The sequence below is a fragment of the Mesorhizobium sp. ES1-6 genome (assembly GCF_020164775.1).
Taxonomy (GTDB): domain Bacteria; phylum Pseudomonadota; class Alphaproteobacteria; order Rhizobiales; family Rhizobiaceae; genus Mesorhizobium.
Genome location: NZ_JAIUGU010000005.1, coordinates 1 through 54,729, shown reverse-complemented (window position 1 = coordinate 54,729; position 54,729 = coordinate 1). Strand labels below are relative to the sequence as shown.

Below are 54,729 nucleotides of genomic sequence, written 5' to 3'. Positions count from 1 at the left end.
CGTTCTACGCGATCCTGCGCGCCATCACCTTCAACATCGGGCCGATCAATTCCAAGCTCGGCGGCGTGCTGTGCATGTTCGGCGCCATCGTCATGCTGTTCCTGGTGCCGTGGCTCGACACCTCCAAGGTGCGCTCGGCGGTCTACAGGCCCTGGTACAAGCTGTTCTTCTGGCTGTTCGTTGCCGATGCCATCCTGCTTGGCTGGCTGGGCTCGCAGCCGGCGGAAGGCAGCTATGTGTTCATGGCGCAGATGGCGACACTGTTCTACTTCGCCTTCTTCCTGATCGTCCTGCCGGTGCTCGGCCTGATCGAGACGCCGCGCAGGCTGCCCAACTCGATCACCGAAGCGGTGCTCGAGAAGAACAAGGGCGGCAGCGGGCATCCGGCGGGCGCCACGGCAGCACCTGAGACCAAGGGCTGAGCGGTAGAGAATCTAAGGGGATTTGGCATGAAAAAGATTCTCACCTCGCTGGCGCTGATCGGCCTTGTGGCCGCCGGCACCGCCGCCTACGCGGCCGAAGAGGCGCACGACGCGGCGGCTCCGACGCATTTCCCGATCCACGAACCGAAGGAAATGAGCTGGAGCTTCACTGGCCCGTTCGGCACTTATGACAAGGCACAGCTGCAGCGCGGCCTGAAGGTCTACAAGGAAGTCTGCTCGGCCTGCCATTCGATGAACCTTGTGGCGTTCCGCACGCTGTCGGACCTCGGCTACAGCGACGCCCAGGTCAAGACGTTCGCGGCCGAATACACCATCCATGACGGTCCCAACGATGCTGGCGACATGTTCGACCGTCCCGGCAAGCCGTCGGACCATTTCCCGGCGCCGTTCGCCAACGAGGAAGCCGCGGCTGCCTCCAATGGCGGCGCGGCACCGCCCGACATGTCGCTGCTGGCCAAGGCGCGCGGCGTGGAACGGGGTTTTCCGCAGTTCGTCTTCGACATCTTCACCCAGTATGACGCGGGCGGCCCCGACTACATCCATTCGCTCCTGACCGGCTATGACGAGAAGCCGCCGGCCGGAATGGTCATTCCCGAAGGCACGCATTACAACCCGTACTTCATGTCGGGCGTGTCGCTGAAGATGCCCAAGCCGCTCTCCGACGGCCAGGTGACCTATGACGACGGTTCGCCGCAAACCGTCGACCAGTACGCCCGTGATGTGTCGACCTTCCTGGCCTGGGCGGCCGAGCCGCACATGGAAGCCCGCAAGAAGACCGGCTTCCGCGTGCTGGTGTTCCTGCTTCTGTTCGGCGCCCTGGTCTATCTGACCAAGCGCAAGGTCTGGGAAGCCGTCGCCCACTAAGGCCTGTTGACCTTCAGGTGAGGCCGGTCTGCAAACGATGGCTTCCTGCGCTTCCGGTGCTCACGTACTTCAAGTACGCTCCGCTCCGGTTCTCGGAAACCATCGTTTTCGACTCGGCCTGACCTGAATCTCAAAAGGCCTTGGCCGTTCAATGCACAATGTGGGGCGTCGAGAGGCGCCCTTTCTGCTTTTGAGGTGGATTACACCACCACGCCTCGGCGGTGTCACATGGCCGTCACCGCACATCGCGATCCTGCGGCGCTCTCATCAAAGGATCACGCCCATGAAAAGATACGCATCGCTCGCGGCAGGCCTGCTGCTGCTTGTCGTCGGCTCCGCGGCCCGTGCCGAAGACGCAAAACCGTTCATCACCAACAAGGATGTCGACCTGACGATGATCCTGCCGCCGCCGCCGGCCAATGATTCGGCGCAGACCAAGGCCGAGCTTGGCGAGGTGCTGACCATGCAGGTCACGCGCACGCCCGAAATGGAAGCTCGCGCCATCGCCGATGCCGAGGAAAACGTCTGGCGTTTCGCCGATGTCATGGGGCCGAATTTCAACAAGGACAAGCTGCCGAAATTCAGCGCCTTCTTCGATCGCGTGGTGGAGACCGAAGGCGCCGTCGTCGACCCGGCAAAGGATGTCTGGAAGCGACCGCGCCCGCATCAACTCAGCGATCTCGTCAAGCCGGTGGTCAAGCTGTCGAGCTCCGGTTCCTGGCCGTCAGGGCACGCGACCGTCGGCACGATGATGGGCATCATCCTGTCCGACATGGTTCCGGAAAAGCGCGCCGAGATCATGGCCCGCGCGGCCGAGTTCGCCCACAACCGAATCGTCGGCGGCATCCATTATCCGTCCGACGTCGAGATGGGCAAGATTTCCGGCAGCGTCATCGCCGCGGTCCTGCTCAACCGGGAGGATTTCAAGGCCGAGTACGAAGTGGCCAGGGCCGAGCTTCGGTCCGATCTCGGCATGTAGGGTTTGGCAAATAACCATCCGTTCGAGCGGGGCGCCTTCGGGCGCCCCTTTTTCGTGGCTGCGCCAACGGCAGGAAAAATCGCCGACGTCTGCTCCCGGGCCCTGATCAAATCCTTTGCCGGATGCGCTTGTTTCGGCCGCCACATCGCGCTAGCCGTTGTCGGTCGCGCCGGGTTACGATCGGCCCCGCGCCGTTTACTTTGTCAGCCGGATCATTCGGAGCCGCTTCATGAAACCTTCTCTCGAAGACACGCTGCTGGCGTCGATCCGCACCATTCCGGACTATCCCAAGCCCGGCATCCTGTTTCGCGACATCACCACGCTGCTCGGCAATGCGCGCGCCTTCCGCCGCGCCATCGACGAGCTGGTGCATCCCTATGCCGGGCAGAAGATCGACAAGATCGCCGGCATCGAGGCGCGGGGCTTCATCCTTGGCGGCGCCGTCGCGCACCAGCTCTCGGCCGGCTTCGTGCCGATCCGCAAGAAGGGCAAGCTGCCCTATGAGACGGTGCGCGTCGCCTACAGCCTGGAATACGGGCTGGACGAGATGGAGATGCACAAGGACGGCGTCGCGCCCGGCGAGAAGGTGATCCTTGTCGACGACCTCATCGCCACCGGCGGCACGGCGGAAGCGGCGGTCAAGCTGCTGCGCCAGATCGGCGCGGACATCCTCGCCGCCTGCTTCGTCATCGACCTGCCGGATCTGGGTGGACGCGCCAAGCTCGAAGCGCTGGGTGTTCCGGTGAGGACGCTGATCGGGTTCGAGGGGCATTAGTGTAGGGAATAGTGAATAAGCGTTGCGCTCACTCACTACTCACTACTCACCTTCACCAGCACGGCGCTTTCGAACTCCAGCACCTTGGCGCCGTTCGAATCGGAGGCCTCGCAGAGCAGCGCCAGCAGCCGCCAGCCCGGGCGCGACGCGATCGGGCGGTGGGAAAGCGCGGTGCGCGTGAAAGTGATGGTTTGCCCGGCATAAACGGGTTTCAGCCACTTCAGGTTCTTGAAGCCGGGCGAGGGGCCGAATTCGGGCACCGCGCCGTCCCAGCCTTCGGCGTCCAGGCGGGTCTCCAGGTTCAGCTTCATCCAGGTGGCGGCGGTGTGCCAGCCGGAGGCGCAAAGCCCGCCGAGCACGCTTTTCCGGGCGGCTTCCTCGTCGATGTGGAAGATCTGCGGGTCGTACTTGCGGGCGAACGCCTTGATCGCGTCGGCCTCGAATGTGTGCGAGCCCAGCGTCACCGTGGTGCCGATGCGGAAGAATTCGTCCAAGGTCATGACAGGTTACCCGCGGCATCGCGTGTCAGGAACATGACGTAGTTCTCCAACTCGAAAACGCTTTCGCCGCGTTGGTTGACCAGTTCGCTGCGCATGGTGACGAAGCCCAGTTGGGGCTTGGATTTCGACAGGCGCCTGGCCAGGACCACGAGGTTGCCCCGCAGCGTATCGCCGGCCAGCACCGGCTTCTTCCACTTGACCTGATCGACGCCGGGCGCGCCCTGGCAGGTGGAGTCCAGCAGGAAGGCATCGCACAGCATGCGCATGAACATGGCGCATGTGTGCCAGCCCGAGGCCGAGAGGCCACCGAGGATGCTGGCCTTGCCGGCTTGCTCGTCGAGATGCATCGGCTGGGCATCGAATTCGCTGGCGAATTCGATAATCTCCGCCGCGCTTACCTGTTTGGCGCCGAGGTCGAACGAGGCACCCTCGACGAAATCCTCATAGGCCCATGTCTTTGCGGTCATGTCGGCAATCCGGTTGAATCCCAAGGATCGGGCAACCCGGATGCAGGCCGGCGGCGTTTTGGTCAAGTCCTTTCTGGTGAGCCAGCCTGGAGCAGCCGGCGCCGGCGGCGGTGGTCAGAGCCAGCCGCGGCGGCGGAAATACCAGAAGGGCAGGATCGCCGACAGGATCATCATGGCGATGGCGAAGGGATAGCCGAACTCCCATTTCAGCTCGGGAATGACGTCGAAATTCATGCCGTAGATCGAGGCGACGAGTGTCGCGGCAGGAAGATGACGGCGGCGACCGAGAAGATCTTGATGATGGCGTTCTGCTCGATCGAGATCATGCCGAGCGTGGCGTCGAGCAGGAAGGAGATCTTCTGCGACAGGAAGGTGGCGTGGTCGGCGAGCGACAGCACGTCGCGCGACAGCGTCTTGATGCGGGCGCGCACATCCTTGCTCATCTTGGTCTGGGTCGCGACATGGGCGAGGAAACCCGCCAGGCGCTGCAGCGAGATCAGGCTGTCGCGGATGGAGGAGGCGATGTCTTCCTTGCGGCCGATCGCTTTCAGCAGTTCCTGGAAGTCGCGGTTGCGCTTCGACACCTTGGTCGAACGTGCTTCGAAAATATCGCGCGAAATCACTTCCACGTCCCGGCCGGCGCGCTCCAGTATGTCGGCGAGACGGTCGACGATCGCTTCCAGCAGGCCGATCAGGATGGTGTCGCCGCTGGTGCAGCCGGTCGCCACCTTTTCGGCGCGTAGCGGGAAGGTCTTGAAGGCCTTGGGTTCATGATAGCGAATGGTGATCAGCCTTGTGCCGGCGAGCGCGAAGGTGACCGGCGACATCAGGGGATCGTCGACCTCGGTCTGCGCGGGCAGGGTGGCGGTCATGAAATAGGCGCCGTCCTCGATGTAGAGGCGGCTGGAAATCTCGATCTCCTCCATCTCCTCGCGGGTCGGGATGGCGACGCCGAGCCAGCTTTCGATGGTGGCCTCTTCCTCCTTGGTCGGATTGAAGAGATCGGCCCAGACGATCTTGTCGCCATCCGCCGCGAAATCGTCGGTGAGGCGCAGGCGATCATTGTCGACGGCGAAGGCTTTGATCATCGCCAGATTTCCCTGCCAAAGCTGCGCTCGGATAGACGCATCGTGTCGGATTTCACAGGGCAGGCCCTTTCGACGAGAGCGCCGACCGCGTGCAGCAGCCGATTAGACCCGCGATGTGACAAGGTCAAGGCAGGGCAAAAAGCCGTAGCCAGCCAGCGTGGCTGATCACGGGGTCGAGCCCGTCAGGTGTTGAACTTGAACAACAGCACGTCGCCGTCCTGGACGACATATTCCTTGCCTTCGTCGCGCGCCTTGCCGGCTTCCTTGGCCGCCACCTCGCCGCCGAGCGTGACATAGTCGTTGTAGGCGATGGTCTGGGCGCGGATGAAGCCGCGCTCGAAATCGGTGTGGATGACGCCGGCGGCTTGCGGGGCCTTGTCGCCCCTGTGGATGGTCCAGGCGCGCGTTTCCTTCGGACCGGCGGTGAAATAGGTGATCAGATGCAACAGGTCGTAGCCGGCGCGGATGACCTTGTTGAGGCCCGGCTCGTCGAGGCCGAGCGAGGACAGGAACTCCATCTCTTCCTCGTCCGAAAGCTGGGCGACCTCGGCTTCGATCGCGGCCGAGATCACCACCGTGCCGGCGCCCTGCGCGGTTGCCATCTTTTCCACGGCCCTGGTGTGCTCGTTGCCGGTCGCGGCATCGGCCTCGGCGACATTGCAGACATAGAGCACGGGGTGTGAGGTCAAAAGGTTCAGGCCCTGCAGGATGCGCAGGTCCTCCGCCGAAATGCCCTTGAGCAGGATGCGGGTCGGCTTGCCGGCCTGCAGCAACTCGAGCGCCGCCTCCATCATCGGCAGCACCGTGGTGGCTTCCTTGTCCTTGCTGCCGGCGCGCTTGCGGATCTGCACGATGCGGCGCTCGAGGCTGTCGAGGTCGGCGAGCATCAGTTCGGTCTCGACCGTCTCGGCGTCGGCGACCGGGTCGATGCGGCCCTCGACATGGGTGATGTCGTCATCCTCGAAGCAGCGCAGCACATGCACGATGGCGTCGACCTCGCGGATGTTGGCGAGGAACTGGTTGCCCAGCCCTTCGCCCTTGGAGGCGCCGCGCACCAGGCCGGCAATGTCGACGAAGGAGATGCGGGTCGGGATGATCTCCTTCGACTTGGCGATCTCGGCGATCTTCCGCAAGCGCGGATCGGGCACCGCCACCTCGCCTGTATTCGGTTCGATGGTGCAGAAGGGATAGTTGGCGGCCTGCGCGGCTGCCGTCCTCGTCAGCGCGTTGAAGAGCGTCGACTTACCGACATTGGGCAAGCCAACGATGCCGCATTTGAAACCCATTGTGTCCGGTCCTATCGGGAAAAGCGAAATTTGATGAGGGCTATGGGCGATAGGGGTCGGGAACGTCAAGCCCTGTAACGCCGATGGTCCCGCGGCTCAGTCCTTGTTGCCGAAGAGTTTCTTCAGCATCGCGGCCATCGGGCCGGTCTCGGGCAGCTTGGCGGGCACTTGCTGCGGCCGCGCCTGGCGGACATGGCTTTGCTGTTTCGGAGCCTGTTTTTGCGCCGGCTTTTCCGGTTCGGCGCCGGCCTTGCCTTGCACGGCAAGGGCGGCCTTGTTCATGAAGCCGGATTCGTCGCCCTTGACGATCATCGCGACGTTGTCGGCGATGGCGTCGAGCAGCGGGTCGAGCCATTCGCGGTCGGCCTTGGCGAAATCGCCCAGCACATGATGCTGGACCATTTCCTTGACGCCGGGATGGCCGACGCCGATGCGCACGCGGCGATAGGTATTGCCGACATGGCCGTCGATCGAGCGGATGCCGTTGTGGCCACCGGCACCGCCGCCGGACTTGATGCGTAATTTGCCCTCGGCGAGATCGATCTCGTCATAGAAGACGGTGAGGGCGGAGGGGGCGAGCTTGTAGAAGCGCAGCGCCTCGCCGACCGACTGGCCGGACAGGTTCATGAAGGTCTGCGGCTTGATCAGGATGATCTTTTCGCCGCCGAGCGTGCCTTCGGCGATCAGGCCCTGGAACTTCTTCGACCAGGGCGAAAAGGAATGGCGGCGGGCGATAGCGTCCGCCGCCATGAAGCCGACATTGTGCCGGTTTTCAGCGTATTTCGCGCCCGGATTGCCGAGGCCTGCAAATACAAGCATCGTCGTCTCCGGGCGTAAAAGGAGTTACTTCTCTTCGGCGGCAGGAGCCGCTTCAGGAGCCGCGGCCTCGACCGTCTCTTCCGTCTCCGGCTTCATCGCCGACGAACCGGCGACGGTCGCGATGGTGAAGTCGCGGTCGGAGATCACCGGCTTGACGCCGGCCGGCAGCTTGACCGCCGAGATGTGGATCGAATCGCCGATGTCGGCGCCGGTGAGATCGACGGTGATGAATTCCGGGATCGCATTGGCCGGGCAGTGGAACTCGACCTCGTGACGCACGATGTTGAGCACGCCGCCGCGCTTGATGCCGGGCGACTTGTCTTCATTGATGAAGTGCACGGGAACATCGACGTTGACTTCGGTATCCTTGCCGATGCGCAGGAAGTCGACATGGACAGGGAAATCCTTGACCGGGTCGAGCTGAAAATCCTTCGGCAGAACCTGGATCTTCTTGCCGCCGACATCGATCGTGGCGACCGTGGTCAGGAACCCGCCGCCATGGATCTTGTAGTAGACGTCCTTGTAGTTCAGCGCAATCGCCAGGGGAGGCTGCTTGTCACCGTAAATCACTGCAGGCACTTTACCATCGCGGCGAACTGCACGGGCGGACCCCTTACCGACCTGTTCGCGCGCTTCGGCCTTGAGCTCGTAAGTATCGTGGCTCATGGTTTTTCCTTTCGCGTGTTATGGAGCGCCTACGGTTGGTGATGTGCCAGGCCGTAAACGTCGAAAGCCGCCGGACCTCGATGCCCGAATGCCGGAAACCGCAGCGAGCGGATCTTTGTTCGGGATCACAAGGGGAAGGCAGCCTTCCGCCGCGTTGCCTCCAAGGGTGTCTACGCGGGTGGCGGCTCTATAGCGGAAGGCGGGCGAGGGCGCAAGCGGCGGCCGGAGGGGCCGCCACTACCGCTCGCCAGTCAAGGCATCGCACAGCGCCTGGACCTGCCGGTTCAGGGCGTCGAGCTCGGCCAGTGTCATGCCCGAGCGTTCGACCAGTGTCTCGTTCAGGCAGTTGCACTGGACAAGCAGCTTGCGGCCGGCTGCCGTCAGGTCGACCTGCACCTGGCGCTCGTCGGTCTGGCTGCGCTGGCGGGTCACCAGGCCGGCCTGTTCCATGCGCTTGACCAGCGGCGTGACCGTGCTCGATTCCAGGGCGAGCCTGTGCGCGATCCTGCCGACAGACATGCCGTCGGCCTCGCCCAGCGCGTTGAGCACGAGATATTGCGGATAGGTGATGCCCATCTCGTCCAGCATCGGCTTGTAGGTGCGATTGATCGCCATTGAGGTGGCGTAGAGGGTGAAGCAGAGCTGATTGTCCAGCGGAAGAGGCACGACGCGTTCCTTTGCCGATTAAGCGTCCATGACATGTACCACGAAAAATGATATCGCGATACATATTTTTCTGGACAAGGAGATCGAGCTGCCTTAGCGGTGTCTATGTCGCGATATTGTTTATTGCGATATCAAATCAAATGGAGATTGAGATGACCTCGCAGACCAAATCCGGCTCAGGCAGCGGCACGATCACCACCAAGGACGGCACGCGGATCTATTACAAGGACTGGGGAACCGGTCAGCCCATCGTCTTCCATCACGGCTGGCCGCTGAGCGGCGACGACTGGGATGCCCAGATGCTGTTCTTCCTGGCGCAGGGCTACCGCGTCATCGCCCATGACCGGCGCGGCCACGGCCGGTCGACGCAGACCGATATCGGCAACGAGATGGACACCTATGCCGCCGACGTGGCTGAACTTGCCGCGCATCTCGACCTCAGGGACGCCATCCATGTCGGCCATTCGACCGGCGGCGGCGAAGTGGCGCGTTATGTTGCCCGGTATGGAGCGGGCGGCCGGGTTGCCAAGGCCGCGTTGCTCGGCGCGGTGCCGCCGATCATGCTCAAGACCGCAGCCAATCCCGGCGGCCTTCCCATCGAGGTGTTCGACGGCTTCCGCGCCGGCGTCGCGGGCAATCGCGCGCAGCTTTACGTGGATGTTCCCGCCGGCCCGTTCTACGGGTTCAACCGGCCGGGCGCCGCGGTCTCGCAGGGCGTGATCGACAATTGGTACCGCCAGGGCATGATGGGTGGCACCAAGGCGCATTATGATTGCATCAAGGCCTTCTCGGAAACCGATTTCACCGAGGATCTGAAGGCGATCGAGGTGCCGGTGCTGGTCATGCACGGCGACGACGACCAGATCGTTCCGATCGCCGATTCGGCGCTGCTGGCGATCAAGCTGCTCAGGAAGGGCGAGCTCAAGGTCTACAAGGGCTTTCCACACGGCATGGCCACGACGCATGCGGACGTCATCAACGCCGACCTGCTGGCCTTCTTCAAGGCCTGAATCCTTCCCGCTTGAACGAAAAAGGCACCCGCCATGTGGCGGGTGCCTTTGCCTGGACCTAACTCGGATGATTCTAAGCGGCTGCTTGCGCCTTGCGGGCTTCCTTCATGTTGGGCAGGAACACCGTCAGCAGCCCCAGGAACGGCAGGTAGGAGCAGATCTGGAAGACGAAATCGATGCCCTTCATGTCGGCGACGACGCCAAGCACGGCGGCCGCGATGCCGCCGACGCCGAAGGCGAAACCGAAGAAGATGCCGGCGATCGTGCCGACGCGGCCCGGCACCAGTTCCTGCGCGAAGACGACGATGTTGGAGAAGGCCGACGACAGGATGAGGCCGATCAGCACGGTCAGCACCATCGTCCATTCCATGTTGGCGTAGGGGAGCGCCAGCGTGAAGGGCAGGACCCCGACGATCGAGAACCAGATCATCGCCTTCTGGCCATAGCGGTCGCCGAACGGACCGCCGAGCAGGATGCCCAGCGCCGAGGAGCCGAGGAAGAGGAACAGCATGACCTGCGACATCTGCACCGAAACGCTGAACTTATGCATGGAATAGAAGGTGTAGTAGCTGGCCAGGCTGGCGATATAGGCGTTCTTGGTCAGCACCAGCAAGGTCAGCACCGCCAAGGCCCACATCACCTTGCGGCGCGGGAAGGGCGAGACGAAGCTTGCCGTCTTGCGATTGCCCTGCGCGGCGCGCAGGCGGCTGTACCAGCCACCGACCTGCCACAGGACGAAGATGCCGATCAGCGAGCCGACGGCGAACCAGGCGATGCTGGTCTGGCCGAAGGGCACGACGATGAAGGCGGCCAGCAAGGGGCCCATCGACTGACCGAAATTGCCGCCGACCTGGAACAGCGACTGCGCCAGCCCGAACCGGCCGCCGGACGCGAAGCGGGCGATACGCGAGGATTCGGGATGGAAGATCGCCGAGCCGATGCCGATCAGCGAGGCACCGATCAGGAGCAGGTAGTAGTGCCCGGCATAGGCCAGCACGACCAGGCCGATCAGCGAGGACGCCATGCCCCAGGGCAGCGAATAAGGCATCGGCCGCTTGTCGGTGACCGCGCCGATGATCGGCTGCAGCAGGGATGCCGTGACCTGGAAGGTGAAGGTCAACAGGCCGATCTGCCAGAAATCGAGGCCGTAATTCTCTTTCAGAAGCGGATAGATGGCCGATAGCAGCGACTGCATGATGTCGTTGATGCAGTGGCAGAGGCTCACCGCCAGGATGACGGTGAAGGCCGTCGCCTGGGCTGAAGCGTGACTGGCCGTCGCGGGTGCCGCGACGCTGGTGGCTGTCGTATCGGTCAAGATAGGCTCCGTGGTCTTTTTGGCGGGCGTAGCCGCGGGCAGATTGGCGGACGCTCCTGCGACCACCTTAGGACGGTTGCCTTATAAGCTGCTTGCGGGGCGACTTCTTTCGTGGTTTGGTCCAATAGTTTCGCAAGTGGGCCAGACCCGATGCCACATGGCAGGGAAATCTTTCGCGCCGGCAGTGCCGATCTCGGCCAATTGCACGAGAGCCGCTGGCAGTGGCTGGAGCAGGTGTCGGGACCAGCGGTCGCGCTGCCGACCGAATATCCCGACGGCTACCATGTGCCGCAACACCGCCACAGCCGCAGCCAGTTGCTGCATGCGCTGGTCGGCGTCGTGCTGGTGACGACGCGGTACGGGCGGTGGATGGTGCCGCCCGACCATGCGATGTGGATACCGGCCGGCACGGAACATTCCGTCGAAATGCTGGGCGACGTCTCGATGCGCTCGGTCTATGTCATGCCGGGCGCGATCCCCGGGCTGCCGGAAGGGTTACGCGTCGTCGGGGTAACCGAGTTGATGCACAGCCTGATCGTGGAATCGGAAAAGCTGCCGCAGGGCGGCGTGCTGGAAGGGCGCGGCGGGTTGATCATGAACCTGCTGCTGCATGAAATCCCGACCTTGCCGGAACGGCCGCTCGGCCTGCCTTTCCCTTCCGACCCCCGGCTGGCGATGCTATGCCGGCGCTTCGTCGCCGCACCTTCGCCGCATGCCACGATCGACGAATGGGCCGACGCCGCCGGCATGAGCCGACGCTCCTTCACCCGCGCCTTCCAGCGCCAGACCGGCCTGTCGCTGTCGACATGGCGCCAGCAGGCCTGCCTGTTCGCGGCCTTACCGAGGCTCGCCGATGGCGAGCCGATCACGCGCGTGGCGCTCGATCTCGGCTATGACAGCGTGCCGGCCTTCATCACCATGTTCAAGCGCATGCTCGGCTCCTCGCCGCGCGGCTATATGCGCGGCGCGCGTGATGCCGGCGAAGGCATGCGGCGAACCCCGGCCCGGCTGGAGGCGCCGACGCCATCGGCGTTGCCAAAGGGGTAACTGGGCCGCAGGGGTAACAGGTTTTTAGTCGAACAGGCTCGACACCGATTCCTCGGTCGCCGTGCGCGAGATGGCTTCGCCCATCAGGTCGGCGATCGAGATGACGCGGATGTTGGGCGCGTCGAGCACGCCTTGCGTCGGCTGGATGGAATCGGTGATCACCAGTTCCTGCAGCTTCGAGCCGCTGATGCGGGCGACGGCACCCCCCGACAGCACGCCGTGGGTGATATAGGCGGTGACGCTGGTGGCGCCGTTGGCCAGCAGCGCTTCGGCGGCGTTGCACAGCGTACCGCCGGAATCGACGATATCGTCGATCAATAGGCAGTCCTTGCCGGCGACCGCGCCGATGATGTTCATGACTTCCGATTCGCCCGGGCGCTCGCGGCGCTTGTCGACGATGGCGAGCTGCGCGTCGAAGCGCTTGGCCAGCGCACGGGCGCGGACCACGCCGCCAATGTCGGGCGACACGACCACGACATTGCCGAGCTGCTTGTATTTCGCCTTCACGTCGCGGGCCATCACCGGCACCGAGAACAGATTGTCGGTCGGTATGTCGAAGAAACCCTGGATCTGGCCGGCATGGAGATCCAGCGTCAGAACGCGGTCGACGCCGGCGCGGGTGATCATGTTGGCGACCAGCTTGGCCGAGATCGGCGTGCGCCCGGAAGCGCGGCGGTCCTGCCTGGCATAGCCGAAATAGGGGATAACCGCCGTGATGCGCTTGGCCGAGGAGCGCATGAAGGCATCGATCATGATGAGCAGTTCCATCAGGTGATCGTTGGTCGGGAACGAGGTCGACTGCAGGATGAAGACATCCTCGCCGCGCACGTTCTCCTGGATTTCGACGAAGATTTCCTGGTCGGCGAAGCGCCTGACACTGGCCTTGCCCAGCGGGATGTTGAGATAGCGGGCGACCGCTTCGGCCAGCACCCTGTTGGAATTGCCCGCGAAGAGTTTCATGCACCGTTCCTGGTGGAGGACGGAGAGGCCTGGCGGACTCTCCTGCGCCTGTTAACCGGGCTTTTAGCGGCCCGCGCTGGTATTGCAAGCGCCGAGATCGGGAATCCGCCGGCTAAGGTCAAGAAAGCTGTTCGGCGGCGGACAACACCTCAACTCGCCTTGCCGCTGAGAAAGGCGGCAAACTGGTCGATGGTCTGGTCAGCGATCGCCTGCATGGTGGCCGGCGATACCGACTTCCAGCTGTCGGCGCCCGTGCTGTCGCCGGAACCGGTCGAAGGCGCCTTCATCTGGCCGTTGATGCGGTGCAGCCGGTTGCCGGAGGGGTCGTAGACATCCCAGACATAGATGACGGTGGTGTCCTTGCCCTCCGACATCGCCGAGAAATAGCCCTTGAGCACATGGGTCGCGGTCTGGTCCTGGCTGCCGGCCAGCGTGATGCCGCGCTGCTTGGCGCGTGTCTGCAGTTCCGCCGTCAGCGGCGTGGCGGCTTCCACCGAAGCGCCGACGATCGGCGCGATCTGCAGCCGGGTCTTCGACAGGATGGCGGCGGCCTGGGCGGAGGTGACGGGTGCCGTCGTCGTGGCGGTCGAAGCGGCCGTCGATGGTGCCGGGGCGGGAACGGTGACTGTGGCGCTGCCCTGCGCGGCCGGCCCCGAGGCCGCCGGCGGGGTGATGGCGGAAGGTTCGAGAACATCCTTTGCGTTGGTGCAGGCAGCCAGAGCCAATGCCACAAGCAATGACACGGTCGTCACATGCGATCGTCTCATTTGCCTTCTAACTCCTTGGCGAAGAACGCCTCCCATTATGGATTCACTGCACGATCAAGTCGAGATCATGGCGGGACAGCGCCTTCGGCTGGGATTCGGTGGTCAGGTAGGTGCGGCCAAGCGTCATCGCCGTCTCGGTCTCCGAATCCATGATGATCATGTGGGCGAACAGCGTCATGTTCGGCGCGATCGGCTCGGGATTGCCCTGGTAGAACATCGGCATGTCCATCCAGGACGGCGTGAAGCGTGCGCCGACCGAATAGCCGCAGGCGTTCAGCCGGTGCTTGGTCAGGCCGTGCGCCTCCATGGTGCGGGCGTGGGCGTCGAACACGTCGCCGAAGCTGTTGCCCGGCGTCATTGCCTTTTCGACGGAAAGAAGCGCGGCGCGCGCGGCGTCGAACAGCTCCTGATGGCGCTTGGAGACCTTGCCGGTCAGCACCGTGCGCATCATCGGCGCATGGTAATGGTGGAAGACGCCGGCCCATTCGAGCGTCAGCTGGTCGTTCTTGGTGAGCTTGCGGCGGCCGGCCTTGTAGCGGCACAGCAGCGCATCGACGCCGGAGCCGATGATGAACTCGTTGGCCGGATAATCGCCGCCGCCGGCAAAGATCGCGCCTTGCATGGCGGCCAGGATCAGGGCTTCGTCGCCGCCCTGCTTGATCAGCGGCAGGGCCGCGTCCAGCGCGTCGTCGGAGAGATTGGCGGCCTTTTCCGCCTTGGCGACCTCGGCCGGGCTCTTGAACAGGCGCAGCCGCCCGACGATACCGGAGGCATCGGCGATCTGGCCGAAGGTCTGCAATTGCTCGTCCAGGCGGCGGCCATTGTAAGCGGTCAGGCCGTGCGTGTCGTATTCGACGCCGATGCGGGCGCCGAGCAGGTCGAGTTCGTTGAGCAGGTTGCGCAGATCGACGGCCGGATTGGCGCCGTCGCGGTCGGTCCACAACACGATGTTGTCGATGATCGAGGTGTGGCGCGCCTGGCGCAAATCGGCCGAGCGGGTCAGAAGCACCATGGAGCCGTCGGCCTTCACCACCAGGCACTGGAAGAAGCAAAAGCCGAACGTGTCGTAACCGGTCAGCCAGTACATGCTCTCCTGCGCGAACAGCAGGATGGCGTCGAGCTTCTTTTCGGCCATCTCGATCATCAGCCGGTCGCGCCGCGCGTCGAATTCCGATCGTTCAAAATGCAGCGCCATTATTCACTCTCCAAAACGATTGCCGAAACCTGCCGGCCATAATCGGGTTCCTTGCGGTGCGTGGTGCGCCGGTAGGAGTAAAACAGATCTTCCTCGGCATAGGTGCAGCGGCCAAGGCCATCGGCCCTGACGCCGGCTCTGGCCAGACGGTCGACCGTGTAGCTGGCGAGGTCGAACATCGAGTGGCCGGCATGTGCCGAAGGCACGAAATAGCGGGCATTTTCGCTGTCGGCCTCGACAAAGCGGGCGACGAATTCCGGCCCGACTTCGTAATTGTCGGGGCCGATCGAAGGACCGAGCACGGCGACGATGTTTTCGCGCCGGGCGCCGAGGTTTTCCATGGCGGCAATGGTGTTTTCCAGTACGCCCGTGAAAGCGCCTTTCCAGCCGGCATGCGCGGCGCCGATGATGCGCGCGCCGGCATCCGCGAACAGGACCGGGCCGCAATCGGCGGTCGAGGCGCCGATGGCGATGCCGGGCCGGTCGGTGACGATGGCGTCGGCCTTTGGCCGTTCGCCCGCGAACGGTTCCCTGGCGATGACGACGTCGGGCGAATGGACCTGCCAGGCGGTCAAGAGATGGCTCGCGGGCACGCCCATCCAGGCGGCGACGCGGGACCGGTTCTCGGCGACCAGCGCCTGGTCGTCATCCGACCCGGTGCCGATGTTGAGGCCCTGGTAGATGCCCGTGGAGACGCCGCCGATGCGGGTGAAATAGCCGTGGCGGATGCCTTGCGCCTGCGCCTTGTCCAGCAGCGGCGACCGAACGGGATCCGGTTTGGTCTGATTGAGCATGCGGGCGTTGTTGTCCGTGTGGGCGGTTTCGTCAAGGAAAAGCGGCCGGCGGTCCGGCGCTCTTTTACCGGACGGGAGATTGGGAGGGGCTGCGGTGAAAAGTCAATCCGCCGTCGCGAAAGGCCGAAGGGCCGTGCCGCGCGGAACGACGGCGAGCGCCTTGAAGAGTTCGCCCATGGCTTGCGGGCCGGCGAGGCGCTCGACGGCATCCGCTATCTCATCGCGCGCCGCCTGGCCGGCATTGGCGCCGAGCTGGCCGGCGCGCTCCAGAATGCCCATGCCGAGCAGGAAATTGCCCTGCGTCGACAGATGGGCGTCGAGGCCATGCGCGCGCACGACAGTCGCAAGGGCGGCGAAATCGACATGGGACGTCAGGTCAACCTCGCCGGGATTGGCCAGCACATCGTCGTGATTGTGCCGGCGCAACGCCTGCAGCGTGTCGCCGATGCCGGGCAGCAGATGGCCGTAGTCGAGGAACAGCCCGCCGCCGCCGTCACTGGCTATGCGCTCGGCGATCGCGGCCATCAGGGCTGTGCGGGCGGGCGCGACTTCGACGATCGCGCCCTGAGGCGCGTCGCCCGCATCCCTGGGCAAGAGCGTCGGATCGAGCGAGCCGGCGCCGGCGAAGAAGCAGAGATTGTCGGCGCCGTCCACGCCGACCATGCGTTCGCGCCATTCGGCGCCGGCGCGGACGAACTGGCGGATGGGCACGGCGTCGAACAATTCGTTGCCGACGATCAGCAGCGGCTGCCGTGGCAGCGTGTCGATGGTTTCGTGCCAGGAGATGGCAAAGGGTGTCGCGCCGAGCGTCTGCTTCTGGACGTCCGCCAGGCGCGGGCTGGTCTCGACCATGGCGAAGGCGGCGCCATTGGTCAGGGCCGGGTCGAGCCGTGACAGGGTGCGCAGCATGTCCTTCATCAGTGTGCCGCGGCCGGGACCGATCTCGGCGACGGTGACCGGCAGCGGTCGGCCGATGGCTTGCCAGCCCTGGTAGAGCCAGACGGCGACGAGTTCGCCGAACATCTGGCTGATCTCCGGCGCGGTGATGAAGTCGCCGGCCGCGCCGAACGGTTCGCGCGTCGTGTAGTAGCCGTCGCGGGGATCGAACAGGCACAGTGCCATGTATTCGTTGACGGGCATCGGGCCCACCGCTTCGATCAGCTCGACGATGCGGGCCTTCAGCCGCGTCATGTCGCCTGCGGCTGCGCTTGCGTCACCGGCTTGGCTGTCGCCATCGCCCAGATGCCGGCCAGCACCATCGGCGTCGACAGGATCATGCCCATGGTCAGCCAGTTGGTGCCGAGGAGATAGCCGAGCTGCTGGTCGGGCTCGCGGAAGAATTCGACGAAGATGCGCGACAGGCCGTAGCCGCAGATGAAGGCGCCGCCAACGAAGCGCGGCGTCTTCAGCTTGAGGCGCGAATGGGTGAGGATGCGCAGCACGACGAACAGCAACAAGCCTTCGAGCAGGGCCTCGTAGAGCTGGCTCGGATGGCGGGTGAACGGGCCGCCATTGGGGAATTCGATCGCCCAGGGCACATCGCTCGGCCGCCCCCAGAGCTCGGAGTTGATGAAGTTGGCGACGCGCACGAGGCCCAGCCCAACCGGCACGCCTGCTGCCACGACATCGAACAGTGACCAGGTGCGGATGCCGCGCTTGATGGAGAAAAGCGTCATGGCGAGGATGACGCCGAGCAGGCCGCCATGGAAGGACATGCCGCCTTGCCAGACCGCGAAAATGTCGAGCGGGTGGGCGATGTAGCGCGCCAGGTCATAGAACAGGACATAACCGGTGCGGCCACCCAGAACCACGCCGATGGCGGCCCAGACGATGAAATCGTCGAGATCCTCCGGCTTCATCGGCAGGACGCCGTCGGGCCAGAGTTTGGGATTGGCGGCGAGCCGCTTGGCGTACCACCAGGCAAACAGGATGCCGACGATGTAGCCGATGCCGTACCAATGCACCGCCAGCGGCCCGATCTGGACGAGGATCGGGTTGATGTTGGGAAACGGCAGCGAAGCCAGCGGCAGCAGGAAATATTCGTTCAACGGGAAGCTCTCGGTTGCGATCGGCGCGGACCATGCGGCAGGGTTTTGGCAGGGTCAAGGCAGGCTAACGGCCGTCAATGGCCCGCGAGCGGGATCGCTTCAACCCTCCATCGCGCGGATAGCGATGCTCAACCCCTGGTCTTGGCGGCCACCAATTCACGCAAGGCGTCGTTGATCCTGTCCTGCCAGCCGGGGCCATCTTCCTGGAAATGCTCGAGCACGGCCCGGTCGATCCGGATCGAGACGAGCTCGCGGACATTCGGAGCCGCCGAGGGTTCGCGTGGCGGCGGCGGGGCCGCCTTCTTGACCGGCTTGAAGACGGCTTCGGCGGCTTCCATCGGATTTGTCGGTCGGCGCGGGGGCGTTGCCATTGGTTGATCCTCTGGAGTTGATCATACTCGACGCACGTCGTGATGAAAACGCCACAATAGGCGACTTGGCGCCATCCGCTAAGCAGGAGTCGCTCAAAGTCCTTGCAAAGCGGGTCGAGACCAGGTCGGAAGATTCTGGTGGATCAGATAAGATCGTATCGTCAGGTGTCTGGGAAAGAGATCGTTCCAAGATCCATCGCGCCGTGCAGGATGTGCACTATCTCCAAGGTGTCCGTGCCAACGCGGTAGAAAATTAGATAGCTGCCATGGACGCGCCGACGAATGCTTGAGGATCGATGCCGCTCGAAGAGCGGATATCTCTGCGGCATTGTGCACAGTTCCTTGCAATCGCGGCGCAATTCCTGAATGAATGTCACCGCACGAAATGGGTTATACAGCGCTATGTAGTCACCAATGGCTGCAAGGTCCGCTTCAGCCCGACGTGTGAAGACCAGCCGCCTCACTTGTTCTTCTCTGCCATCGCCTTGTATTTGGCTTCGAGCCTGTCCAGCACCTCGTCGCCAGGCTTGACCCTGCCGGCATCGGCGTCAGCAATGCCTTCTGCGAGGGCCACATCGAGGGCGGCGAGCCGTTTTTCCCGTTCTTCGACGAGGCGAACGCCCTCACGCAGCACTTCGCTCTTCGAATTGTAGCGCCCTGTGCTGACCAGCTGGTTGACGATATCTTCGAGGCGGGCGCCCAAGTCCGCGCTAATGGCCATGATGGTGCTCCGGCAAAAAACATTCCGGAATAATAATAGTTATTGGTCAGGCTTGCCAGTGATTTGATGAGGTGGATTGACTTGATGCCGCACCAGCCCTCAACGTTCTTGCATTCGGCGCGCGGCACCACTAACTCAAATCAAGCAAGCGAGGATTTGCCATGTCGACCGGACCGAACCGCATTCTCGATGAATTCGCCAAGCTGATGACCGATGCCGCCGGCGCCGCCCAAGGCGTGCGGCGCGAGGTGGAGACGGCCTTCAAGGGCCAGGCGGAGCGTATCCTCAACTCCATGGATGTCGTGCAGCGCGAGGAATTCGAGGCAGCGCGCGAGATGGCGGCCAAGGCGAGGGAAGAGAACGGCAGGCTCGCCGAGCGCATCGAAGCGCTTGAGGCCAGGATCGCCGAACTGACCGGCCAGGCCACACCTGCGGCTCCGGCGAAGCCCAAACCAAAAAAATAATTCGTTAAACTTTTCCACAAAGCACCAGCCTGAAAATCGCTTTGCCGTGAATCGCTTACCGGCATTGCGTGACTCTTTGTGACAGGCACCTTTCCACATGCGAATGCCGCAGTGCGAAAAATTGGGCTGTTCACGCGACTCCCGATCAATAGACTGAATTTGTTGCATGATTCGGAGCAGGGTCATGCCGCCGGGCGGTGGGGTTCGGTCTGGGGTCTTTGCGTTGAGAAGTAGTCCTTGGCGCGAAGTAAAGTCCTGGCCGTCCGAGTTCTAGACAAGATTGTTCGTCGTGTGTGCCCCGCGGAGCGTGTGGCGCTCCCCCTGAACACAGGAAGCATTCCATGGAACTTCTCGAACTCGAATTTTCCCGCGAAATCCATCCGGTGGATGTGATCGAGCAGGTGGCCCACAACAATGACTGGTCCTTCGAAAGGGCCGGCGACGACGAAATCTCGATCTCGGTTGCCGGCAGCTGGACCGACTATCACGTCTCCTTCTCGTGGATGGAGGATTTCGAGGCGCTGCATCTGGCCTGCGCTTTCGACATCAAGGTGCCGGAAACCCGCACGCTGGAAGTGATGCGGCTGTTGTCGCTGATCAACGAACAGATGCTGTTCGGCCATTTCGACCTCTGGGAGCAGGAAGGCGCGATCATGTTCCGCCAGTCGCTGCTGCTCGCCGGCGGGGTCGAACCCTCGAGCCAGCAGGTCGAGGTGCTCTTGTCCTCGGCGCTGGAAGCCTGCGAATGCTACTTCCAGGCTTTCCAGTTCGTCGTCTGGTCGGGAACCTCGGCCAAGGACGCGCTCGCCGGCGTTCTGTTCGAGACCTTCGGCAACGCCTGAGCCGGGTAAGACCAAGGATGAGTTCGAGCAGCGAGCGCAAGCCCGAGATCAGTTTTGCCGACTTCGATCGTGTCGACATCCGCGCCGGCACGATCGTCGAGGCCGAACCGTTTCCGGAGGCGCGCAAGCCGGCCTTCAAGCTCAGGATCGATTTCGGACCTGATGTCGGCATCAAGAAATCGTCGGCGCAGATCACCAAATATTATACGCCCGAGACTTTGATCGGCCGGCAGGTGTTCGCGGTGGTGAATTTCCCGCCGCGCCAGATCGGCCCATTCATGTCGGAAGTTCTGACGCTGGGCTTTCCCGACGAGGAGGGCGCCGTGGTGCTCGGCGCCATCGAGCGCAAGGTGCCTGACGGCGGACGATTGTTTTAGGCCGCCAGCTTGCGCGTCCTGCCGAGGGCTTCTTCGACCGTGTCGAGAAACATCTCCGCGCAGGCCTTCCAGCTGTAGCGCATGGCGCGTTCGCGGGCCTGGGCGCGGTCGACGTTCAGGGCGGCGAGCGCGGCTTCACGCAGATCGTTCGACACCGCGCCGCCAAAGCCGTCGCCCACGATGTCAATCGGTCCGGTCACCGGATAGGCGGCGACCGGCGTGCCGCTGGCCAGCGCCTCGATGATGACGTTGCCGAAAGTGTCGGTGCGGCTGGGGAAGACGAAGACATCGGCCGAGGCGTAGATTTCGGCCAGTTCGTCATTGGGGCGATGACCGAGGAAATGCGCCTTGGGATATTTCGCCTTGAGCTTAGCGAACTCGGGACCTTCGCCGACGATCACTTTGCTGCCGGGCAAGTCGAGATCGAGGAAGGCCGATAGGTTCTTTTCGATGGCGACGCGGCCGACGCAGAGGAAAACCGGGCCGGGGAAGCCGAGATCCCTGCGCTTGTCGGGCCGGAAATGGTCGGTGTCGACGCCACGCGTCCAGGGCCTGAGCTTGTTGAAGCCGCGCGCCGAAAGATCATCCGCCAGCGACTGGGTGGCGACCAGCGTGCCCTGGCCGGAATTGTGGAAATCGCGCAGCCAGCGATAGGCCCAGCTCTCCGGCACCGGCAGGCGGGCGCTGAGATATTCGGGAAAACGGGTGTGATAGCTGGTGGTGAACGGCCGGCCGGCATTGCGGCAATAGCGCCGCGCCATGATGCCAAGCGGACCCTCGGTGACGATGTGGATGTGGTCCGCCTTGTAGCCGTCGATCAGGCGCGCGACATGGCCCGGCGTGGTCAGCGCCAGGCGGATGTCGGGGTAGGTCGGTAAGGGCAAGGTGCGAAAGATGTTCGGGGTCAGGAATTCGACCGCGACGTCGAAGGATTTCAGCGTCTCGGTGAGCCGCTCCAGCGTGTGGACGACGCCGTTGACTTGCGGGCGCCAGGCGTCGGTGACCATCAAGATGCGCATGGCGGCCCTTTGCTCCGGAGATCGACGGTTGCCTTGAAACGATGCCGGAAGGGCGACCATGCGGCCGCCCTCGCTTCGCTCCAGCGCACCCTGGCGGGCGCGGGGTCGAAGTGAGGCGGCAAGGACGAATCAAGTGCGGTCGCGCGCTTCATGCGCGCTCTTGACCATGGTTTCATGACGGGCGGATGAAGACCGGCGCATGATCTTGGCAAAGGAGAGCCGGCTTTCTGACAAGATAAAGGGCGTGGAAGAAGAGGGGACTGTTGCCGACCCGCTCTATTTGAATGCCGTCAGCCTTAGTCTGGCTTTGTCAGGCGGGAACCTTGATCACGGCGCGCAGGCCACCCATCGGACTGTCGCCAAGCGTGATGTTGCCGCCATGGCTGCGGGCGATGTCGCGGGCGATCGACAGGCCGAGCCCGGTGCCGCTGGCATCAAGGTTGCGGGCCTCGTCGAGCCGCACGAAGGGCTTGAACACGTCCTCGCGCCGGTCGGTCGGGATGCCAGGACCGTCGTCGTCGATGGTGACGACTAGGAAGCCGCGGCTGTGGTTGGCGTTGACGTCGACGGTCTCGGCATAGCGGAAGGCGTTGCCGATGACGTTGGACAAGAGCCTGGCGAAGGCATTCGGCCGGACATGCACGGTCGGATCGCCGGAAAGCGTCGTCGACAGCTTGCATTTGCGCAAGCCCGCTTCCTCGCCGAGCTTCTGGAAATAGGCATCGAGGTCGAAGCGTCCCGGGTCCTCCGTGGCTTCGCCGCGCGCAAAGGCGAGATAGCCTTCCAGCATCGACCGCATGTCGTCGATGTCCTGGTCCAGCGCCGCCTTGGTCTCCGGCTTGCCTGCGGTCAGCGCCAGCTGGAGCTTGAACCGCGTGAGGATGGTCCTGAGATCATGGCTGACGCCGGTCAGCATGGCCGTGCGCTGTTCGATCTGGCGTTCGATGCGCTCGCGCATCTGGATGAAGGCGAAGCCGGCGCGGCGAACCTCCTCGGCGCCACGCGGGCGAAAATCGCGCGACATCGGCCGGCCCTTGCCGAAACTTTCGGCCGCCTCGGCAAGCGCCAGGATCGGCCGGATCTGGTTGCGCAGGAAGGGGATGGCGATCATCAGCAGCACCAGCGAGGTGCCGACCATCCAGATCAGGAAAATGTGGGTGTTAGAGGCATAGGCCTGGCTGCGCCGCACGAAGACGCGCAGCACCTTGTTCTCGAGCTGGACGCGCACCTCGACGATGTTGGAATTGCCGACCGTGTCGATCCAGAAGGGCCGGTTGATCTGACGGGTGATTTCGGCGGAGAGAACGTCGTCGAGGATCGAGAAGAACGGTTTTGGACCGGGCGGCGGCAGCGGATCGGGCGGCAGCAGATCGACCTTGAGCTGCATGCGGTCCTGCGCGATGCGGATGATGTTGGCGTAGTCGGCGTCGTGCGGGTAGGTCTCGATCAGGTCGATGATGGCGGCGATGTCGCGCACGGTTGCCTGCGACAGGCGTTGCGTCACGGTTGCCCAGTGACGTTCCATGAAATCGAAGGCGACAACCGACTGCAAAAGGATCATCGGCGCGATGACGATGATCAGCGAGCGCGCGTAGAGGCGCTTGGGCATGTAGAGCGAGACGAGGCGCCAGAACCGGTTCCAGATGCGCGGCACCGCCTTGAGCGTGCGCGTGGCGCGTGCGCTCAAGCCGTCATTGTCCGGTTGTTCCAGTTCCGTGGTCGCCATTGGCTCTTTTCATCCGTCGGCGGTATTGGAGCATGATCCCTGGACAAACGGAAACCGTTTGTCCGAGAAAACCGGTTCCCGTTTTTCAGGATCATGCGCTTGGACCGCCGCCGGTATTCTATTCCACGCTGAGCCGATACCCAATACCGCGCACGGTCTGCAACCAGACCGGATTGGATGGATCGCGCTCGATCTTGCGGCGCAGCCGGTTGATCTGGACGTCGATGGTGCGCTCGCCGACTTCCGAATCGTCGCCGACCAGTTCGTGGCGGGGGATGGTTTCGCCGGCGCGCGCGGCGAAGATCGCCAGGATCTCCTGTTCGCGGTCGGTCAGTTTCAGCGCTTCGCCGCCGCGCTTCAGTTCGCGCCTGGCGATCTGGAAGGTGTAGGGACCGAAGACCAGCTGTTCGACCTTGGGCGTCGCCGCCGGGCCGCCACGGCGCAGGATATTGTTGATGCGCAGGATCAGCTCGCGCGGGTCGAAGGGTTTTGGCAAATAATCGTCGGCGCCAGCCTCGAGCCCGGAAATGCGGCTGTCGGTTTCCGACAGGGCCGTCAGCATCAGGATCGGCACGTTCTTTTCGGCGCGCAGCGACTTGGTCAGGTCGACACCGGTTTCACCCGGCATCATGACATCGAGCACGAGCAGGTCGAAGTCGAGGCCGGCGAGCTTGCGGCGGGCCTCGCCGGCATTGCCGGCGACGGTGACGCGAAAGCCGTTTTCGGTCAGATACTGCTTGAGAAGATTGCGGATGCGGGTGTCGTCGTCGACCACGAGCAGATGCGGTGCGTCGTCGTCCGGTGCGGCCGCCTGGTCGACCCTCTCATTGCTCTCCATGGCTTTTCCCCGACAGTTTTGCGGACCCAACGTCGATCTGAGCTCTCAGTTCCGGATTGACCATCGCTTCGAGGAAGCGTTCCACCAAGGTCCGTTCGGTGGCGCCGGAATCTTTCAATGCAGCATGGATGCGGCGCGACTGTGGCCGCGCCAGGGCCAGCGCCAGCGCACGGCCCTTGGCCGTCGGATAGAGTTCGCGCTGGCGGCGGTCGCGCGGGCCCTGCAACTGCACGACGTGATCGGTGTCGATCAATTGCTTAAGCACGCGCGCCAGGCTCTGCTTGGTGATCTTCAGCACCTCGAGCAGTTCGGCGACGGTCAGGCCCGGACGGCGGTTGACGAAATGCAGCACCCGGTGATGGGCGCGGCCGAAGCCGTAATCGGCCAGGATCTGATCGGGATCGGAGGTGAAGTCGCGATAGGCGAAAAAGAAGAGTTCGATGATGGCGAAGTCGATGCCGTCCTCGCTGGTAATCGCGGTCCTGATCGGTTTTCCGGCGGCTGGGCTTTTATCCGGCATCATTTCTCCATGGGAACGGGAGATTATGTCAGTACTATTGACGTAATTTCCCCGCAATGGTAATTTTTGACAAGCTTTTGGGCGGATTGCGAACGAAAAGGCAAGATAGGCCGGTTTTTCCGGAACTTCCTGAGTTTGCCAGGGCGCGATTATCCGCTTACGCTTCGAGACGCTGGCCGGCGTCTCCAATCACATGGCGCGGCCAAAAAACGAACACGCAACGACACCAAGGATAGGCGGACCGAGATCCGCGGGAGGTTACAATGGCATCCGTTCCCTTCGATCAACTGGACGGCTTCATCTGGATGAATGGCGAGTTCGTCGCATGGGGTGACGCCAAGATCCATGTGCTGACCCACGGCCTGCATTACGCAAGCGCGGTCTTCGAGGGCGAGCGCGCCTATGGCGGCGAGATCTTCAAGCTCAACGAGCATACCGAGCGCCTGCATGAATCGGCGCGCCTGCTCGGCTTCAAGATTCCCTATTCGGTCGCCGAGCTCAACGACGCCTCGACCACGCTTCTGAAGAAGCAGGGCTTCCAGGACGCCTATGTCAGGCCGATCGCCTGGCGCGGCAGCGAGCAGATGGGCGTTTCGGCGCAAAACAACCGCATCAACGTCGCCATCGCCATCTGGCAGTGGCCGAGCTATTTCGACCCGGCGCAGAAGCTGAAGGGCATCCGTCTCGATGTGGCGGAATGGCGTCGGCCCGACCCGCGCACGGCGCCGTCGCGGTCGAAGGCCGCCGGCCTCTACATGATCTGCACCATGTCCAAGCATGCCGCCGAGGCCAAGGGTTATGCCGATGCCATGATGCTCGACTGGCGGGGGCAAGTCGCGGAAGCAACGGGCGCCAACATCTTCTTCGTCAAGGACGGCAAGATCCACACGCCCAAGCCCGACTGCTTCCTCGACGGCATTACCCGCCGCACGGTCATTGGCCTGGCCAGGGATCGCGGCTTGGAGATCATCGAACGCGCCATCATGCCGGAAGAACTGGAAGGATTCGAACAGTGCTTCCTGACCGGGACCGCGGCGGAAGTAACGCCGGTCTCGGAGATCGGGCCTTACCGATTCGAGGTCGGCGAGATCGCCAAGAATCTCATGAACGACTATTCTGTGGCCGTTCAACCGAAGCATGCGATCGCCGCAGAATAACGAAAGTCACAGCTTTTCACGCAAGCAGGGGCGGTTTTAGGGCCGCCCTTTTTATTTCAGCGTTTCTGCATTTGACTTTCATCCAATTCGGCGTCTCATGATGGCGTCGGCCCGGGAGGCTGGCAGCCATGGAGGGACTAATCATATGGACATGAACACGCTTCTTCCGATCATCATTCAGATCATTACAGGCATTATCGGTGGTCAGGCGGTCGGCGCGGCGATCAAGACGGCGGCGTTGGGGCAGCTTCCCAAAATCCTGGGCGGAGCCATTGGCGGCGTCGGCGGCGCGGCGATCCTGGGCAGCCTGCTCGGCGGCGGCGCGGTGGATCCGGCGGCGGCTGCCGCTGCGACGAGCGGTCTCGGCAGCGCGCTCAATCTGCAGAACATCGTCGGTGGCGCCGGCGGTGGCGCGATCCTGACCGGCATTATCGGCGCGGTCATGGGCGCCATGAAGAAATAAGCCTACCGATCTCGGGCTTCGCAGAATGGGCGGCTTCGGCCGCCCATTTCCTTTTGACACGCACTGTTTGGCCTTCCGGCTGTGGACGGTTTTGACCGATGCCTCTACATGAACGCTGACACAGCGAAAGGACGATCATGGGTCAGCTCAACGCCGGCATCGTGCCGGTCACACCGTTCCAGCAGAACTGCACCATCCTGTTCGACATGGACGACAAGCGCGGCGTGGTCGTCGATCCGGGCGGCGACATCGACAAGGTGCTGGCGGTGTTGAAGGACAATGCGATCACGGCCGAGGCAATCTGGATCACGCACGGCCATATCGACCATGCCGGCGGCGCCATGGAGTTGAAGGAGGCACTTGGCATCGAGATCCTCGGCCCGCATGAAGCCGACAAGATGCTGCTCGACAATCTGGAGAACCAGGGCAGGCGCTACGGCATCGACGGTGTGCGCAATTGCGTGCCCGACCGGTTCCTCGCCGAAGGCGAGACCGTGTCATTCGGCGGCCATGTGTTCGAGGTGCTGCATTGCCCCGGCCACGCGCCCGGCCATGTCGTCTATTACAACCGCGCCGCCAAGTTCGCCCATGTCGGCGACGTCCTGTTTCGCGGCTCGGTCGGCCGTACCGACCTGCCGGGCGGCGACCATGCGGCCCTCATCGCCTCGATCAAGGACAAGCTGTTGCCGCTTGGCGACGACATCGGCTTTATCTGCGGCCATGGCCCGGGCGGGCGTTTTGGCGAGGAACGGCGGACCAATCCGTTTTTGACCTGAATTGGATCTGGACCGTCCGTGGGATCGAAAGCCCGACGGGCTGATAAAAAAGCGCCGGCCTTTCAGCCAGCGCTTTTTGTTTGGGGCAGGGAAGCCTCAATTGGCAGTGCAGAAATGCTGTTCGCCGTCATTGCCGGTGAAGGTGCCGGTGCGGGAATTGAAGGTGCGGTAGCGGTCCGAGCAGTACTCGTACCAGCCACGCGTCCACGGTTCGGCGTAGCGGTCGGCGTAGACCACCTGCGGCTCGGCGTAGTAGCGGCGGACCGGGGCCGGGCGTATCCGCACATCACGATCGTAATAACCGTCATCGTAATAACGGTCGGCATCGGGCGGCGGCCGGTCATTGGCCAATGCGCCACCGATCAACGCTCCGGCGGCCAGGCCCAGAACGCCTGCCGCGACAGCATCGCCATTTCCATGGCCATGATGATGCCAACGGCGCCAGTCATCGGCATTGGCCGCCGAAAAGGTCGCGAGCGTGGTGGCGACCACGGCGGCGGACAGCACGGCTGTCTTGAAAATACGGTTCATCTTGGTCTCCTTCGTACGGACCGTACAGTTTGCAGGGGATGCGGTCCGGCTTTACGAATGACTAATATGAGACCGTGGCTGAACGGGGGCTGAACAAAAATTTGGCCGCACGCCCTGTTTCACGGCATCCAACCCGCGCGCTGGGCGCGGATTCCCCTCTGCCGGGGCCGGCATCGGTCCGAAGCCGGCTTAGCCGACCGACAGGTTGACAGCCTTGGGTCCCTTGCCGCGTTTGTCCGGCTCCGTGTCGAATGTCACTTTCTGCCCATCTTCAAGACCGGGAAGACCCGACGCCTGCACGGCTGAAATATGCACGAAGACATCCTTCGCGCCATCATCCGGTGTGATGAAGCCGAAGCCCTTGGCATGGTTGAAGAATTTGACGGTGCCGGTCTGCGGCATGGGAAGCTCCTTTGATCCCATAAACTCCAGTCTCGGGCCGGCAAATGCCCGAGTGGAAATTTGTCCTTTATTTTAGCGTCATCGGCAAGTGAAAGTTTTTCGGGCACTTAAAGCAGGTCGCGCTTTAAGTGCTTGTTATGACGCGTGTCATTGGGCCGGACCGGGATGAACTTCAAGATGAGACGAGGTCATGCTGCACCACGGACATGAAAAAGGCGCGACGAAAACCGCCGCGCCTTTCAAAAATCCGTCCGCCCGCCAAGGTGCTGGTCAAGCTTCTCGTTCGCCCATCCGCCTGGATGCGCGGCGCGCCGATCGCTCAGGCCGCGCGCAGGTTGACCGCCTTCGGGCCCTTGCCCATGCGGTCCGGCTCGACGTCGAAGGTGACCTTCTGGCCGTCGACGAGCGTGCGCAGGCCCGAGGCCTCTATCGCCGAAATATGGACGAACACGTCCTTGGCGCCGCCGTCGGGCGTGATGAAACCGAAGCCTTTGGTCGCATTGAAGAATTTAACGGTGCCGGTCTGGGCCATTGGGGAAACTCCTTCACCCGTTCAGTCTTGGTGGTCCTGCCCGCCACCTGGCGTCGAGGGCAGTTCCTGGTGGTTGCTTTCGGCAGTCATGCATTGGCGCATGGTCAAACCCCCCGCCGAAAAACGGGGCCGTCAGAGATTCACAGTATCGGGGAAAGGTCGTCCAAAACGTTCCGCTCTCCGGGTCGCAAATGCCCGAACACAGAATTTATCGCACGGAAACGTGAAGGTTGCAAGATAGCGCCGCGGGCCGCCGCCGCAGGCGCATCCCGACGCAAAAATCGACCGATCAAAGCGTCGACCGGCCGCAAATAGGCTTCGTTGCCCGAGGGGTCATCGGCCCACAGCCCCGGTCATGCATGGGCCAGAAGCGATGATTGGCGGCGGCGCGCGGCGGGGGCTACCGGTCCGGGCGTCGTTCTCCCACAGTAGCCGCGAACAGGGGTTGCAATTGGCAGTGGAATGGCGAGGATCGCGCCAAGGGTGACTGATTTAAGTCTTGTTTTGATCGATATCATTTTCAGCGAACCGCTGGCAGTCTTGGGCGGTACGCACCTGGGCGGGGATCGAGGGAGAGACGATCATGAGGTTTCTTGCGGCAATCTTTTCACGGCAGGGTTTTACCATCCTGTTCCTGTCGGCAATTCTTGCCGCCTGTACGGTCGTCGTCGATGAGGGACCGGGGCCGCGCCCGCGTCCGCCGCGCCCTGAACCGCAATTCTGCACCAAGCAGTACGAGCCAGTCTGCGCCCGGCGCGGCGGCGATCGCCAGACCTTCGCCAATTCCTGTCTGGCCGACCGGGCCGGTTACCGCATCGTGCGGGACGGTCCCTGCCGCGATGGCGGCGATGGCGGTGGCGGCGGCGGTGGCGGTGGCGGCGAGCAGACCTTCTGCACCCGCGAATACGCGCCGGTGTGCGGCCGCCGGCATGGCGACATGCGCACCTTCCCCAACGCCTGCGAGGCCCGTGCATCGGACTATCGCATCGTCGGCGACGGGCCGTGCTGAGAGCTTACCTTCTCCCTTGTCGGAGAAACTGAAATTGCAGTTATTCTTCCACGCCAACATAGGCTTTGGTCTTGAGCAGGCCGGCCAGATGGGCGGCGTTTGAAGCCGCCATTTCGATGGCTTGGGCGACCTTGTCGGGGGTCTTCGGCAGATCGACATAATTGACGTCGCCCATGGCTTCACCGACCCAGTAGACGCCGCCATTGGCGGGGATGGTGAAGCCGACGTCGTTGAGCGCCTGGAAGCATTCCGCGTGGCAGTGATGCGCGCCGTCCTCGTTGCCGACGATCGCCACCAGCGCGACCTTGCCGGCGGCCGGCATGCGGCCCTTGTCGTCGGTTTCGTCCAGAAAGGCGTCCATCCGCTCCATGACGCGCTTGGCGACGCTCGACGGCTGGCCCAACCAGATCGGCAGACCGAGGATGAAGATATCGGCGGCGACGATCTTTTTGCGCAACTCAGGCCAATCGTCGCCCTTGCCCATGTCAGAGAGCACGCCGGGCTTGATGTCATGATCGAGTGCACGAACGACCTCGCCCTTCACGCCATGCGGTTTGAGCGCCGCGAGCAGATCGGCGACGATCTTGTCGGTGGAGGATTTTTCCTTGTCGCCGGAAGCTTTCAGCGAACAGTTGAGGGCAAAGGCGGTAAGGGACATTGCGGAACTCCTGCATCTGGGGGTGCAGGCTCAACGTCGCGAGGCGCTTGCGGTTGCGCGGCGGCGATGGGGCCCCTCGGCCTTCGGCCAGCCTCGCACCTTGAATCTCCGCGCGGCATGGCTTAGGTCCCGCAAGCACACAAACACGGCAGGTGTCCCATCAACAGAGATCAGAGAAGAGCGGCGGGTGCGGGAGCCAAGTCCGGCGCGGCCAAGTCTGGCGCGGGAGGACAGCCGCCGCTGGGCCTCGACCAGTATGTGCAGCAGGCGCTGCAACTGCACCAGGCCGGACGCCGGCAAGAGGCCGAGGCGATCTACCGGCAGGTGCTGGCGCGTCAGCCCAAGCACGCCGCCGCCGCGCATTTCCTGGGTTTGCTGCTGCACCAGACCGGGCGCAGCGAAGAAGGGATGGATTTCCTGGAGCAGTCGGTTCATCTACAGCCGACGAACCCCGACTTCCTCAACAATTTCGGCACGGTGATGCGCGATCTCGGCCGCGTCGCGGCGGCCATCGATTTCTTCCGCGGCGCGGTGGATCTGCGACCGGAACAGCTCGCGGCACGTGACAATCTCGGCTCGTCGCTGAAGCAGGTCGGCCGGTTCGACGAGGCCGAGGACATCTATCGCGGCACGGTGCAGCGCAATCCATTCCACGTGCGCGCCCGCATCGGGCTTGCCGAAACCCTGCAGGAAGCCGGACGCCTGGACGAGGCGCTGGCCGCCTTCCAGGAGGCCCTGACCATTCGCCCCAAGGATGCCGACCTGCTGCACGGGCTGGGCGTCGGACTGATGGAGAAGGGCAAGCTCGACGAGGCGACCGACCTGTTCCGGCAGGCGGTGGCGATCCAGCCCGGCATGGCCCGCGCGTGGCTGATGCTGACGCAGGTCAAGCGCCAGCAGGAGCGCGATGCCGAATTGGCCGGCATGGAGGCGCAGCACGCCAAGGCCCCCCAGGACAGCCTGGCACGCATGCAGCTCTCGTTTGGCCTCGGCAAGGCCAATGACGATCTCAAGGATTACGGCAAGGCCTTCGACTATTTCGCCGAAGGCAATGCCATCCGGCGCAAGGGCATCGACTATGATCCGGTGAAGACGCGCGCCGAATTCGAGGCGATGAAGGCGGTATTCGATAACGGCTTCTTCGAAAAGCACAGGCCGAGCCCGATCACCGACGACGCGCCGATCTTCGTCGTCGGCATGCCGCGTTCGGGTACGACGCTGGTCGAGCAGATCATCGCCAGCCACCCCCAGGTCTATGGCGCGGGCGAGCTTGGCATCTTGAAGACGGCGGTCGGCAAGCAGTTTCCCTCGAACATGCCGGGCGGCTTTCCCTGGGGCGTGGCCGACACGGACGATACCGATTTCGCCGAGGCGGGGCAGGCCTATCTCGACATGCTGCATGCCCGCTATCCGCACATGCGCCACGTCACCGACAAGATGCCGGGCAACTTCCTGCTCGTCGGCTTCATCCACATGATGCTGCCGAAGGCCAGGATCATCCACTGCGCCCGCGATGCGGCGGCGACGTGCCTGTCGATCTACAAGGTGCATTTCCGCGGCGACAGCCACCGTTATGGCTATGACCTGGGCGAGCTCGCCGATTTCCACAATCTGTACACCGACATCATGGCGCATTGGCACAAGGTGCTGCCCGGCGTCGTGCATGATGTGCGCTACGAGGATTTCGTCGCCGACCAGGACGGACAGAGCCGGGCGCTGATCGACTATCTCGGCCTGCCATGGGACGACGCCGTGCTGTCGTTCCACCAGACCGACAGGCCGGTGCGCACGGCATCCGCCGCGCAGGTGCGCCAGCCCATGTACCAGGGCTCCGTCGATTTGTGGAAGCGCTATGGCGACAGGCTGAAGCCGCTGCTGGACAAGCTAGGCTGATATTGAGGTGAGGCCGGCCTGCGAACGGTGGTTCCCTGCGCTTCCGGTGCTCACGTACCTTAAGTACGCTCCGCTCCGGTTCTCGGGAACCATCATTCTCGACTCGGCCTGACCTCAATCTCAACCCAGCTTGGGGCCGAGTGCTCAAAGCTGGATGAACGGCTGGAAGCCGCCGAAGATCATGCGCTTGCCGTCGAACGGCATGGCGGACCAGTCCATCTTGATACGCTCATCGGCCATCACCTTGGCCATCACCGCATCGCGGCTTTGCCTCGATTCATAGATCACCCAGGCGAAGACGACGATCTCGTCGTCTTTTGCCTGGACGGCACGCGGGAAAGAGGTGACCTCGCCATAGGGCACGTCGTCGCCGATGCATTCGACATAGGAGAGCGCGCCGTGCTCCATCCAGATCGGACCCGCGAGATTGGCCAGCTTCTTGTAGTCATCGAGGTTGGCCTTCGGCACGGCAAGCACGAAACCGTCGACATAGGACATGACGAAACTCCTTTGCTGAAAACGGGCGCCGGGCCGGCGGGGATACGACCCGGCGCGGTTGGCCGCGTCCCTCGGCGAGGGCGCGGCCGCTAAAACTTATTCAGTCGGTGCGTTCATCGCCCAGGCGACGCCGAAGGGGTCCTTCACCTGCCCCCAGCGGTCGCCCCAGAACATCACCTGCAGCGGCGTGGCGATCTCGCAGCCAGCATCGACGGCCCGCTTCCACCAGGCGTCGATGTCATCCTTGCCGAGATGGAGCTGCAGCGTATAGCCCTGCGCCGCCTGGTGCGGATGGCCGTGTTCCGGATAGGCGTCGCCCAGCATCAGCGTCGAGCCATTGATGTGGAGATGGATGTGCATGGTGCGGCCTTTTTCATCCGCCGGATAGGCAAAGACTTCCTCGGCCGCGAAAGCCTTCTTGTAGAACTCGGCGGCCTTGATGGCGCCGTCTACCTGCAAATAGGGCGTCAATCCACCGAGAACCTTGGGGCGGGGCGGGGTCTGGTCGGTCATTCTCGTGTTCCTCTTCTCGTTTGGTTTGGCCTTGCCAACCATAGGACGGACGAGGTGACGGCAATCCTACAGGGTCGGAAGAATTTTTCGGCTGGCCCGGATTACCGGGCAACCGGCCGGTCTTGGAGGTCGATGCATGGGCTGGCTGGCTATGGTCATATGACCTTGGCCGAGGACGTGGCGGCGCGACGGCTGTCGCGGGCATCGAAGATTTCCGGAAAGCCGATATCCTTGCGCAGCTCGGCTGGCAGCGCTAGCAGGATGCGTTCGCTGCGATGACGGGCGCGCGCCGCGGCATAGCGGGTGGCGATGCGGCCGATGGATGACAGGACGGACATGGTAGCTTCTCCCTGGGTTGGCGCCGGCATCATCGTGTCGGCATCCCAAGGACGGGAGAGGTCCGGGCGATCCGACAGATCGCCCGGAATTTTTTATCGGCCTTTGTTATCGGCGCGCTTACTTCAGGCAGCAGTCTCCAATCGTTCGATCGTTTCAAGGTCGGCTCTCTTGGCCTTCCCCTCGACGGCGAGGTCATAGCTTGCCTGCATGTTCATCCAGAATTGCGGTGTGGTTCCGAAGAACTTCGCAAGGCGCAATGCAGTGTCTGGTGTTACCGGTGTCGCTTCGCTGGCCAGGCGCTCGATGCGCGTGCGCGGCACATGCAGCTTTTTGGCAAGCGTGTAAGGCTTCAGACCGAGCGGGACGAGATACTCTTCGCGGAGAATTTCTCCGGGATGGACTGGCGGGTTGATATCAAGCATTTGGGACCTGCCTTCAATGGTAGTCGGTTATTTCAACATCTTCTGCTTGCCCATCCACCCAGCGAAAGCAGATGCGAAACTGATCGTTGATGCGGATCGAATACTGACCGGCCCGGTTGCCTTGCAACGGCTCGAGCCTGTTGCCGGGAGGCGTCTTGAGGTCCGAGAGTTCGGCGGCATTGTCGATCATGTACAGCTTCCGTTGGGCTGACCGGACAAGGTCCGAAGGGAAACCCTTTGGAGCCTTGCCGTTCGAAACGGCTTCGCTGGTCTTGTCCCTGAACGAGCGTATCATCGGTCGGCTCCGACGGACGTACCGTCGCATGATACGTTCGGCGAGTCAAGGGAACGTCTCATGCAATGATACGAAGAATCGACCCCCGCAACACCCCGCTCAGCCGGTTCCTTCCGCCACCTCGCGGAAGAAGCCTTCCGGATCCTCGACCTCGATCAGCCTGCGCTTCTCGATAAGCCAAAAACGGTTGCCGATGGCGCGGATGAAGGAGCGATCGTGCGAGGCGAGCAGGCAGCTTGCCTGGTGCTTCAGCAACTCCTCCTCCAGTGCTTCCTGGCCGTCTATGTCGAGATGGTTGGTCGGCTCGTCGAGCAGGTAGAAGTTGGGATTGGCGAGCCTCAGCGCCAGCATCATCAGCCGCGCCTTCTGGCCGCCCGACAGCACGCCGATCTTTTTCTCCTGCATCTCGATGACCACGCCGGCGCCGGCGAGCAGCGAGCGGGCGCGCTGCTCGCCGACATCGTAGCGGCGCGAAACCATGGCCAGCGGCGTGTCGTCGCCGCTGATGCCGGACAGCGCCTGGTCGCTGTAGCCGAGCACGGTCGACGGCGTCACCTTCACATTGCGTACCATGTCCGGTTCGAGGATGGCGTTGCGGATCAAGGTGACGAAGCGCGACTTGCCGACGCCGTTGCGGCCGAGCAGCACGATGCGATCGCCCTGGCAGATGTGGCGTTTGCCGGTCCGAAACAGCAGCGTTCCGTCTGGCGTTTCCACCGCCGCGTCGTCGAGCGTGATCAGCACCTTGGCGGGCGTACCGCGATTGGCGAGTTTGATCGCCCCCGCCGATCTTTCACGATGCGCCGGATTGGCGGCCTCTTCGAGCTTTTCCGCCCGCTGGTTGAGCTGCTTGGTCTTGACCGTCAGGAGGTCGCTGCCGGAATTGATGCCGATATTGTTGAGCTTGGCGGCCTGCCGCCGCAATTGCTGCGCCACCTTCATGTCGCGCTGGAATTTTCGTTCGGTCGAGGCGTCGACCTCGTCCAGCGCATCCCTGGCACGCGAGTAGGGCAGCGAAAACACCGGCGACTGTTCCGGGCGCAGGAACAGCGTGCGGTTGGTGGTTGCGTCGAGGAAGGCGCGGTCGTGGCTGGCGATAACGACGGGCACCTCGCGTGGCAGCGCGTTCAGCCAGTTTTCCAACTGGCTGATGCGGGCGAGGTCGAGATGGTTGGTCGGCTCGTCGAGCAGCAGCACATCGGGATCGGTGACCCAGACGCGGGCGATCAGCGCCAGCCGCTGCCAGCCACCGCTCAGCGCCTGCATCCGTCGCTCGCGCATCGCCTCGGGCACATCGAGCGAATCCAGCACCACGTCGACGCGCCACGTCTCGCTGTCGGCCTGATCCGGCGGCAAGGCGTCGGCCACCACCTCATAAAAAGTACGGCCGAACAGGGCAGGGGCTACGGACTGTTCGACATGGCCGACACGCAAGCCGCGCGTGCGGGTGATGTCGCCTGTTGTCGGCTCGACCTCGCCGGTCAGGCATTTCAGCAAGGTCGACTTGCCGCGGCCGTTGGCGGCAACGATGCCGAGCCGGTCGCCGCCGCCGATGGTGAGGTCAAGGTTGGAAAAGAGCGGCGCACTCATGGTGACGCCGAGGGATTTGAGGCTGATCAGGGCCATTTTCGATTTCTCTGGTCTGTCCGGGAAGTCCGGCTCAATGCACTTTGACGGTGCGCGTGCCGGCCATCAGGCTCAGGATTGCGCACCACGAAGGGCAGACCAAAAAATCGAAGCGGGAAAAAACCCGGACCGTCCCTGGTCAGCCCTGCAAGCAAGCTCGCAGGGCTGAAATCGGGCCACGCTGACGATGGTGACGAAAAAACGTAAACACGTGAGCCCTCCTTTCGAGACGTTCGAGTGTGACGACTGGCTACACCAAAGGCGGGGCTGATGGCAAGGCCGCCCCTTTCGCGCGGCGCGGGAAGGGGTCCAGCACCAGGATGCAGCCGCCGATGATTGCCCCCGCGCCGAAGCCCTGGATGATGGTCAGCTGCTCGCCAAGCAGGATCGTTCCGGCCAGCACGGCGATCGTGGTCACGGCGAATTCGACGCTGATCGTCCGGGTTGCGCCGATCGAGGCCACCAGCCGGAAATAGACGACATAGGTCATCGCGCTCATCACGCAGGCCAGAATTGCGAGGTAGAGGAAATCGAAGGGGCGCGGCATGGCCGGCACCGGGACGATGAACAGCAGCGGCAGCGTCATCAGGCCGCCGAACAGGAAGGCGGCGCTGGTGAGTTCCAGCGAGCCGGCCGCGCGCAGATGGCGATTGGCGTAGTTGCTGCCGAAGGCGGCCGAGAAAGAACTGAACAACGAGGCGGCGCAGCCGAGCGCGAAGGACGCGGTGACAGGAACGGCGGGGAAGCCGACCAGGACGACGATGCCGGCAGCGCCGAGCAGCAATCCGGCGAGGCCGCGAACAGAGATGCGTTCAAGCCCCCACAACTGGCCAAGGATCATCGAGAACAGCGGGATCGCGGCAACCAGGATTGCGGCCATCGCCGTGCCGATGCGCGGGGTGGCGTAGGACAGGCCGATCAGCTGTGCCGCGACGGTCGTCGCGCCGACCACCGCGAAATGCCGCCAGCCGGCGCTGAAATCCAGGCGCCGCCGCGTCGCGGCCGCCAACAGGAAGAGCGTGATGCCGGCGATCAGCGCGCGCAAGGTGACCGCGCCGACCCAGCCGAAGGCGTGCACCACCTCGAGCAGGACAAGAAAGGACAGGCCCCAAGTGACGGCCAGAAAGACGTAGGCGGCGATGTCCTTGGGTTTCATGGGAGTGGCGGGTCGGTGGGAGGTTTGTGTGCGGACGCAGACTTGTAGCCGTGCGTATCGTTTCCGCAAACGGGCGGCAAGCGCGAGCGCATAGTCCAAAGGCTGTTCTGATTTGACCGCGGATATTAAGGTCTACGGCGGAGCGCTTCCCTTCTCCCAAGGGGAGAAGGAAGAGCGCTACTTTCCCGGTCTGCCTGTCTTTCCCGGCCGGCGCTTTTCGCGGCGGGCGTCGCCCGGGTCCTCGTAGGAGCCAATGCCGGCGCGTTCGCGCTTGACCGGCTTCTCGCCCTCGATCGGCGTCTCGGTCCGCCGCACCGTCATCTCATTGAGAGAGTTCTTCTTGAACAACGGTTTCACCTGCTCTCCCGGAATCCCGAAATCGGAATTGTGACGTTCCTGTGCAGATTGTTTCTTGAACAGCGAGCGCGAGACGACGCCCGACGGCGTCGGCATGTCGGTACCAGGCCCCATATCGTCCAGCGACGGCTTGGCGAACAGCGGCTTCTTCACCGGCACGGCGCCGTCGGCGCCCATCTCGTCGAGGGCGGGCTTGCGGAAGAGGTTGGGGCGGGCAGCCTTGGCGGCCTCTTCGGCGGCGCGTGCTTCGTCGAGCTTGCGGAACCGCTCTTGTTCCTCGACCGTGCGATGTTTGGCGACCCCCTTGTTGTGCTTGCCTTTTTCGCGACCCGACGCCGGGCTTTCCATATCGGCATACTTCGCCAGCGGATCGTCGGAGATCGACAGTTCCATCTCGCGCAGCCGCTTGATCTCGTCGCGGATGCGGGCCGCCTTCTCGAAGTCGAGATTGGCGGCGGCGTCGCGCATCTGCTTCTCCAGCGCGTCGAGATGGGCCTTGAAATTGTTGCCCATCATGGCGCCGGCGCTGTCGGTGAACTGCGAGATGTCGGCGCGGACATGGTCCTTCTCGTAGACCGAATCCAGAATGTCGGAGATGCGCGACTTGACCGATTCCGGCGTGATGCCGTTGGCGGCGTTCCATTCCATCTGCTTTTCGCGGCGGCGGTTGGTCTCCGCCATCGCCCGCTCCATCGAGCCGGTAACCTGGTCGGCATAGAGGATGACCTTGCCGTCGACGTTGCGGGCAGCGCGGCCGATCGTCTGGATCAGCGACGTCTCGGAGCGCAAAAAGCCTTCCTTGTCGGCGTCGAGAATGGCAACAAAACCGCATTCGGGAATGTCGAGGCCTTCGCGCAACAGGTTGATGCCGACCAGCACGTCGAAAGCACCAAGCCGCAAATCGCGTAAAATCTCGATGCGCTCCAGCGTGTCGATGTCGGAGTGCATGTAGCGCACGCGAACGCCCTGCTCGTGCAGGTACTCGGTCAGGTCCTCGGCCATGCGCTTGGTCAGCACGGTGACCAGCGTGCGATAGCCGGCGGCCGTGGTTTCGCGGATTTCGCCGACGACATCGTCGACCTGGCTTTTCGCCGGACGCACCTCGACCGGCGGATCGATCAGTCCGGTCGGGCGGATGACCTGCTCGGCGAAGACGCCGCCGGCCTGCTCCATTTCCCAAGCCCCTGGAGTCGCCGAAACGGCAACCGAGAGCGGCCGCATGGCGTCCCATTCCTCGAAGCGAAGCGGCCGGTTGTCCATGCAGGACGGCAAGCGGAAGCCATATTCGGCCAGCGTCGCCTTGCGCCTGAAGTCGCCGCGATACATGCCGCCGATCTGCGGCACGGTGACGTGGCTTTCGTCGATGAAGACCAGCGCGTTGTCGGGAATGTATTCGAACAAGGTCGGCGGCGGATCGCCAGGCTGGCGGCCGGTGAGGTAGCGCGAATAGTTCTCGATGCCGGCGCAGGAGCCGGTGGCTTCCAGCATTTCGAGGTCGAAGCGGCAGCGCTGTTCCAGCCGCTGCGCTTCGAGCAGGCGGCCGGCGTGCTCCAGTTCCACCAGCCGCTGCTTCAGTTCTTCCTTGATCGACTTGATCGCCTGGTTGAGCGTCGGCCGCGGCGTCACATAGTGCGAGTTGGCGTAGATCTTGACGCTCTTCAGCTCGCCCGTCTTCTGGCCGGTCAGCGGGTCGAACTCGGTGATCGCCTCGATCTCGTCGCCGAACATGGAGATGCGCCAGGCGCGGTCTTCCAGGTGAGCCGGGAAGATTTCGATCGTGTCGCCGCGCACGCGAAACGAGCCGCGCACGAAATTGATGTCCTGGCGCTTGTATTGCTGGGCGACGAGGTCGGCGAGCAAAGCGCGCTGGTCGAGCCGGTCGCCGATCTGCATCTGGAAGGTCATCGCCGTATAGGTTTCGACCGAGCCGATACCGTAGATGCAGGACACCGAGGCGACGATGATGACGTCGTCGCGCTCGAGCAGCGAACGCGTCGCCGAATGGCGCATGCGGTCGATCTGCTCGTTGATCGAGGATTCCTTCTCGATGAAGGTGTCGGTGCGCGGAACGTAGGCTTCCGGCTGATAATAGTCGTAATAGGAGACGAAATACTCCACCGCATTGTCGGGGAAGAATTTCTTGAACTCGGAATAAAGCTGTGCGGCCAGTGTCTTGTTGGGGGCCAGGATCAAGGCGGGGCGTTGCGTTTCCTCGATCACCTTGGCCATGGTGAAGGTCTTGCCGGAGCCGGTGACGCCAAGCAGCACCTGGGTGCGGTCGCTGTTGTCGACGCCCTCGACCAGATCCTTGATGGCGGTCGGCTGGTCGCCGGCCGGTTCGAAGTCCGACACCATCTTGATGGCGATGCCGCCTTCGGATTTTTCCGGCCTGGCGGGGCGGTGCGGCGTCCACAGCACGCCGTCCTTGTGCAGCGGATTGCCGGACTCGATCAGCGCCGAGAGCGCGGCCACCGTGGCGGTGACGCCGCTGGACGACATCGTCTCGGCTTCTTCCAGCGAGATGTCGAGCCCGGCGACCGGATTGAGGCCGGCCGCCGTGCGTTCACGGGCCGACGCAGCGCCGCCCATCGAGGTGCCGCGCGCGGTGCGGCCCGGGGCGGCCGAGCGTTCCGGAATCTTCTTCGGCGCCTTGGCGCCGCCGCCCTTGCCCGTGGCGCGGCCTTCGCGCTCAGCCTCCTGCTCGATCTGCTCGGCCCAATCGGCGATCGACCCGGTCAGCGGCGTGCCTGTCAGCTCAGCCTGCGGCATCTCGGCGAAGCCGCCCTTGTGCAGCGGCTCCGAGGCGTCGAGGAAATCGGTCAGCGGGCTGCGCCGCTTCGGCGCGGCGCGGTCGTCATTCGCCGTCGGCGGCGTTTTCTTGTCGGGGGATTTGGCCATGCCCCAAATATGGGATTTCTCAGCCAAAATGGAAAGGGCGCTATGAGGACAGGCCGGCGGCCGCGTCATGCTCCTGACAGAAGGCTGTCAGGAGGTGGCGGAGGATCTCGCCTTATCTCAAGCGCCGCTTCCGTTCGACGCGACCCGGGTCGCCGATCCCTTCAGGCGATCCACCACGACGAGGCGTGTAACCTTGCCCTTCTTGAAGGCGGCGAGGAAGCGGGCATAGTCGCGGAAGACAACGCAGCCATTGGATTCGGCGCGGCCGCCGCGCAGCATGTAGGTATGCGCGAGGAGGCCGTTGCGGTTGTATTTGTTGCCGCCGCTCGTCGGTGTCAGGCGGATCGCCTCGACGCCGTGGAAGCGGGATTCGCGCAGCGACAGATTGTAAGTGTTGGGCGGCGTCGGACCACGGTCCTTCACGTGGACATAGCGCGGCTGGTCGACCATGGCGCCGAGGCCGGAATGCGCCTCGAGCCGCTGGCCGTCCGGCATGTAGACGGTCTTCGCACTGATGTCGTAGACCGCCACGCCATGGCCGGCGCCGCTTCCGGCGCTGGGGCCGTTGAACAGGTTCCTGAACGCCTGGCCGAGGCCACCCGCAGGGGTATCCGGCTTGGCATAGGCCAGCACGTCGCCGTTTTCGCCTGACCGGCCTTGCCGGGCAGGCTGCCTGGCCACCTGGACCGGCTTTGCCTGGGGCGCGGGCTTCTGCTGCACGATCCTGGGTTGTGCGGCGGGCTTGTCCTGTTCCACGACCGTGGGCTGCGGCGCGTCAAATTGCGGGCGGCGGGTCGGCAGCGGCACGTCGTCGGTGAGCGCATCCGGCAGCGAGGCGGCATCGCCTGGCTGTTGCTGCTGGGTCTCGACAGGCGCAACCGCGACGTCGGCCGGGGACTCGGTCATCGGCAGCGGCGAGGCGAAGGCCTCGTCCTCGACCGGCAGCGACTGCACGAGTGCCAGCGCCAGCTGCGTGTTGTCAGGTGTCTCGGACTGGGCAAAGCCCTGTGGTACCGGCGCGGTCTGGACAACCGCCGAGCCGGCATCGACACGGGCGAAGCGTTCCGCCGCCGGAGCCGGCATGTCGTCGGACAGGCTGGCCATCACCTGGACGGAGGGAACGAGAGACGCCTCGTTGATTTGTGGGGCGGCGCTGGAAATCACGGGACGGATGTTGGCCGGGGTCGCCGGCTTTTCGGCGCCGGCGAAGGCAGCGGCAAGCTTTGTCGGTGACAGCGACGCTTCCATGAGCTCGAAGCGCTGCTGCGATTTCGACTTCGCCACCACGGGCGCCGGCTTGGCCCGTGCCACCAGCCGCGCGGATTTCTGCGCCTGGGGGGCTATTGCGGCCAGCTTGAAGCAGTCGGCGCCGCACTGTACGGCATGGTCGTGCAGCGCCTGCGCGCCACCATGGGCGTTGGCCAGCACGAAAGGCGCCGAAGAGCTGAGGAAATGCTGCTTCAACGGATCGGCGAGAGCGAGCGAGCCGGGCAGGGACAGCGTCTGCGGCAGGCCGGCCGACGTCGCCGAGAGCGAGGCGCCGACGGAACTGAGGCCGGCCATGGTGCCGATCAGCCATAGGCCGACGGCGGCGCCGACGCCCGGCACGGCGACCCAGCGGACAACCCGTTCAGGGGTGAAGGATGAGGCACGTGGCGCTTCGATGGCGGTCTCGCCGCTCCAACGCCTGTCCCCGACAATTTTACGACTCAAGAACGCCATGCAACCAATCTTGCTCCAATCGGCTCCCACGTCCGCGGCCGGGATAGCCGCGACGACCATTCTGTGAGTGATCCCAGGTGGTCCCCGACGCGTTTGCCGCGCCTGTCGTTAGTTGCCGATTGCTTCAAAATATGGACAAAGTTGGTTAACCAATCCCTCTCAAAACCAATCGAGAGACGTGGACTTTGTGCCGAAAAAGGCTCGTCCACGACCATGCACGCGGTATTGCAGCCCTTCCAAGGCTGTTTTGCTGCCTGTTTTTGCCAGCCGAGTCAAGCAAAAGAGCCTTCGATAATCCTTGCAAAGAAGCGCTTCGGGCGTTTTACGCGGCAACGGGGGACGCCGACCTGCATCGACCGAGCCTCCGCGAACGCCATCGGCGCCCACAAATACTGTTGCCGTCCTGCCACATTTTTTCGGCCTGGAGGATCGCCTCCCGGCGGCCGATTGACTCGTTTTGGGAGGCGGTGCAATCCGGTCAAGTGCTTGGTTTTAAGGTGGCAAGGGCCACTTTTGGAGACTTGTCCATGAAGCGTCGGGACTTCTTGGCGCTGTCGGCGGGTGCGGCGGCGTTTTCCATTCTTCCGGCCGCCGTCAAGGCTGCCGTGCCGGTTCCCTACGACCGCAACGCGGACGTGCCGTTCAAGGACAAAAAGTCATTCATCGACTGGATGGTGGCCAATCGCGGCGAAGATCCGAAGTTGCTCGCCGAGCGCTTCGATCGCTTCCAGATCATGGTCTACAACAAGGACGTGCTGGACGACCGCAACAAGCGCGCTTTCCTGCTGACGCCGCGTGAAGAATTCGTGCTGCCGCAGAATCTGGGGCGCGCCTATGACCATGCCTTCCTCGACATCGGCTATGGCGTGACGATTTCGGGTCCGCATCTGGTCGGGCGCATGACGACATCCATCGACGTGCAGTTCGGCGAATCCGTGCTCGAGATCGGCACCGGCTCCGGCTATCAGTCGGCCTACCTGGCCAACCTCACCGACAAGGTGCACACGATCGAGATCATCAATCCGCTGGCGCAACGCACCCGGCGCACCTATGACGGGCTGATCGAGCGCGGCTACAGCGAATTCGGCTCGGTCACCAGCCGCAATGCCGATGGCTATTATGGCTGGGAGAGCGTCGGTCCGTTCGACAAGATCATCGTCACCTGCGGCATCGACCACATTCCGCCATCGCTGCTGCAGCAGCTCAAGCCCAATGGCGTGATGGTCATCCCCGTCGGTCCGCCGGGCGCCCAGCATGTGCTCAAGGTGGTCAAGCAGCAGCTTGCCGACGGCACGTTCAACATCGTCCGCTCCGACATCTACAATGGCAAGGTGGTGCCGTTCGTGCCCTTCACCAAGCTGGAAGGCGACCATATCGTCGGCACGCATAACGGCTGAGTTGCCGCGCCGCGGCACCGGCCTTGCTGAATTCGCATCAAGGGGCCCGGATGGCAGCCGTCGCATCGATCTCTCGACCAGGCATCGCCTCGCTGGAGCCGCCACGTCGGCCGCATTATCTCGCGGTCGGGCTGATCGCCGGCGCCATCATCGCGCTGCAGATCGCCGTCATGCGCGTGTTCGCCGTCGGCAGTTGGTCGCATTTCGGCTCGCTGGTGGTCAGCCTTGCCATGCTGGGCTTCTCCCTGTCCAGCGTCGTCATCTTCGCCGGCAAGGGCTGGTTCGACCGCCACTGGCAAGGGGCGGCGACAGCGGCCCTGCTCTTGATCGGCCCGCTCGCCGTCGGCGCCAACCTCGTCGCCCAGACGGTGCCGTTCAACGCCATCTTCCTGGTCTCGGATCCCGCGCAGAAATGGCGCCTGCTGGCCAATTTCCTGCTTTACCTCCTGCCGTTCCTGGCCGGCGCCTTCTTCCTCGGCATCGTCTTCCTGAAAAGCCGCACCGCCTTCGGCCGCGTCTATTTCGCCGATCTCACCGGCTCGGGTCTTGCCGGCCTCGTCGTGCTGGGGTCGCTCTATCTGTTCGCGCCCGAAACCATCATCGTCGTGCCGCTGCTTTTGTGGGCCGCCGGTTCGCTGCTGTGGTTCGCCGCCTTCGGCGCCTGGAAGAGCGTTGTCGCCGGCGTTGCCGTCGCGGCGCTGTCGATCTCAGGCTACCTCTTGCTGCCTGGGCTGACGGGCATACCCGACATCACCGTCTCGCAGTACAAGGGCGTCGCCTATGCCCGCAACTTCCCGGACGGCAAGCGCATCTACCGCAGCATCTCGCCGTTTGGCGATCTGCAGGTCTATGCCAGCTCCTACATGCATTTCGCGCCGGGCCTGAGCGACAATGCCGCCTTCGGCATGCCCGAGGTTCCGGCCAACACCTATGTCGGCATGTATCGCGACGGCGACGGGCCGGAAGGCATCATGCGCAACCTGGCGCCGGCCGAGCAGGTCTATTTCCGCTATCTGCCGATGCACTATCCCTATGTCATCAAGGAGAAGCCAAAAACATTCGTCGTGCAGTTCGGCGGCGGCATTTCCACGCAAGCCGCGCTCAACGCCGGTTCGACCTCGGTGACCGTCGCCGAGAGCAACCCGATGACGTTGCGGGCGTTTCGCGATCCCGTGCTCAGGGATGTCACCGGCAATATACTGGCCGAGCCACGGCTCAAGGTCGTCGACTATGACGGGCGGCTGTTCCTCGCCAACACGGCCGAGCGCTACGACGTCATCGACCTCAGCCTCGCCGACAGCGTCGGCCTGTCCAATCCCGGCGGCTTCGCCATTTCGGAGAAATATGCCTACACGCGCGAGGCGATGCTGAGCTACATGCACGCGCTTGCCGATGGCGGCGTGCTGTCGATCACCTTGTGGAACAAGGAAGAGCCGCCGAAATCGGTGCTGAAACTCTATTCGACCGTCGCCGAGGCGGCCAAAACATTCGATCCGCAAGGCGCCGCCAGCGACATCTTCGCGGTGTCGAGCTATCTGTCGACGACAACCGTGCTGTTCAAGCGCGGCGGCTTCACAGAAACCGAAATCAAGACGCTGCGCGACTACACCAAATCGATGTCCTGGGAAGAAGTCTATTATCCAGGAATGGTTTATGACGGTTCCGGCGCGCAGAGGATACTCGATGATTACCGCGCCTCGATCTTCGGCAGCGGACAGGACGCGACGCTGACGCAGCCCGCCGACGCAACGGCGCCCGCCGACCCGACCGCGCCCGCAAATCCCGACTGCGACCCGACCGCGCCGGCCGATCCGACACTGGATGCCTGCGCGGATGCGGGCGGCAATGCCGGCCCGCAGGTGCTGCCGGCGACGGAACTGCAGCGCATGACATGGCACGCGCTTCTGACCGGCGGCTGGGAAAAGCTCGCGAGCGATTATGTCTTCGACGCGCGTGCGCTGAGCAACGACCAGCCCTATTTCGCGGCCTATGTGAAGGTCGCCGACCTGCCGCGCACACTCGACCGGCTCGACCTGTTCCAGGACGACTGGGGCTATCTCCTGATCTGGGCGACACTCGGCATTGCCTGCGTCACGGCGGCGTCGCTGGTGCTGCTGCCGGTCCTCTTCGGCTGGCGCATCGTGTTCTCGCGCTCGCGCGGCAAGCTCGGCACCATCCTCTATTTCGCCTGCCTCGGCCTCGGTTACATCATGGTCGAGGTCGGGCTGATCAGCCGCTTCACCGTGGCGCTCGCCAACCCGACCGTCTCAGCCTCGGTGCTGATCTCCTCGATGCTGGTGTTTTCCGGCCTTGGCAGCCTGTTCGCCGAGCGTATCTTCGACCGTGCCAGGACGCTGCTGCCGATGGTGCTGCTCGCGGTCTGCGTGCTGCTTTTGGCCTACGGCTTCTACCTGTCGCCGGTGCTCGACTGGATCGGCGCCTATCCCTATGCGGTGCGGCTGCTGCTGTGCTTCCTGCTGGTGTCGCCGCCGGCCTTCCTGATGGGCATGCCGATGGCCACCGCCATGACCTGGCTGGCGCGGCTCGGCAAGGAGCATCTGTTCGTCTGGGCCTGGGGCATCAATGGCTGCTTCTCGGTCATCGGCTCGGCCGCCGTGCCGATCGTCGCCACCAGCTTCGGCCTGAGCGCGGTGCTGCAATGGGCAGCGATCGCCTATCTCGTCGCCATACCGGCGTTCTTCGCCGTGCTCTTGCCGTCCAAGGCCATGCCCATCGGGCAGGTCGCCCATGCCTGACCGGCGCGCCATCGTCGCCGGACTGCTGGCCACGGCGGTATTTCCGGCCACGAGCGAGGGCGCTGGGTTGAAGAAGGCGATATCGAGCATCGTGCCGTTCAAGGCCTCGCCCTTTCCCTATCGCGGCAGACTGCCCGACGGGTCGGCACCTTTTCTCGACGTCAGCGGGGTAGACGGCCGACGCGGCCACACTTCGCCGCGCGGCGGCATCTACTGGGAGGACGAGACCTATTCCGACCGCGGCACTTTGCTGGCTGTGCCGAAAGGCTTCGATGCCGCCAAGCCTGCCGTCATGGTGGTCTTCTTCCACGGCAATGGCGCGACCTTGCAGCGCGACGTGGTCGGCCGCCAGCGTGTCGTCGCGCAGGTCGAGGCGTCAGGCCTCAACGCCGTGCTGGTGGCACCGCAATTTGCCCGCGACGCGCAGGATTCCAGCGCCGGCAATTTCTGGACGCCGGGCTATTTTGCCGGGTTCATGGCCGAGGCGGCGCAAGGCCTGGCCAAGCTGACCGGCGCCAAGGCGGCGAAATTCCAGGCCATGCCGGTGGTGCTGATTGCCTATAGCGGCGGCTACAATCCGGCGGCCTCGATTCTCAAGAATGGCGACGTCGGTGCGCGCCTGCTCGGCGTCATCCTGCTCGACGCCGTCTTCGACGAGGCTGATATCTTCGCCGATTGGATCGCGCATCACAGGAAGAACTTCTTCGTCAGCGCCTATGGCAAATCCTCGGCTTCCGGCAATGCCGAAATCAGGCAGTTGCTGGCGGGCAGGGGCATCGATGCAAGCGCCGATAAGCCGCGGCGGCTGGAAGCCGGCACCGTCGCCCTTCTCGCCTCGGACGCCGCCCATGACAGCTTCGTCACCAAGGCATTCGTCAACAATCCGCTGCAGTGGCTGCTGGCACGGATGCGCGGGTTTTCGCGGTAGGATCTGTTGGCATCAGGCCGGCCGAGCCGTATTCCTTAAGCCCGGGCACTTGAAAGGTTTGGCTTTGAAGCTTAGTGCCCGGCCATGCTTCTGACCGCTATTGTCATTGCCCAGATACTGGATCCGCTCAGGATACTGCTCGTCGCGATCGCCTATTTCCTCAGCCTCAGGGTCAAACGGCCGGGCGCGGGCTGGCTTGGGCTGCTCGTGGCAATTGTCATCATCGCCGTCGGCTTTCCCTTCGTGATCCTTGGCCAATCCCGCGACATCGCCTGGCTGAGCGGAGCGGTGGGCGTGATATCGAATGCGCTCATAGCGGCGGTCGTAGCCGGGCTGTTGCGGCTGCAACGCCGGTTCTTCTGAGCGTTGGCGCGCCTCATTGCGGCAGGGCACCATCGATGCCGGCGCCGGCGGCCGCCATGAGTGCCGCCGCGACTGCGGCGGCACGGCGGGCCTTCGGACCGTGTTCGGGCCAGACGATGCGGCGCTTGATGGTCAGCGCCGGCACCTCGCGTGCAATCTCGACGAGATGGCCCGCGTCGAGGTGGCGGCGCAACACCAGTTCGCTGGCCAGAAGCGCGCCCATGCCGGCGATCGCCGCTTGCGCTGCGACGATGGTCAATCCGAAGCGCGGCCCCTGGTCGATGTCCTTCCTCTGCCGCGCCGCCGCGACAAACCAGTCCCGCCATGACGGATAGACATCGTCGCCCATCATCGGGTCGATATGCAGCAGCGGCATCCTGTCCAGAATTTCGGCACCATCCGGCCTGGCACGACCCTGCGCCAATGCCGGCGCGCAGGCCGGGATCACGCGCTCGGTAAAGAGGTCGAGCGCCTGAATGTCCGATGCCGATCCCGTGCGGTAGCTGATGGCGAGGTCGACGCCCTCCTCCGCCATGGCGTCGAACGCGACCGAGGTGACGATGCGGACTTCCAGCCGTCCCAGGGCGGGCCGCACCATGGCCAGGCGCGGTGCCAGCCACAGCGAGGCGAAGGAGGGATCGGCCGAGATGGTGAAGGTCTCGGCCCGCCGTTCGAAGCGCAGCCGGCGCAGGCCGGAGGCCAGCGCGTCGAAGCCGCGATCGATGTCGGGCAGGGCGGCCTCGGCGGCGCGGGTCAATACGATGCCATTGCCTTCGCGCCGGACCAGCCTGGCGCCGAGCCGTTCCTCCAATTGCCTGATCTGGTGGCCGATGGCGCCCGGCGTGACGCCCAGTTCCTCGGCGGCGCGCGTCAGGCTGCCGGTCCTGGCGGCGGCCACCAGCGCCCGTAAACCTGAAAGTGGCAAATCCCTCAGCGTCATGTTTTGAGTTTATCTCAAAACTTGGGGAAGGGAACTCGTTTGAATCCGGGGCTGCTGCTGCCTAGCTTTCCGAACAAATTCAACCGCGGGGACGCCAGATGCTCGACACGCCAAAGAACGCACAGGAACGACGAGCCGCCCATCCGGCAGTGCCCATCCGCGCCATGCGCGCCGAGGGTACGCGCATCGCCGTCGAGCTGGGGGATGGCGGCTCGGCAGAACTCTCGACGCGCTGGCTTCGGCTCGCCTGTGAATGCGAGGTGTGTGGCGACACTGCCTCCGGCAAGCGATGGCTGACGCCGGCCGATGTCGCTAAGACCGTCCATGCCGACAGCTTCGACCTCTCCAAGCCCGGCCAGGTCACCGCGATCTGGCAGGATGGGCATGTGTCGCATTACGACGCGGCCGCTCTCGCGGACCATGTCGATGGTTCCGGCCCGGCGCGGTTCCGGCCATGCCTTTGGAACAGCGACCTCTCCGGGCGGCTCGGGCGCTTTGGCTTCGATGCGGTGGTGGCGGATGACGAGGCGCTGTTCGCTTCGCTCCAGGCGCTGCGCGACCAGGGCATCGCCATGCTGACCGGGGTGCCCGCCGAGACCGAGGCGACCGCGCGTGTCGCCGGGCGCTACGGGCCGATCCGTGAGACCAGCTACGGCAAGGTGTTCGACCTGATCTCGCGGCCTGATGCGCGGGTTGCTGGCGAGACGGCGCGGGCGCAGATTCCGCATACCGACGAGCCATTCCGTTATGCGCCGCCGGGCTTCATCTTTTTCCATGCCATCAGGACTGGCGCGGGCAGCGGCGGCACATCGCTGATGGTCGACGGCTTTCAAGTCGCCGAGCTGATGCGGGCGCGCACGCCGGAGCTGTTCGATCTGCTGACGCGGCACGGCGTCACCTTCCACCGCGAGCATGAGGGCGAAGTGTTCTTCAGCGCCGAGGCGCATGTCATCAGCCTCGACGTGGCGGGCGCGGTCACCGGCATCCGCTACAATGACCGCTGCCTGGCGCCGCAATGGGCGCCTGTGGACCGGATCGACGGTTTGATCGAGGCGCTTGCCGAACTGACGCGGCTGATCCGCGACCCGCAAAACCAGTTCCAGCACCAGTTGCAGCCGGGCGAGGTGCTGGTCTTCGATAACCAGCGTGTCCTGCACGGCCGCACGGAATTCGACCCTTCGCTGGCGGTCAGGCATCTCAGAAGCTGCAATATCGACCGCGATGGGGTGCACAGCGCGTTCCGCTCGCTGGCCAGACGGTTCGCGCCCGATGAGGCGGAGGCGGTGCTGTATCAGGGGGCGATTTTCTAGGCGCCTGTCCCATCGTTTTCTATTGGCTGAAGCCTAGCCAAACTTCGTCATCCTAGGGCGAAGCAGTCGCGAAGCGACGTCGCGGAGACCCTGGATCCATTGCGTGACCTTAACGGCAGAGCGCAGCGGAGCAGAACTCTGAACCGTAGCAACGCTTTGAAGTCCCGGCATGGATCCTATGGTCTGCGCCGCGTCGCTCCGCTCCTTGCTCAGCCATAGGATGACGAAGCGATAGGTTTCGCCCCACGATGGCCGCTCTCAGTTAAACCACAGCGCGAAGGTCAAAAACCCGCCGCCGCCGAACTCGCGCTGGATCTGGTCGAAATCGCCGCTGGTCACGATCTCGCCGCTTTCGAGGTAGGGCGCGATTCCCGGGCCGGTGATCGACAGCACGAGGTCGAAGGGTTTTGGCTCGTCGAAGAAACGCTTCATGTTGATGCCTTGGCCGGTGCTGGCGGTGACACGGAAATGCGGCAGCAGCTTGCGGCCTTCAAGCAGGTCCTCGGCCATGGTCAAGGTGGCGAGCCAGGCCTGCACCTGCTCCTCGCCGACTTCGAGCCCGGTAAGGGGGTTTTCGCCCTTCTGCTGCGGGCCGGGCAGCCATTCGCGGTCATTGTCGGTCTCGGCGCGGATCGCCTTCCAGTCCTCGCGCGACAGCCGGATCATTTCGAGCAGTTCCTGGCGCGCCGCCTTGCGGCGCTCCGGCTCGATTACCGGCCAGTTGATGAGATGCACCATCGAGATGAAATCGGCGATGCGCCATTCCGAGGAAAAGATGCTCGAGCCCATATCGCCGGGAGGCGGCACAAGCACATCCTGCAACGGCAGCCTGGCGCGCGGGAACAGCATGTGGAAAGAGCCGTCGAACGTGCTCCTGAAATCATGCGCCAGCCAGAAATCGGCCTGCGCCATCAGGAACTCGGCATAGCCCTGCAGCCAGTAGCCGTCGGCGCGGTCGAAGCGGAAGGTGAGCGAAGGGGCTGCTCCATCCGTTGCCATGCCGCCGCGCGACAGCGCCGCCATGATGGCGGCCATGCTTTCATCCGGTGCGATGGTGCCGTCCTCGTTGAGGTCGATGCCGACATGGGTGAGGTCGATGACCATGCCGATATCGGCATCAGCCGGCACCGAGCCCAGTGTCGCGGCGGATTTTGCCAGCCGGTCGCGGAAGGCGACGAGGATGGCGCGAAACCCCTCGTAGGTCAGCGGCTGGGGGTTGGGATTGGGCGGCACCGGCAGCTGCATCAGCGGCAGCATGAAGGATTGCGGGCTTTCGAAGCCATGACGGTGCAGGCCGCTGGCCAGCAATTCAAGCGCGGTGAAGAATTCGCCGGCGCCGGCGGCATAGGCCGATGCCGGATCTTTCGGCGCGGCCGCTTCCAACGTCGACAGCGCGCCGTCGCGCGCGGCCACCGTCCTTGCCTCGAACAGAGCGGTCGCCGCTTCGGGCATGGCCGCCGACGCGGACGACAGCGGCAGAAGCACAAGGAAAGCCGATGCCAGCAGGCTTGCTATTCGTGTCATCTTTTCCCTCCCATGTTGCCGGCGAGACCATACACGGATTTACGATGTCGCGTGTACCGGGCCGGGATGCTGTCCACATCGCTGCATGATTGTCGACAGGCGCGCTTCAACCAGCCCGGCGGACGGTCTACAGAAGGCAAACGATTGGGCCCAGCCGTGTCGAACTATCCGCTTTCCTACAAACTGTCCTGGCTGCCGCGCTTCCTGAAGCCTTCGCTCAAGGGCGACGCCGACGGATTCACGCCAGCATCGGCGACGCTGATGGATCCGCCACCGAAGCAGACAGTGCGGCTGGCCTTCGTCGGCGATATCTCGGCTGTGGCCAACCGGAGCGCGCCCGAATGCGACCCCGCGATCAAGGCACTGCTGGACACGGCCGATCTGATCATCGGCAATTGCGAAAGCCCTGTTGTCGATAGGCCGAGCGCGGTCCTTGGAACCAAGCTCGGCACGCATCATGCGATGAGCGAACGTTTTCTGGTGGAGGCGCTGGCGGCGGTCGGGATAGGGCGCGAAAAACTCGTGCTGTCGCTGGCCAACAATCATGTGTTCGACCAGGGCGTCGCCGGCTTCGACGCGACGTTGGCCGCCTTGAAGCGGCTCGGCATCCGGACCATCGGCCTGGCCGCCGATGGTCCGATCCAACGCTTTGCAGCCGGGCCGCTCGCTCTCGGCTTCGCCGCCTTCACGCTCTGGCGCAACGCCGACGAAAGCCTGTTTGCCGGCCGCGTCTTGACGGAAAGCGATCCGGCGGGCTGGCCGCGCGAGGCGAGCGCGGGGGTCGATCTGCTCTGCGCCGTGCCGCATTGGGACTGGGAGTTCCGGCATTTTCCGCGTGCCGCAACATTGGCGCTGGCGCGGCGGCTGGCCGGGCAGGGCGTCGGGCTGATCGCCGGCCATCATGCCCATGTCGTGCAGCCGGTGCAGCGGATCGGCGAGGCGATCGTCGCGTATGGGCTCGGCGATTTCCTCGGCACCGCCTTTGCCCGCCAGCCATGGCCTGGGCGCATTGGCGGGATATTCGTTGTCGATCTCAGCGCTGATGCGCGGACGCGCGGGGCCGTTGCGGCGTATCGGCTGCATCCTTTTGTCCGCCTGCGTGCGGGAGACCACGAACGGCTGGTGCCGGTCGAGACGTTGGAAGACGGAATGCGGCGAAAGGTCGAGGGTCGGCTGAGGGCGATCTTGCCGTCCCCCACAAGGTGAGAAGGCATCACCGCTCTATGCGGCTGGCGTCGTTCCTGCGAAAGCAGCTATCATAATGGCGTAAAGTGACTTCCGCGGCGGGGGATTGGCGATGGAAACGGCGGACTTCATGCCGGGCGCGGCTGCTATCGCGGCCATCAAGAAGGATATCGAGACCTACGAAGCGACAAGGGCCTCGGTCGCGCGCGGGGTCAAGTGGCGCGTCCCCTTGTTCGTTGGCCTTGTGGTCGTCTTCGTGGCGCTCATTGCCTGGCTGTTCAACAAGGTCGCCGATCCGCACGAGCAATGGTTCTCGACGCCGCATGTGTTCCTCTATGTCATCGGCTTCGCTGCGTCGATCCTGCTCTATTTCCAGGCTTTGAAGCCGGCGGCACGGCTGCAGCAATCGTTCCGCAATACAGTGCTGCCGATCATCTTCGGCTTCATCAGAGATGTCAGCTACCAGCACGGCGAGAGGCCGAATTCGTTCGACCGGCTGCCGCGCGAGGCGGTCGGGCCTTTCAACCGTCAATCGTTCGACGATGTCATTTCCGGCCGCTATGACGCGTTTCCGTTCGAACTCTACGAGGCGGAACTGCGGGAAGGGACCGGCAAGGGCTCGTCGACGGCCTTCAAGGGCGTCATCGTTGCTTTCGAGGCCATCGAGCCTTTTCCGGGTATCCTGGTGGCGACGCGGCGATCCAATGCGGTGGTCGGCTTTTTCCGCGGCGTGTTCGGGTCCAGGATGCAGGATCTGCAATCGGGCGATCCTCTGCTCGACGCCGCCTATGAATTCCGCACCGACAATGTCGAGGCGGCGCGGCCGCTGGTGACCGGCCGTCTGGCGCAGGCGCTGAGGTGGCTGGGGGAAAGCTGGCGCGACGACCCGGCGCGGGTCGCGCTCAACGGCGGCGACGGCTTTTTGCTGCTGCCGCAGGACAGGAATTTCTTTGAACTGCCGGCTATTTCGGTGCCGCTCGACTATCAGACCCATGTGGCGCCGATGATCTCGGACATAGGTGCGATGCTGGCGACGGCGGCGCTGGTTCGCAAGGTCGGCGCGAAGGACTGAGCGTGCCCGGCGTCGCCGTCAGCAGTCGAAGCCGAACTTGCCGCGCATATAGTCGACCTCTTCCTTGGGCATTCTCTTGAACATCACACAGACGGTAAAGCTGCCGACCTGATGGCCGTCCCTGGTATATCCCCAGTCGGAAATGTCGTCGCGCCTGAATTCTATATTCTGACCGAGCACGACGTTGTGAACTTCTTCCGGTTCGTTCGCCAATATGCCGACAAATCCGGTTTCCGTGCGGCGAAACGGTATGACCCAGAAGTGTTCCGTGACGTTGCCGTCGCGCACCTTGACCTTCAGTTTGAACCTGTCGGTGCCGGACGGAGGTGTTTCGGACAAGGCCAGGAATTCATCCAGGCTGGCGAGCGCCCGCGCGGTCGCCGTTGCCATGTCGGGATCGCCGGGAGCAAAGATCAGCGTCTTGTCGTCGCCCGGATCGGCGCCTTGCGCGCCAGCGAGGCCCGGCAAGATCGCCAGCATCAGGGATAGACCGGTCCGGACGGCGATTTTCATGGAAGTCCCCTTGTCACAGCGCGACACCATCCCGCATTCGCTTCGGGTTTGCAACCTGAGCGCGAAATTCGTCTCCGCCGAATGGGAGGGTCGAGCCGGCAATGACATAAAATGTGTACCGATGAAAAATCGGTGGCCTGTTTCGTGATGCGGCCGGGAGCGGATTGCGGCGGCCGCGTGATTGCCGACGGCGCGGGCCACAATCCGCCAAGCGACTCTTTTCGTGCGGAGAAGAGGCTTTCCATCAGGGCGGAAAGCCGTCTGAATAGGCGGGTTTGGAGCCTATTGTGTCGGAATTAAGCCAACGATTTCCTTTGCAAAAATACATCCAACGTGATTTGCCGATGGCGCGCTTTCCGCTCCAGTCTCGGGCCGTTCGGTGCTGCCCCTCCCAAGCGGCGCCGGAAAACCGAAACAGCACGGAGTGCTATCCATGAAGAAGACCCTCGCAACCACCGCCGCCCTGCTCGCCTTTCTCGGCACAGCCTATGCCGCGACCGTTCAGGGCACCATCCAGGCGGTTGATCCGACAACCAAGTCGGTCACCCTCGACGACGGCAAGATCTACCAGCTGTCGCCCGATGCGTTGGTCGGGAAATTGAAGGTCGGCGCCAAGGTGGCGGTCACCGTCGACGACAAGACCGGCATGGTGACGTCGATCAAGAAGGCTTCGTAGTCGCGAGCATGAGTTCCGGCGTTGTCTGAAACAGTCAGCGCCGCGCTGCCCCTCATCCGCCTGCCGGCACCTTCTCCCCGTATAGGACAGGGAGAAGGGAGCTACTCGCGACGCCGGCGACCCCCTCTCCCCGTCCTTCACCTATCGGATTCACACATCGAGAAGCTTGAGAGTGTCCCGACTTTGATGGCGTTGAACTCGGCGAGGCCGATGCGCATGACCTTTGGGCCGGGCTTGCCGTAGTAGCCGGT

The 54,729-nt window shown here is 63.8% G+C and carries 58 protein-coding genes and 1 pseudogene (1 of these 59 only partly in view); 22 read left to right on the top strand and 37 right to left on the bottom strand.

Going from position 1 to position 54,729, the window contains the following annotated elements; genetic code table 11:
- The 4 genes from LB564_RS14850 to LB564_RS14835 form a co-directional block, all read left to right on the top strand.
- A protein-coding gene (locus LB564_RS14850) for a cytochrome b (RefSeq protein ID WP_140704798.1) crosses the window boundary here: on the top strand, window positions 1-422 show its 3' end. The gene continues 880 nt to the left of window position 1, outside the view; only the last 422 of its 1,302 coding nucleotides appear in the window; the start codon falls outside the window, past its left edge; the stop codon is at window positions 420-422.
- Window positions 423-449: 27 nt separating this feature from the next.
- On the top strand, window positions 450-1,307 hold the full coding sequence (locus tag LB564_RS14845; RefSeq protein WP_224538796.1) for a cytochrome c1: 858 nt from the start codon (window positions 450-452) through the stop codon (window positions 1,305-1,307).
- A 283-nt stretch (window positions 1,308-1,590) separates the two neighbouring features.
- A complete protein-coding gene (locus tag LB564_RS14840; RefSeq protein ID WP_224538793.1) occupies window positions 1,591-2,286 on the top strand; it encodes an acid phosphatase in 696 nt (231 codons plus the stop codon).
- Between the two features lie 229 nt (window positions 2,287-2,515).
- Window positions 2,516-3,061 (top strand): adenine phosphoribosyltransferase, encoded by a 546-nt coding sequence (locus LB564_RS14835; RefSeq protein WP_013893474.1) that lies wholly within the window; start codon window positions 2,516-2,518, stop codon window positions 3,059-3,061.
- A 35-nt stretch (window positions 3,062-3,096) separates the two neighbouring features.
- Here the strand turns inward: LB564_RS14835 and LB564_RS14830 are convergent, their stop codons facing one another.
- The 7 genes and pseudogenes from LB564_RS14830 to LB564_RS14800 all read right to left on the bottom strand — a co-directional run bounded on the left by LB564_RS14830 (window position 3,097) and on the right by LB564_RS14800 (window position 8,553).
- Entirely contained in the window at window positions 3,097-3,561 is a 465-nt protein-coding gene (locus LB564_RS14830; protein ID WP_140704804.1) for a MaoC family dehydratase, read from the bottom strand.
- Entirely contained in the window at window positions 3,558-4,028 is a 471-nt protein-coding gene (locus LB564_RS14825) for a MaoC family dehydratase (RefSeq protein WP_224538791.1), read from the bottom strand. The genes LB564_RS14830 and LB564_RS14825 overlap by 4 nt, the downstream gene beginning before the upstream one ends.
- Window positions 4,029-4,142: 114 nt before the next feature.
- Window positions 4,143-5,116: pseudogene (gene corA, locus LB564_RS14820) on the bottom strand (magnesium/cobalt transporter CorA).
- A 182-nt stretch (window positions 5,117-5,298) separates the two neighbouring features.
- Window positions 5,299-6,402: a redox-regulated ATPase YchF gene (ychF, locus tag LB564_RS14815; RefSeq protein WP_140704810.1), complete on the bottom strand. Its 1,104-nt coding sequence runs from the start codon at window positions 6,400-6,402 to the stop codon at window positions 5,299-5,301.
- Window positions 6,403-6,498: 96 nt separating this feature from the next.
- Window positions 6,499-7,221 (bottom strand): aminoacyl-tRNA hydrolase, encoded by a 723-nt coding sequence (gene pth / locus LB564_RS14810; protein ID WP_224538790.1) that lies wholly within the window; start codon window positions 7,219-7,221, stop codon window positions 6,499-6,501.
- A 24-nt stretch (window positions 7,222-7,245) separates the two neighbouring features.
- Window positions 7,246-7,887, bottom strand: coding sequence for a 50S ribosomal protein L25/general stress protein Ctc (locus tag LB564_RS14805; protein ID WP_140704814.1), 642 nt, complete (start codon window positions 7,885-7,887; stop codon window positions 7,246-7,248).
- Between the two features lie 237 nt (window positions 7,888-8,124).
- Window positions 8,125-8,553 (bottom strand): MarR family winged helix-turn-helix transcriptional regulator, encoded by a 429-nt coding sequence (locus tag LB564_RS14800; RefSeq protein ID WP_140704816.1) that lies wholly within the window; start codon window positions 8,551-8,553, stop codon window positions 8,125-8,127.
- Window positions 8,554-8,705: 152 nt separating this feature from the next.
- Here LB564_RS14800 and LB564_RS14795 point away from each other — a divergent pair, with 152 nt between their 5' ends.
- Window positions 8,706-9,563 (top strand): alpha/beta fold hydrolase, encoded by an 858-nt coding sequence (locus tag LB564_RS14795; protein WP_140704818.1) that lies wholly within the window; start codon window positions 8,706-8,708, stop codon window positions 9,561-9,563.
- Between the two features lie 73 nt (window positions 9,564-9,636).
- Here LB564_RS14795 and LB564_RS14790 read toward each other — a convergent pair whose 3' ends face one another.
- A complete protein-coding gene (locus tag LB564_RS14790) occupies window positions 9,637-10,878 on the bottom strand; it encodes an MFS transporter (RefSeq protein ID WP_181173647.1) in 1,242 nt (413 codons plus the stop codon).
- A gap of 150 nt (window positions 10,879-11,028) precedes the next feature.
- Between LB564_RS14790 and LB564_RS14785 the strand changes: the two genes are divergently transcribed.
- Window positions 11,029-11,925, top strand: coding sequence for an AraC family transcriptional regulator (locus tag LB564_RS14785; RefSeq protein WP_224538788.1), 897 nt, complete (start codon window positions 11,029-11,031; stop codon window positions 11,923-11,925).
- Window positions 11,926-11,949: 24 nt separating this feature from the next.
- Here the strand turns inward: LB564_RS14785 and LB564_RS14780 are convergent, their stop codons facing one another.
- The 9 genes from LB564_RS14780 to LB564_RS14740 form a co-directional block, all read right to left on the bottom strand.
- The gene (locus tag LB564_RS14780) at window positions 11,950-12,885 is read right to left on the bottom strand and encodes a ribose-phosphate pyrophosphokinase (RefSeq protein ID WP_140704822.1); all 936 of its coding nucleotides are present in this window, start codon (window positions 12,883-12,885) and stop codon (window positions 11,950-11,952) included.
- Between the two features lie 149 nt (window positions 12,886-13,034).
- Window positions 13,035-13,652 carry a hypothetical protein gene (locus LB564_RS14775; protein ID WP_140704824.1) on the bottom strand — a complete coding sequence of 206 codons (618 nt, stop codon included), beginning with the start codon at window positions 13,650-13,652 and terminating at the stop codon, window positions 13,035-13,037.
- Between the two features lie 43 nt (window positions 13,653-13,695).
- Window positions 13,696-14,847 carry a M24 family metallopeptidase gene (locus LB564_RS14770; RefSeq protein WP_140704826.1) on the bottom strand — a complete coding sequence of 384 codons (1,152 nt, stop codon included), beginning with the start codon at window positions 14,845-14,847 and terminating at the stop codon, window positions 13,696-13,698.
- Window positions 14,847-15,641, bottom strand: coding sequence for a peptidoglycan editing factor PgeF (gene pgeF / locus LB564_RS14765; protein ID WP_140704828.1), 795 nt, complete (start codon window positions 15,639-15,641; stop codon window positions 14,847-14,849). The genes LB564_RS14770 and pgeF overlap by 1 nt, the downstream gene beginning before the upstream one ends.
- 102 nt (window positions 15,642-15,743) lie before the next feature.
- Window positions 15,744-16,832, bottom strand: coding sequence for a class I SAM-dependent methyltransferase (locus tag LB564_RS14760; protein ID WP_224538785.1), 1,089 nt, complete (start codon window positions 16,830-16,832; stop codon window positions 15,744-15,746).
- A complete protein-coding gene (gene lgt, locus LB564_RS14755; RefSeq protein ID WP_140704832.1) occupies window positions 16,829-17,689 on the bottom strand; it encodes a prolipoprotein diacylglyceryl transferase in 861 nt (286 codons plus the stop codon). Before lgt ends, LB564_RS14760 begins: the two co-directional genes overlap by 4 nt.
- Before the next feature lie 128 nt (window positions 17,690-17,817).
- Window positions 17,818-18,060: a BrnA antitoxin family protein gene (locus LB564_RS14750; protein ID WP_224538782.1), complete on the bottom strand. Its 243-nt coding sequence runs from the start codon at window positions 18,058-18,060 to the stop codon at window positions 17,818-17,820.
- Between the two features lie 161 nt (window positions 18,061-18,221).
- The gene (locus tag LB564_RS14745; protein ID WP_318012804.1) at window positions 18,222-18,524 is read right to left on the bottom strand and encodes a type II toxin-antitoxin system RelE/ParE family toxin; all 303 of its coding nucleotides are present in this window, start codon (window positions 18,522-18,524) and stop codon (window positions 18,222-18,224) included.
- A complete protein-coding gene (locus tag LB564_RS14740; protein ID WP_224538780.1) occupies window positions 18,521-18,781 on the bottom strand; it encodes a type II toxin-antitoxin system ParD family antitoxin in 261 nt (86 codons plus the stop codon). Before LB564_RS14740 ends, LB564_RS14745 begins: the two co-directional genes overlap by 4 nt.
- Window positions 18,782-18,942: 161 nt before the next feature.
- Here LB564_RS14740 and LB564_RS14735 point away from each other — a divergent pair, with 161 nt between their 5' ends.
- The 3 genes from LB564_RS14735 (at window position 18,943) to LB564_RS14725 (ending at window position 20,464) form a co-directional block, all read left to right on the top strand.
- Window positions 18,943-19,245 (top strand): accessory factor UbiK family protein, encoded by a 303-nt coding sequence (locus LB564_RS14735; RefSeq protein ID WP_127280606.1) that lies wholly within the window; start codon window positions 18,943-18,945, stop codon window positions 19,243-19,245.
- A 341-nt stretch (window positions 19,246-19,586) separates the two neighbouring features.
- Window positions 19,587-20,087: a YbjN domain-containing protein gene (locus tag LB564_RS14730; protein ID WP_027143347.1), complete on the top strand. Its 501-nt coding sequence runs from the start codon at window positions 19,587-19,589 to the stop codon at window positions 20,085-20,087.
- A 17-nt stretch (window positions 20,088-20,104) separates the two neighbouring features.
- On the top strand, window positions 20,105-20,464 hold the full coding sequence (locus LB564_RS14725; RefSeq protein WP_224538778.1) for a tRNA-binding protein: 360 nt from the start codon (window positions 20,105-20,107) through the stop codon (window positions 20,462-20,464).
- Here LB564_RS14725 and LB564_RS14720 read toward each other — a convergent pair.
- From LB564_RS14720 to LB564_RS14705, 4 genes are all read right to left on the bottom strand, one after another.
- Window positions 20,461-21,483, bottom strand: coding sequence for a glycosyltransferase family 4 protein (locus LB564_RS14720; RefSeq protein ID WP_224538776.1), 1,023 nt, complete (start codon window positions 21,481-21,483; stop codon window positions 20,461-20,463). The genes LB564_RS14725 and LB564_RS14720 overlap by 4 nt on opposite strands.
- Window positions 21,484-21,793: 310 nt before the next feature.
- A complete protein-coding gene (locus tag LB564_RS14715; RefSeq protein ID WP_224538773.1) occupies window positions 21,794-23,209 on the bottom strand; it encodes an ATP-binding protein in 1,416 nt (471 codons plus the stop codon).
- A gap of 118 nt (window positions 23,210-23,327) precedes the next feature.
- A complete protein-coding gene (locus LB564_RS14710; protein ID WP_140704842.1) occupies window positions 23,328-24,047 on the bottom strand; it encodes a response regulator in 720 nt (239 codons plus the stop codon).
- Window positions 24,034-24,567, bottom strand: coding sequence for a MarR family winged helix-turn-helix transcriptional regulator (locus LB564_RS14705; RefSeq protein WP_224539207.1), 534 nt, complete (start codon window positions 24,565-24,567; stop codon window positions 24,034-24,036). Before LB564_RS14705 ends, LB564_RS14710 begins: the two co-directional genes overlap by 14 nt.
- Window positions 24,568-24,830: 263 nt before the next feature.
- Here LB564_RS14705 and LB564_RS14700 point away from each other — a divergent pair, with 263 nt between their 5' ends.
- The 3 genes from LB564_RS14700 (at window position 24,831) to LB564_RS14690 (ending at window position 26,963) form a co-directional block, all read left to right on the top strand.
- The gene (locus LB564_RS14700; protein ID WP_224538770.1) at window positions 24,831-25,724 is read left to right on the top strand and encodes a branched-chain amino acid aminotransferase; all 894 of its coding nucleotides are present in this window, start codon (window positions 24,831-24,833) and stop codon (window positions 25,722-25,724) included.
- A 145-nt stretch (window positions 25,725-25,869) separates the two neighbouring features.
- Window positions 25,870-26,187 (top strand): hypothetical protein, encoded by a 318-nt coding sequence (locus LB564_RS14695; protein WP_140704845.1) that lies wholly within the window; start codon window positions 25,870-25,872, stop codon window positions 26,185-26,187.
- A 137-nt stretch (window positions 26,188-26,324) separates the two neighbouring features.
- Window positions 26,325-26,963 carry an MBL fold metallo-hydrolase gene (locus LB564_RS14690; protein WP_224538768.1) on the top strand — a complete coding sequence of 213 codons (639 nt, stop codon included), beginning with the start codon at window positions 26,325-26,327 and terminating at the stop codon, window positions 26,961-26,963.
- A gap of 96 nt (window positions 26,964-27,059) precedes the next feature.
- Here LB564_RS14690 and LB564_RS14685 read toward each other — a convergent pair whose 3' ends face one another.
- The 3 genes from LB564_RS14685 to LB564_RS14675 all read right to left on the bottom strand — a co-directional run bounded on the left by LB564_RS14685 (window position 27,060) and on the right by LB564_RS14675 (window position 28,428).
- Window positions 27,060-27,494: a BA14K family protein gene (locus LB564_RS14685; protein ID WP_224538765.1), complete on the bottom strand. Its 435-nt coding sequence runs from the start codon at window positions 27,492-27,494 to the stop codon at window positions 27,060-27,062.
- A 189-nt stretch (window positions 27,495-27,683) separates the two neighbouring features.
- Window positions 27,684-27,896, bottom strand: coding sequence for a cold-shock protein (locus tag LB564_RS14680; protein WP_008877668.1), 213 nt, complete (start codon window positions 27,894-27,896; stop codon window positions 27,684-27,686).
- A gap of 319 nt (window positions 27,897-28,215) precedes the next feature.
- Window positions 28,216-28,428 carry a cold-shock protein gene (locus LB564_RS14675; protein ID WP_006202520.1) on the bottom strand — a complete coding sequence of 71 codons (213 nt, stop codon included), beginning with the start codon at window positions 28,426-28,428 and terminating at the stop codon, window positions 28,216-28,218.
- Window positions 28,429-29,011: 583 nt separating this feature from the next.
- Between LB564_RS14675 and LB564_RS14670 the strand changes: the two genes are divergently transcribed.
- Entirely contained in the window at window positions 29,012-29,437 is a 426-nt protein-coding gene (locus LB564_RS14670; protein ID WP_224538762.1) for a Kazal-type serine protease inhibitor domain-containing protein, read from the top strand.
- Between the two features lie 40 nt (window positions 29,438-29,477).
- Here the strand turns inward: LB564_RS14670 and LB564_RS14665 are convergent, their stop codons facing one another.
- Window positions 29,478-30,095 carry a flavodoxin family protein gene (locus LB564_RS14665; protein ID WP_224538761.1) on the bottom strand — a complete coding sequence of 206 codons (618 nt, stop codon included), beginning with the start codon at window positions 30,093-30,095 and terminating at the stop codon, window positions 29,478-29,480.
- A 258-nt stretch (window positions 30,096-30,353) separates the two neighbouring features.
- On the opposite strand from LB564_RS14665, the gene LB564_RS14660 reads away from it, so the two are divergent.
- Window positions 30,354-31,988 (top strand): tetratricopeptide repeat-containing sulfotransferase family protein, encoded by a 1,635-nt coding sequence (locus LB564_RS14660; protein WP_224538759.1) that lies wholly within the window; start codon window positions 30,354-30,356, stop codon window positions 31,986-31,988.
- Between the two features lie 144 nt (window positions 31,989-32,132).
- Here the strand turns inward: LB564_RS14660 and LB564_RS14655 are convergent, their stop codons facing one another.
- From LB564_RS14655 to LB564_RS14615, 9 genes are all read right to left on the bottom strand, one after another.
- Entirely contained in the window at window positions 32,133-32,486 is a 354-nt protein-coding gene (locus LB564_RS14655) for a DUF1428 domain-containing protein (RefSeq protein WP_224538757.1), read from the bottom strand.
- 96 nt (window positions 32,487-32,582) lie between these two features.
- A complete protein-coding gene (locus LB564_RS14650; protein ID WP_140704859.1) occupies window positions 32,583-32,999 on the bottom strand; it encodes a VOC family protein in 417 nt (138 codons plus the stop codon).
- A gap of 155 nt (window positions 33,000-33,154) precedes the next feature.
- Complete coding sequence (locus LB564_RS14645; protein WP_140704861.1) at window positions 33,155-33,337, bottom strand: hypothetical protein; 183 nt, start codon at window positions 33,335-33,337, stop codon at window positions 33,155-33,157.
- A 123-nt stretch (window positions 33,338-33,460) separates the two neighbouring features.
- Window positions 33,461-33,760: a HigA family addiction module antitoxin gene (locus LB564_RS14640; RefSeq protein WP_224538755.1), complete on the bottom strand. Its 300-nt coding sequence runs from the start codon at window positions 33,758-33,760 to the stop codon at window positions 33,461-33,463.
- A 13-nt stretch (window positions 33,761-33,773) separates the two neighbouring features.
- Window positions 33,774-34,055, bottom strand: a complete 282-nt coding sequence (locus LB564_RS14635; protein ID WP_224538753.1) for a type II toxin-antitoxin system RelE/ParE family toxin — start codon at window positions 34,053-34,055, stop codon at window positions 33,774-33,776.
- A gap of 99 nt (window positions 34,056-34,154) precedes the next feature.
- Entirely contained in the window at window positions 34,155-35,681 is a 1,527-nt protein-coding gene (locus tag LB564_RS14630) for an ABC-F family ATP-binding cassette domain-containing protein (protein WP_224538751.1), read from the bottom strand.
- Between the two features lie 250 nt (window positions 35,682-35,931).
- Window positions 35,932-36,837 (bottom strand): DMT family transporter, encoded by a 906-nt coding sequence (locus tag LB564_RS14625; RefSeq protein WP_224538749.1) that lies wholly within the window; start codon window positions 36,835-36,837, stop codon window positions 35,932-35,934.
- Window positions 36,838-37,014: 177 nt separating this feature from the next.
- Window positions 37,015-40,092: an excinuclease ABC subunit UvrB gene (gene uvrB / locus LB564_RS14620; RefSeq protein WP_224538747.1), complete on the bottom strand. Its 3,078-nt coding sequence runs from the start codon at window positions 40,090-40,092 to the stop codon at window positions 37,015-37,017.
- A gap of 117 nt (window positions 40,093-40,209) precedes the next feature.
- Window positions 40,210-41,814 (bottom strand): DUF2778 domain-containing protein, encoded by a 1,605-nt coding sequence (locus LB564_RS14615; RefSeq protein WP_224538745.1) that lies wholly within the window; start codon window positions 41,812-41,814, stop codon window positions 40,210-40,212.
- 527 nt (window positions 41,815-42,341) lie between these two features.
- Here LB564_RS14615 and LB564_RS14610 point away from each other — a divergent pair.
- The 4 genes from LB564_RS14610 to LB564_RS14595 all read left to right on the top strand — a co-directional run bounded on the left by LB564_RS14610 (window position 42,342) and on the right by LB564_RS14595 (window position 47,258).
- A complete protein-coding gene (locus LB564_RS14610) occupies window positions 42,342-43,211 on the top strand; it encodes a protein-L-isoaspartate O-methyltransferase family protein (protein WP_224538743.1) in 870 nt (289 codons plus the stop codon).
- Between the two features lie 50 nt (window positions 43,212-43,261).
- On the top strand, window positions 43,262-45,967 hold the full coding sequence (locus LB564_RS14605; RefSeq protein ID WP_224538740.1) for a hypothetical protein: 2,706 nt from the start codon (window positions 43,262-43,264) through the stop codon (window positions 45,965-45,967).
- Entirely contained in the window at window positions 45,960-46,895 is a 936-nt protein-coding gene (locus tag LB564_RS14600; RefSeq protein WP_224538738.1) for a hypothetical protein, read from the top strand. The genes LB564_RS14605 and LB564_RS14600 overlap by 8 nt, the downstream gene beginning before the upstream one ends.
- Window positions 46,896-46,979: 84 nt before the next feature.
- A complete protein-coding gene (locus LB564_RS14595; RefSeq protein ID WP_224538736.1) occupies window positions 46,980-47,258 on the top strand; it encodes a hypothetical protein in 279 nt (92 codons plus the stop codon).
- A 13-nt stretch (window positions 47,259-47,271) separates the two neighbouring features.
- On the opposite strand, the gene LB564_RS14590 is transcribed toward LB564_RS14595, so the two are convergent.
- On the bottom strand, window positions 47,272-48,198 hold the full coding sequence (locus LB564_RS14590) for a LysR substrate-binding domain-containing protein (protein WP_224538734.1): 927 nt from the start codon (window positions 48,196-48,198) through the stop codon (window positions 47,272-47,274).
- 98 nt (window positions 48,199-48,296) lie between these two features.
- Between LB564_RS14590 and LB564_RS14585 the strand changes: the two genes are divergently transcribed.
- On the top strand, window positions 48,297-49,508 hold the full coding sequence (locus LB564_RS14585) for a clavaminate synthase family protein (RefSeq protein ID WP_140704884.1): 1,212 nt from the start codon (window positions 48,297-48,299) through the stop codon (window positions 49,506-49,508).
- A 258-nt stretch (window positions 49,509-49,766) separates the two neighbouring features.
- Here LB564_RS14585 and LB564_RS14580 read toward each other — a convergent pair whose 3' ends face one another.
- The gene (locus tag LB564_RS14580; RefSeq protein ID WP_224538732.1) at window positions 49,767-51,032 is read right to left on the bottom strand and encodes a hypothetical protein; all 1,266 of its coding nucleotides are present in this window, start codon (window positions 51,030-51,032) and stop codon (window positions 49,767-49,769) included.
- Window positions 51,033-51,188: 156 nt separating this feature from the next.
- On the opposite strand from LB564_RS14580, the gene LB564_RS14575 reads away from it, so the two are divergent.
- The gene (locus tag LB564_RS14575) at window positions 51,189-52,238 is read left to right on the top strand and encodes a CapA family protein (protein ID WP_224538730.1); all 1,050 of its coding nucleotides are present in this window, start codon (window positions 51,189-51,191) and stop codon (window positions 52,236-52,238) included.
- 91 nt (window positions 52,239-52,329) lie between these two features.
- Window positions 52,330-53,289: a DUF3137 domain-containing protein gene (locus LB564_RS14570; RefSeq protein WP_224538727.1), complete on the top strand. Its 960-nt coding sequence runs from the start codon at window positions 52,330-52,332 to the stop codon at window positions 53,287-53,289.
- A gap of 18 nt (window positions 53,290-53,307) precedes the next feature.
- Here LB564_RS14570 and LB564_RS14565 read toward each other — a convergent pair whose 3' ends face one another.
- A complete protein-coding gene (locus LB564_RS14565; RefSeq protein WP_224538726.1) occupies window positions 53,308-53,802 on the bottom strand; it encodes a YegJ family protein in 495 nt (164 codons plus the stop codon).
- Between the two features lie 433 nt (window positions 53,803-54,235).
- Between LB564_RS14565 and LB564_RS14560 the strand changes: the two genes are divergently transcribed.
- Window positions 54,236-54,478, top strand: a complete 243-nt coding sequence (locus LB564_RS14560) for a DUF1344 domain-containing protein (protein ID WP_224538724.1) — start codon at window positions 54,236-54,238, stop codon at window positions 54,476-54,478.
- Window positions 54,479-54,729 lie beyond the last annotated feature (251 nt).

Bases quoted from the DNA above. Each gene is read 5' to 3' on its own strand.
- LB564_RS14845 (WP_224538796.1), top strand. From the start codon at position 450: ATGAAAAAGATTCTCACCTCGCTGGCGCTGATCGGCCTTGTGGCCGCC.
- LB564_RS14840 (WP_224538793.1), top strand. From the start codon at position 1,591: ATGAAAAGATACGCATCGCTCGCGGCAGGCCTGCTGCTGCTTGTCGTC.
- LB564_RS14835 (WP_013893474.1), top strand. From the start codon at position 2,516: ATGAAACCTTCTCTCGAAGACACGCTGCTGGCGTCGATCCGCACCATT.
- LB564_RS14830 (WP_140704804.1), bottom strand. From the start codon at position 3,561: ATGACCTTGGACGAATTCTTCCGCATCGGCACCACGGTGACGCTGGGC.
- LB564_RS14825 (WP_224538791.1), bottom strand. From the start codon at position 4,028: ATGACCGCAAAGACATGGGCCTATGAGGATTTCGTCGAGGGTGCCTCG.
- ychF (WP_140704810.1), bottom strand. From the start codon at position 6,402: ATGGGTTTCAAATGCGGCATCGTTGGCTTGCCCAATGTCGGTAAGTCG.
- pth (WP_224538790.1), bottom strand. From the start codon at position 7,221: ATGCTTGTATTTGCAGGCCTCGGCAATCCGGGCGCGAAATACGCTGAA.
- LB564_RS14805 (WP_140704814.1), bottom strand. From the start codon at position 7,887: ATGAGCCACGATACTTACGAGCTCAAGGCCGAAGCGCGCGAACAGGTC.
- LB564_RS14795 (WP_140704818.1), top strand. From the start codon at position 8,706: ATGACCTCGCAGACCAAATCCGGCTCAGGCAGCGGCACGATCACCACC.
- LB564_RS14785 (WP_224538788.1), top strand. From the start codon at position 11,029: ATGCCACATGGCAGGGAAATCTTTCGCGCCGGCAGTGCCGATCTCGGC.
- LB564_RS14780 (WP_140704822.1), bottom strand. From the start codon at position 12,885: ATGAAACTCTTCGCGGGCAATTCCAACAGGGTGCTGGCCGAAGCGGTC.
- LB564_RS14775 (WP_140704824.1), bottom strand. From the start codon at position 13,652: ATGAGACGATCGCATGTGACGACCGTGTCATTGCTTGTGGCATTGGCT.
- LB564_RS14770 (WP_140704826.1), bottom strand. From the start codon at position 14,847: ATGGCGCTGCATTTTGAACGATCGGAATTCGACGCGCGGCGCGACCGG.
- pgeF (WP_140704828.1), bottom strand. From the start codon at position 15,641: ATGCTCAATCAGACCAAACCGGATCCCGTTCGGTCGCCGCTGCTGGAC.
- LB564_RS14760 (WP_224538785.1), bottom strand. From the start codon at position 16,832: ATGACGCGGCTGAAGGCCCGCATCGTCGAGCTGATCGAAGCGGTGGGC.
- LB564_RS14750 (WP_224538782.1), bottom strand. From the start codon at position 18,060: ATGGCAACGCCCCCGCGCCGACCGACAAATCCGATGGAAGCCGCCGAA.
- LB564_RS14740 (WP_224538780.1), bottom strand. From the start codon at position 18,781: ATGGCCATTAGCGCGGACTTGGGCGCCCGCCTCGAAGATATCGTCAAC.
- LB564_RS14735 (WP_127280606.1), top strand. From the start codon at position 18,943: ATGTCGACCGGACCGAACCGCATTCTCGATGAATTCGCCAAGCTGATG.
- LB564_RS14730 (WP_027143347.1), top strand. From the start codon at position 19,587: ATGGAACTTCTCGAACTCGAATTTTCCCGCGAAATCCATCCGGTGGAT.
- LB564_RS14725 (WP_224538778.1), top strand. From the start codon at position 20,105: ATGAGTTCGAGCAGCGAGCGCAAGCCCGAGATCAGTTTTGCCGACTTC.
- LB564_RS14720 (WP_224538776.1), bottom strand. From the start codon at position 21,483: ATGCGCATCTTGATGGTCACCGACGCCTGGCGCCCGCAAGTCAACGGC.
- LB564_RS14715 (WP_224538773.1), bottom strand. From the start codon at position 23,209: ATGGCGACCACGGAACTGGAACAACCGGACAATGACGGCTTGAGCGCA.
- LB564_RS14710 (WP_140704842.1), bottom strand. From the start codon at position 24,047: ATGGAGAGCAATGAGAGGGTCGACCAGGCGGCCGCACCGGACGACGAC.
- LB564_RS14705 (WP_224539207.1), bottom strand. From the start codon at position 24,567: ATGCCGGATAAAAGCCCAGCCGCCGGAAAACCGATCAGGACCGCGATT.
- LB564_RS14700 (WP_224538770.1), top strand. From the start codon at position 24,831: ATGGCATCCGTTCCCTTCGATCAACTGGACGGCTTCATCTGGATGAAT.
- LB564_RS14695 (WP_140704845.1), top strand. From the start codon at position 25,870: ATGGACATGAACACGCTTCTTCCGATCATCATTCAGATCATTACAGGC.
- LB564_RS14690 (WP_224538768.1), top strand. From the start codon at position 26,325: ATGGGTCAGCTCAACGCCGGCATCGTGCCGGTCACACCGTTCCAGCAG.
- LB564_RS14685 (WP_224538765.1), bottom strand. From the start codon at position 27,494: ATGAACCGTATTTTCAAGACAGCCGTGCTGTCCGCCGCCGTGGTCGCC.
- LB564_RS14680 (WP_008877668.1), bottom strand. From the start codon at position 27,896: ATGCCGCAGACCGGCACCGTCAAATTCTTCAACCATGCCAAGGGCTTC.
- LB564_RS14675 (WP_006202520.1), bottom strand. From the start codon at position 28,428: ATGGCCCAGACCGGCACCGTTAAATTCTTCAATGCGACCAAAGGCTTC.
- LB564_RS14670 (WP_224538762.1), top strand. From the start codon at position 29,012: ATGAGGTTTCTTGCGGCAATCTTTTCACGGCAGGGTTTTACCATCCTG.
- LB564_RS14665 (WP_224538761.1), bottom strand. From the start codon at position 30,095: ATGTCCCTTACCGCCTTTGCCCTCAACTGTTCGCTGAAAGCTTCCGGC.
- LB564_RS14655 (WP_224538757.1), bottom strand. From the start codon at position 32,486: ATGTCCTATGTCGACGGTTTCGTGCTTGCCGTGCCGAAGGCCAACCTC.
- LB564_RS14650 (WP_140704859.1), bottom strand. From the start codon at position 32,999: ATGACCGACCAGACCCCGCCCCGCCCCAAGGTTCTCGGTGGATTGACG.
- LB564_RS14645 (WP_140704861.1), bottom strand. From the start codon at position 33,337: ATGTCCGTCCTGTCATCCATCGGCCGCATCGCCACCCGCTATGCCGCG.
- LB564_RS14640 (WP_224538755.1), bottom strand. From the start codon at position 33,760: ATGCTTGATATCAACCCGCCAGTCCATCCCGGAGAAATTCTCCGCGAA.
- LB564_RS14635 (WP_224538753.1), bottom strand. From the start codon at position 34,055: ATGATACGCTCGTTCAGGGACAAGACCAGCGAAGCCGTTTCGAACGGC.
- LB564_RS14630 (WP_224538751.1), bottom strand. From the start codon at position 35,681: ATGGCCCTGATCAGCCTCAAATCCCTCGGCGTCACCATGAGTGCGCCG.
- LB564_RS14625 (WP_224538749.1), bottom strand. From the start codon at position 36,837: ATGAAACCCAAGGACATCGCCGCCTACGTCTTTCTGGCCGTCACTTGG.
- uvrB (WP_224538747.1), bottom strand. From the start codon at position 40,092: ATGGCCAAATCCCCCGACAAGAAAACGCCGCCGACGGCGAATGACGAC.
- LB564_RS14615 (WP_224538745.1), bottom strand. From the start codon at position 41,814: ATGGCGTTCTTGAGTCGTAAAATTGTCGGGGACAGGCGTTGGAGCGGC.
- LB564_RS14610 (WP_224538743.1), top strand. From the start codon at position 42,342: ATGAAGCGTCGGGACTTCTTGGCGCTGTCGGCGGGTGCGGCGGCGTTT.
- LB564_RS14605 (WP_224538740.1), top strand. From the start codon at position 43,262: ATGGCAGCCGTCGCATCGATCTCTCGACCAGGCATCGCCTCGCTGGAG.
- LB564_RS14600 (WP_224538738.1), top strand. From the start codon at position 45,960: ATGCCTGACCGGCGCGCCATCGTCGCCGGACTGCTGGCCACGGCGGTA.
- LB564_RS14595 (WP_224538736.1), top strand. From the start codon at position 46,980: ATGCTTCTGACCGCTATTGTCATTGCCCAGATACTGGATCCGCTCAGG.
- LB564_RS14590 (WP_224538734.1), bottom strand. From the start codon at position 48,198: ATGACGCTGAGGGATTTGCCACTTTCAGGTTTACGGGCGCTGGTGGCC.
- LB564_RS14585 (WP_140704884.1), top strand. From the start codon at position 48,297: ATGCTCGACACGCCAAAGAACGCACAGGAACGACGAGCCGCCCATCCG.
- LB564_RS14580 (WP_224538732.1), bottom strand. From the start codon at position 51,032: ATGACACGAATAGCAAGCCTGCTGGCATCGGCTTTCCTTGTGCTTCTG.
- LB564_RS14570 (WP_224538727.1), top strand. From the start codon at position 52,330: ATGGAAACGGCGGACTTCATGCCGGGCGCGGCTGCTATCGCGGCCATC.
- LB564_RS14565 (WP_224538726.1), bottom strand. From the start codon at position 53,802: ATGAAAATCGCCGTCCGGACCGGTCTATCCCTGATGCTGGCGATCTTG.
- LB564_RS14560 (WP_224538724.1), top strand. From the start codon at position 54,236: ATGAAGAAGACCCTCGCAACCACCGCCGCCCTGCTCGCCTTTCTCGGC.